Annotated in this window: 43 protein-coding genes and 1 tRNA gene (2 of these 44 only partly in view); 21 read left to right on the plus strand and 23 right to left on the minus strand. The window is 59.2% G+C overall.

Annotated elements, in window-relative coordinates; translation table 11 throughout:
* From H4V96_RS21105 to H4V96_RS21130, 6 genes are all read right to left on the minus strand, one after another.
* Window positions 1-532, minus strand: partial view of a glutamate synthase subunit beta gene (locus H4V96_RS21105; RefSeq protein ID WP_010402145.1) — the 5' end (the start) only. The gene continues 932 nt to the left of window position 1, outside the view; the window shows 532 of its 1,464 coding nt (coding positions 1-532); it begins with the start codon at window positions 530-532; its stop codon lies beyond the left edge, outside the window.
* A 79-nt stretch (window positions 533-611) separates the two neighbouring features.
* Entirely contained in the window at window positions 612-5,312 is a 4,701-nt protein-coding gene (locus H4V96_RS21110) for a glutamate synthase-related protein (protein WP_280721143.1), read from the minus strand.
* A 189-nt stretch (window positions 5,313-5,501) separates the two neighbouring features.
* Window positions 5,502-6,209, minus strand: coding sequence for a transposase (locus H4V96_RS21115; RefSeq protein WP_196856539.1), 708 nt, complete (start codon window positions 6,207-6,209; stop codon window positions 5,502-5,504).
* A 155-nt stretch (window positions 6,210-6,364) separates the two neighbouring features.
* The gene (locus H4V96_RS21120; protein ID WP_010402150.1) at window positions 6,365-7,045 is read right to left on the minus strand and encodes a response regulator transcription factor; all 681 of its coding nucleotides are present in this window, start codon (window positions 7,043-7,045) and stop codon (window positions 6,365-6,367) included.
* A 138-nt stretch (window positions 7,046-7,183) separates the two neighbouring features.
* Window positions 7,184-8,317 (minus strand): ATP-binding protein, encoded by a 1,134-nt coding sequence (locus H4V96_RS21125; RefSeq protein WP_196856537.1) that lies wholly within the window; start codon window positions 8,315-8,317, stop codon window positions 7,184-7,186.
* Between the two features lie 49 nt (window positions 8,318-8,366).
* The gene (locus H4V96_RS21130) at window positions 8,367-11,471 is read right to left on the minus strand and encodes a DEAD/DEAH box helicase (protein ID WP_070346032.1); all 3,105 of its coding nucleotides are present in this window, start codon (window positions 11,469-11,471) and stop codon (window positions 8,367-8,369) included.
* Window positions 11,472-11,844: 373 nt separating this feature from the next.
* On the opposite strand from H4V96_RS21130, the gene H4V96_RS21135 reads away from it, so the two are divergent.
* The 4 genes from H4V96_RS21135 to H4V96_RS21150 all read left to right on the plus strand — a co-directional run bounded on the left by H4V96_RS21135 (window position 11,845) and on the right by H4V96_RS21150 (window position 15,711).
* Window positions 11,845-14,193: a Tex family protein gene (locus H4V96_RS21135; RefSeq protein ID WP_010402154.1), complete on the plus strand. Its 2,349-nt coding sequence runs from the start codon at window positions 11,845-11,847 to the stop codon at window positions 14,191-14,193.
* 7 nt (window positions 14,194-14,200) lie between these two features.
* Window positions 14,201-14,671, plus strand: a complete 471-nt coding sequence (locus H4V96_RS21140) for a GNAT family N-acetyltransferase (RefSeq protein ID WP_196856536.1) — start codon at window positions 14,201-14,203, stop codon at window positions 14,669-14,671.
* 118 nt (window positions 14,672-14,789) lie between these two features.
* Window positions 14,790-15,101, plus strand: coding sequence for a Grx4 family monothiol glutaredoxin (grxD, locus tag H4V96_RS21145; RefSeq protein ID WP_010402157.1), 312 nt, complete (start codon window positions 14,790-14,792; stop codon window positions 15,099-15,101).
* The gene (locus H4V96_RS21150; RefSeq protein WP_196856535.1) at window positions 15,094-15,711 is read left to right on the plus strand and encodes a UbiX family flavin prenyltransferase; all 618 of its coding nucleotides are present in this window, start codon (window positions 15,094-15,096) and stop codon (window positions 15,709-15,711) included. Before grxD ends, H4V96_RS21150 begins: the two co-directional genes overlap by 8 nt.
* 147 nt (window positions 15,712-15,858) lie before the next feature.
* On the opposite strand, the gene H4V96_RS21155 is transcribed toward H4V96_RS21150, so the two are convergent.
* Together H4V96_RS21155 and H4V96_RS21160 are read right to left on the minus strand one after the other, a co-directional pair.
* Window positions 15,859-16,185: a hypothetical protein gene (locus tag H4V96_RS21155; RefSeq protein WP_196856560.1), complete on the minus strand. Its 327-nt coding sequence runs from the start codon at window positions 16,183-16,185 to the stop codon at window positions 15,859-15,861.
* Window positions 16,186-16,276: 91 nt separating this feature from the next.
* Entirely contained in the window at window positions 16,277-16,684 is a 408-nt protein-coding gene (locus tag H4V96_RS21160; protein WP_196856534.1) for a hypothetical protein, read from the minus strand.
* A 712-nt stretch (window positions 16,685-17,396) separates the two neighbouring features.
* On the opposite strand from H4V96_RS21160, the gene H4V96_RS21165 reads away from it, so the two are divergent.
* The 6 genes from H4V96_RS21165 (at window position 17,397) to H4V96_RS21190 (ending at window position 24,138) form a co-directional block, all read left to right on the plus strand.
* Window positions 17,397-17,801 carry a MerR family DNA-binding transcriptional regulator gene (locus H4V96_RS21165; protein ID WP_196856556.1) on the plus strand — a complete coding sequence of 135 codons (405 nt, stop codon included), beginning with the start codon at window positions 17,397-17,399 and terminating at the stop codon, window positions 17,799-17,801.
* 195 nt (window positions 17,802-17,996) lie between these two features.
* A complete protein-coding gene (locus tag H4V96_RS21170; protein WP_196856533.1) occupies window positions 17,997-19,181 on the plus strand; it encodes an isovaleryl-CoA dehydrogenase in 1,185 nt (394 codons plus the stop codon).
* A gap of 53 nt (window positions 19,182-19,234) precedes the next feature.
* Window positions 19,235-21,049, plus strand: a complete 1,815-nt coding sequence (gene aceK / locus H4V96_RS21175; RefSeq protein WP_196856532.1) for a bifunctional isocitrate dehydrogenase kinase/phosphatase — start codon at window positions 19,235-19,237, stop codon at window positions 21,047-21,049.
* Window positions 21,031-22,227, plus strand: coding sequence for an acetyl-CoA C-acyltransferase (locus tag H4V96_RS21180; protein ID WP_196856531.1), 1,197 nt, complete (start codon window positions 21,031-21,033; stop codon window positions 22,225-22,227). The genes aceK and H4V96_RS21180 overlap by 19 nt, the downstream gene beginning before the upstream one ends.
* 74 nt (window positions 22,228-22,301) lie before the next feature.
* Complete coding sequence (locus H4V96_RS21185; protein ID WP_196856530.1) at window positions 22,302-22,970, plus strand: SDR family oxidoreductase; 669 nt, start codon at window positions 22,302-22,304, stop codon at window positions 22,968-22,970.
* Window positions 22,971-23,010: 40 nt separating this feature from the next.
* The gene (locus H4V96_RS21190; RefSeq protein WP_010402171.1) at window positions 23,011-24,138 is read left to right on the plus strand and encodes an acyl-CoA dehydrogenase family protein; all 1,128 of its coding nucleotides are present in this window, start codon (window positions 23,011-23,013) and stop codon (window positions 24,136-24,138) included.
* 383 nt (window positions 24,139-24,521) lie between these two features.
* Here the strand turns inward: H4V96_RS21190 and H4V96_RS21195 are convergent, their stop codons facing one another.
* Complete coding sequence (locus tag H4V96_RS21195) at window positions 24,522-25,415, minus strand: YihY/virulence factor BrkB family protein (RefSeq protein ID WP_196856555.1); 894 nt, start codon at window positions 25,413-25,415, stop codon at window positions 24,522-24,524.
* Between the two features lie 107 nt (window positions 25,416-25,522).
* The gene (locus H4V96_RS21200) at window positions 25,523-27,322 is read right to left on the minus strand and encodes an ABC transporter substrate-binding protein (RefSeq protein ID WP_196856554.1); all 1,800 of its coding nucleotides are present in this window, start codon (window positions 27,320-27,322) and stop codon (window positions 25,523-25,525) included.
* 217 nt (window positions 27,323-27,539) lie between these two features.
* Between H4V96_RS21200 and H4V96_RS21205 the strand changes: the two genes are divergently transcribed.
* Window positions 27,540-28,778 carry a nucleoside recognition domain-containing protein gene (locus H4V96_RS21205; protein ID WP_196856529.1) on the plus strand — a complete coding sequence of 413 codons (1,239 nt, stop codon included), beginning with the start codon at window positions 27,540-27,542 and terminating at the stop codon, window positions 28,776-28,778.
* 8 nt (window positions 28,779-28,786) lie between these two features.
* Window positions 28,787-30,289, plus strand: a complete 1,503-nt coding sequence (gene dacB / locus H4V96_RS21210) for a D-alanyl-D-alanine carboxypeptidase/D-alanyl-D-alanine-endopeptidase (protein WP_280721144.1) — start codon at window positions 28,787-28,789, stop codon at window positions 30,287-30,289.
* 14 nt (window positions 30,290-30,303) lie between these two features.
* On the opposite strand, the gene H4V96_RS21215 is transcribed toward dacB, so the two are convergent.
* The gene (locus H4V96_RS21215) at window positions 30,304-30,441 is read right to left on the minus strand and encodes a hypothetical protein (RefSeq protein ID WP_157998781.1); all 138 of its coding nucleotides are present in this window, start codon (window positions 30,439-30,441) and stop codon (window positions 30,304-30,306) included.
* 144 nt (window positions 30,442-30,585) lie between these two features.
* Between H4V96_RS21215 and H4V96_RS21220 the strand changes: the two genes are divergently transcribed.
* Window positions 30,586-30,753, plus strand: coding sequence for a hypothetical protein (locus H4V96_RS21220; RefSeq protein WP_196856527.1), 168 nt, complete (start codon window positions 30,586-30,588; stop codon window positions 30,751-30,753).
* A gap of 445 nt (window positions 30,754-31,198) precedes the next feature.
* Here the strand turns inward: H4V96_RS21220 and H4V96_RS21225 are convergent, their stop codons facing one another.
* The 8 genes from H4V96_RS21225 to H4V96_RS21260 all read right to left on the minus strand — a co-directional run bounded on the left by H4V96_RS21225 (window position 31,199) and on the right by H4V96_RS21260 (window position 38,691).
* Entirely contained in the window at window positions 31,199-33,043 is a 1,845-nt protein-coding gene (locus H4V96_RS21225) for a hypothetical protein (RefSeq protein WP_280721145.1), read from the minus strand.
* Between the two features lie 141 nt (window positions 33,044-33,184).
* Complete coding sequence (locus H4V96_RS21230) at window positions 33,185-34,705, minus strand: IS66 family transposase (RefSeq protein ID WP_196857161.1); 1,521 nt, start codon at window positions 34,703-34,705, stop codon at window positions 33,185-33,187.
* Between the two features lie 54 nt (window positions 34,706-34,759).
* On the minus strand, window positions 34,760-35,104 hold the full coding sequence (gene tnpB / locus H4V96_RS21235) for an IS66 family insertion sequence element accessory protein TnpB (RefSeq protein WP_196857162.1): 345 nt from the start codon (window positions 35,102-35,104) through the stop codon (window positions 34,760-34,762).
* Window positions 35,101-35,253, minus strand: coding sequence for a hypothetical protein (locus H4V96_RS21240; protein ID WP_196857117.1), 153 nt, complete (start codon window positions 35,251-35,253; stop codon window positions 35,101-35,103). Before H4V96_RS21240 ends, tnpB begins: the two co-directional genes overlap by 4 nt.
* A 401-nt stretch (window positions 35,254-35,654) precedes the next feature.
* Complete coding sequence (locus tag H4V96_RS21245; RefSeq protein ID WP_280721146.1) at window positions 35,655-35,906, minus strand: hypothetical protein; 252 nt, start codon at window positions 35,904-35,906, stop codon at window positions 35,655-35,657.
* A 148-nt stretch (window positions 35,907-36,054) separates the two neighbouring features.
* Window positions 36,055-37,562 (minus strand): IS3 family transposase gene (locus H4V96_RS21250; protein WP_280721204.1). Its coding sequence is split into 2 segments (ribosomal slippage): window positions 36,055-37,124 and window positions 37,124-37,562, totalling 1,509 coding nucleotides; the frame shifts between segments, so codons are not numbered across the junction.
* An 84-nt stretch (window positions 37,563-37,646) separates the two neighbouring features.
* Window positions 37,647-38,453, minus strand: coding sequence for a hypothetical protein (locus H4V96_RS21255; RefSeq protein ID WP_196857176.1), 807 nt, complete (start codon window positions 38,451-38,453; stop codon window positions 37,647-37,649).
* 162 nt (window positions 38,454-38,615) lie between these two features.
* Window positions 38,616-38,691 (minus strand) — tRNA-Arg (locus H4V96_RS21260).
* A 496-nt stretch (window positions 38,692-39,187) separates the two neighbouring features.
* Between H4V96_RS21260 and H4V96_RS21265 the strand changes: the two genes are divergently transcribed.
* The 4 genes from H4V96_RS21265 (at window position 39,188) to H4V96_RS21280 (ending at window position 43,770) form a co-directional block, all read left to right on the plus strand.
* On the plus strand, window positions 39,188-40,522 hold the full coding sequence (locus tag H4V96_RS21265; protein WP_280721205.1) for an IS4 family transposase: 1,335 nt from the start codon (window positions 39,188-39,190) through the stop codon (window positions 40,520-40,522).
* A gap of 213 nt (window positions 40,523-40,735) precedes the next feature.
* A complete protein-coding gene (locus H4V96_RS21270) occupies window positions 40,736-41,254 on the plus strand; it encodes a hypothetical protein (RefSeq protein ID WP_280721147.1) in 519 nt (172 codons plus the stop codon).
* A gap of 836 nt (window positions 41,255-42,090) precedes the next feature.
* Window positions 42,091-43,317 (plus strand): hypothetical protein, encoded by a 1,227-nt coding sequence (locus tag H4V96_RS21275; protein ID WP_196856204.1) that lies wholly within the window; start codon window positions 42,091-42,093, stop codon window positions 43,315-43,317.
* Window positions 43,318-43,434: 117 nt separating this feature from the next.
* Window positions 43,435-43,770: a hypothetical protein gene (locus tag H4V96_RS21280; protein ID WP_196856203.1), complete on the plus strand. Its 336-nt coding sequence runs from the start codon at window positions 43,435-43,437 to the stop codon at window positions 43,768-43,770.
* Between the two features lie 636 nt (window positions 43,771-44,406).
* Here the strand turns inward: H4V96_RS21280 and H4V96_RS21285 are convergent.
* On the minus strand, window positions 44,407-45,699 hold the full coding sequence (locus H4V96_RS21285) for a hypothetical protein (protein ID WP_196856202.1): 1,293 nt from the start codon (window positions 45,697-45,699) through the stop codon (window positions 44,407-44,409).
* Window positions 45,700-46,091: 392 nt separating this feature from the next.
* Here H4V96_RS21285 and H4V96_RS21290 point away from each other — a divergent pair, with 392 nt between their 5' ends.
* Window positions 46,092-46,649: a c-type cytochrome gene (locus H4V96_RS21290; RefSeq protein WP_196856201.1), complete on the plus strand. Its 558-nt coding sequence runs from the start codon at window positions 46,092-46,094 to the stop codon at window positions 46,647-46,649.
* 137 nt (window positions 46,650-46,786) lie between these two features.
* Here the strand turns inward: H4V96_RS21290 and H4V96_RS21295 are convergent, their stop codons facing one another.
* Window positions 46,787-48,811 carry a M13-type metalloendopeptidase gene (locus H4V96_RS21295; protein ID WP_280721206.1) on the minus strand — a complete coding sequence of 675 codons (2,025 nt, stop codon included), beginning with the start codon at window positions 48,809-48,811 and terminating at the stop codon, window positions 46,787-46,789.
* A 240-nt stretch (window positions 48,812-49,051) separates the two neighbouring features.
* The gene (locus tag H4V96_RS21300) at window positions 49,052-51,145 is read right to left on the minus strand and encodes a M13-type metalloendopeptidase (RefSeq protein ID WP_196856200.1); all 2,094 of its coding nucleotides are present in this window, start codon (window positions 51,143-51,145) and stop codon (window positions 49,052-49,054) included.
* 393 nt (window positions 51,146-51,538) lie between these two features.
* Between H4V96_RS21300 and H4V96_RS21305 the strand changes: the two genes are divergently transcribed.
* From H4V96_RS21305 to ybaL, 3 genes are all read left to right on the plus strand, one after another.
* Window positions 51,539-52,993 (plus strand): S41 family peptidase, encoded by a 1,455-nt coding sequence (locus tag H4V96_RS21305; protein ID WP_196856199.1) that lies wholly within the window; start codon window positions 51,539-51,541, stop codon window positions 52,991-52,993.
* A 211-nt stretch (window positions 52,994-53,204) separates the two neighbouring features.
* A complete protein-coding gene (locus H4V96_RS21310) occupies window positions 53,205-54,326 on the plus strand; it encodes a beta-ketoacyl-ACP synthase III (protein ID WP_010393598.1) in 1,122 nt (373 codons plus the stop codon).
* 206 nt (window positions 54,327-54,532) lie between these two features.
* The gene (gene ybaL, locus H4V96_RS21315; RefSeq protein WP_196856198.1) at window positions 54,533-56,245 is read left to right on the plus strand and encodes a YbaL family putative K(+) efflux transporter; all 1,713 of its coding nucleotides are present in this window, start codon (window positions 54,533-54,535) and stop codon (window positions 56,243-56,245) included.
* Between the two features lie 57 nt (window positions 56,246-56,302).
* Here ybaL and H4V96_RS21320 read toward each other — a convergent pair whose 3' ends face one another.
* On the minus strand, window positions 56,303-57,671 hold the 3' portion of the coding sequence (locus H4V96_RS21320; RefSeq protein ID WP_010393601.1) for an NADPH-dependent 2,4-dienoyl-CoA reductase. It continues 677 nt past the right edge of the window; only the last 1,369 of its 2,046 coding nucleotides appear in the window; its start codon lies off the right edge, out of view; the stop codon is at window positions 56,303-56,305.

Genomic DNA, 57,671 nt, shown 5'->3' on the forward strand with positions numbered 1-57,671 from the left:
CCCGGTCGCTCTTTTCAAACACGGTAACGGCATGGCCGGCGCGCGCCAGCTGCTGCGCTGCCGCCAGGCCGGCAGGACCGGAACCGACGATGGCCACTTTCTTGCCGGTACTAAAACTCGCCGGCTGCGGCGTGACCCAGCCGTGCTCCCAGCCCATGTCGATGATTTTATGCTCGATGGACTTGATGCCGACCGGATCTTCATGAATACCCAAGGTACAGGCCGATTCGCACGGCGCCGGGCAGATGCGGCCCGTAAATTCCGGGAAGTTATTGGTCGAATGCAAGGTGTCGAGCGCTTCGCGGTAAGCGCCACGGTACACCAAGTCATTCCAGTCGGGGATAATGTTATTCACGGGACAACCCGTGGTGCAGAAGGGGATGCCGCAATCCATGCAGCGCGCCCCCTGCACCGTGGCTTGCGCATCCGACAGGTGCAGCACGAATTCCTTGTAGTTCTTCAGGCGCGCGACAGGCTCCAGATAATGCTCGTCCTGGCGCTTGAATTCCATGAAGCCGGTAATTTTACCCACGATAGTTCCTTTGTATTTGGCTGGCGGGGAGCGGCTGGGCCGCTCCCTGGTCATGCATTAGGCAATGAGCTTAGCTGGCTCAGGCGGCGACGGCTTGTACTTCCATGGCGGCATCGGCAGCCATCTCGATCAGCGCGCGCTTGTATTCGTTCGGGAAAACTTTCACGAACTTGCCGCGCGCCGCGGCCCAGTCGTCCAGCAAGACGCGGGCGCGCGTGCTGCCCGTGTGCTTGAAATGGCGCTCGATCAGGCGCTTGAGAATGACTTCGTCGGCTTCCGGCACGCCGTCGCGGTGCTGGGTATGCCAGGCATCGCGCTCGATATGCTGTTCCGCTGCGGGCACGACCTTGTCCAGGCTGACCATGGCCGTGTTGCACTTGCTGGCAAAGTCACCGGCCGGATTGTATACATAGGCGATGCCGCCCGACATGCCGGCCGCGAAATTGCGTCCCGTGCTGCCCAGCACCACCACCGTGCCGCCCGTCATGTATTCGCAGCCATGGTCGCCCAGGCCCTCGACCACCGTGGTGGCGCCCGAGTTGCGCACGGCAAAGCGTTCTCCGGCAACGCCATTGAAAAAGGCTTCGCCGGCAATGGCACCGTACAGCACCGTGTTGCCGATGATGATGTTGTCCACGGCCCAGCCACGGAATTCCGTATTCGGGCGCACGATGATGCGCCCGCCCGACAAGCCCTTGCCCACGTAATCGTTGCCCTCGCCCACCAGGTCAATCGTGATGCCATGCGCCAGGAAGGCGCAGGCCGACTGGCCCGCCGTGCCTTGCAATTGAATGTGGATGGTGTCGTCCGGCAAACCGGCATGACCATATTTCTTTGCCACTTCGCCCGACAGCATGGTGCCCACCGTGCGGTTCAGGTTGCGCACGGGCGAAATGAAGGAGACACGCTCGCCCTTTTCCAGCGCCGCGCGCGCTTGCGCGATCAGCTTATGGTCGAGTGCTTTCTCCAGCGCATGGTCCTGGAATTCCACATGGCGGCACGCTTGGCCATCCGGTGTTTCCGGCTTGTAGAAAATGGCCGAGAAATCGAGCCCTTGCGCCTTCCAGTGCGAAATCGCCTTCGATTTGTCCAGCAAGTCCACGCGGCCGATCAATTCGTCGTACGTGCGGATGCCCAGCTGCGCCATCAATTGACGGGCTTCTTCGGCAACGAAGAAAAAGTAATTGACGACATATTCCGGTTTGCCGCTGAACTTGGCGCGCAGGATGGGGTCTTGCGTGGCTACGCCCACGGGGCAAGTATTCAAATGGCATTTGCGCATCATGATGCAACCTTCGACCACCAGCGGCGCCGTGGCGAAACCGATCTCGTCGGCGCCCAGCAAGGCGGCGATGACCACGTCGCGGCCCGTCTTCATCTGGCCATCGGCTTGCACACGGATACGGCTGCGCAAGCCATTCAAGACCAGCGTTTGTTGCGTTTCTGCCAGACCCAGCTCCCACGGCGTGCCCGCATGTTTCACGGACGACAGCGGCGAGGCGCCCGTGCCGCCATCGTGGCCGGCAACAACCACATGGTCGGCCTTGGCCTTGGTGACGCCGGCTGCTACCGTGCCGATGCCCACTTCCGACACCAGTTTCACGGAAATCGAGGCGCGCGGATTGGCATTCTTCAAGTCATGGATCAGCTGCGCCAGATCTTCGATCGAGTAAATATCGTGGTGCGGCGGCGGCGAAATCAAGCCCACGCCCGGCACGGAGAAGCGCAAGCTGGCGATGTATTCCGACACTTTATGGCCCGGCAACTGGCCGCCTTCGCCCGGTTTCGCGCCCTGCGCCATCTTGATCTGGATCTGGTCGGCGGAATTGAGGTAAGCGGCCGTCACGCCGAAACGTCCCGACGCTACCTGCTTGATGCGCGAACGCATGGAATCGCCTTCCTGCAGAGGAATATCGACGACGATCTGCTCGGCGCCCACGATGGAAGCCATGGTATCGCCCTGGCGAATCGGGATGCCCTTCAATTCCTGCGTGTAGCGGTTCGGATCTTCGCCGCCCTCGCCCGTGTTCGACTTGCCGCCGATACGGTTCATGGCGACGGCCAGAGTGGCGTGCGCTTCCGTGCTGATCGAGCCGAGCGACATGGCGCCGGTGGCGAAACGCTTGACGATTTCCTTGGCCGGCTCCACTTCATCGAGCGGTATCGCCTTGGTCGGGTCGAGCTTGAACTCGAACAAGCCACGCAGGGTCAGGTGGCGACGGCTCTGGTCGTTGATGATTTGCGCGTACTCTTTATAGCTGGAGAAATTGTTGCTGCGCGTGGAGTGCTGCAGTTTGGCAATCGCGTCCGGCGTCCACATATGCTCTTCGCCACGCACGCGGTACGCATATTCGCCACCCGCGTCGAGCTTATCGGCCAGCACGGGATCGTTGCCGAAGGCCAGCGCGTGCAAGCGCAGCGCTTCTTCCGCCACTTCAAACACGCCGATGCCTTCCACGTTCGAGGCCGTGCCCTTGAAGTATTTGTCGACCAGCGACTTGTTCAAGCCGATGGCTTCGAAGATTTGCGCGCCGCAGTAGGACATGTACGTCGAAATACCCATCTTCGACATGACTTTCATCAAGCCTTTGCCGACCGCCTTGGTGTAGTTATAAATGGCCTTGTCGGCCGACAAATCGCCGGGCAAACCGTGCGCCATCTCGGCCAGGGTTTCCATCGCCAGGTAGGGATGAACGGCTTCCGCGCCGTACCCTGCGAGCAAGGCGAAGTGGTGCGTTTCGCGGGCCGAGCCCGTTTCCACGACGAGGCCGGTAGACGCGCGCAAGCCCTTGCTGACCAGGTGCTGGTGCACGGTGGAGGTGGCCAGCAGCGCAGGGATCGCCACCTGGTCGGCGCACATCGCGCGGTCCGATACGATCAGGATATTATGGCCCGATTTGACGGCATCGACGGCTTCCGCGCACAGCGAGGCCAAACAGGCTTCCACGCCCTCCTTGCCCCAGGCCAGCGGGTAGCAGATATCGAGTTCATACGACTTGAACTTGCCGCCCGTGTGGCCGCTGATATTGCGCAAACGCGCCATGTCGTCAAAGCCCAGCACCGGCTGCGCCACTTCCAGACGCATCGGCGGGTTGACGTTGTTGGTATCTAGCAAGTTCGGTTTCGGGCCAATGAACGACACCAGCGACATCACCATCGCTTCGCGGATCGGGTCGATCGGCGGGTTCGTCACTTGCGCGAACAGTTGCTTGAAGTAGTTATACAGCGGCTTCAATTTGTTCGACATGACGGCCAGCGGCGAGTCATTGCCCATCGAGCCCGTCGCTTCTTCGCCGGCCACCGCCATCGGTGCCATGAGGAATTTCAAGTCTTCCTGCGTGTAACCGAACGCCTGCTGGCGGTCGAGCAACGATGGCTGGGCTTTTTCGCCCTGGGCGCGGTCCTGTTTCGCCTGTCCTTCGGCCATCTTGATCTCGTCGAGCTTGATGCGCACCGAGTTGATCCACGCTTTGTACGGCTTGGCGTTGGCGTAGGTGTTTTTCAGCTCCTGGTCATCGATGATGCGGCCCGCTTCCAGGTCGATCAAGAACATCTTGCCAGGCTGCAAGCGCCATTTCTGGATGATTTTCGACTCGGGAATCGGTAGCACACCCGATTCCGACGCCATCACCACCAGATCATCATCGGTGACGATGTAGCGCGCCGGGCGCAAGCCATTCCTGTCGAGCGTGCCGCCGATATGGCGGCCATCCGTAAACGCCATGGCGGCAGGGCCGTCCCACGGTTCCATCATGGCCGCGTGGTATTCATAGAAAGCGCGGCGATTGTCATCCATCGTCGTGTGGTTTTCCCACGCTTCCGGAATCATCATCATCATCGCCTGGGCAATCGGGTAGCCGGCCATCAACAGCAATTCGAGCGCATTGTCGAAGCACGCCGTATCGGACTGGCCTTCATAGATCAGGGGGAACAATTTTTGCAGGTCATCGCCCAGCACGGCCGACTTCATCACGCCTTCGCGCGCGCGCATCCAGTTGAAGTTGCCTTTGACGGTGTTGATCTCGCCATTGTGCGCGATCAAACGGTAAGGGTGGGCCAGCGGCCATTCAGGGAAAGTATTCGTCGAGAAACGCTGGTGCACCAGAGCCAGGGCCGAGATGCAGCGCGCATCCTGCAAGTCCTTGTAATACACGCCCACCTGATCGGCCAGCAGCAAGCCTTTATACACGATGGTGCGGGCCGACATCGACGGCACGAAGAATTCCTTGCCGTGCAACAGCTTCAAGGCCTGGATGGCGTGGCCCGACGATTTGCGGATCACATACAGTTTGCGCTCGAGCGCGTCGGTGACCATGATGTCCGGGCCGCGGCCGATGAAAATCTGGCGGATGACCGGCTCCTTGGCGCGCACGGTAGGCGACATCGGCATGTCAGTATCGATAGGCACGTTGCGCCAGCCCAGCACGACTTGGCCTTCGATGCGCACGGCACGTTCGATTTCCTGTTCGCAAGCGATGCGCGAGGCGTTTTCCTTGGGCAGGAAAACCATGCCCACACCGTATTCGCCAGGCGGCGGCAATTCCACGCCCTGCTTGGCCATTTCTTCGCGGTAGTACTGGTCGGGAATCTGGATCAGGATGCCGGCGCCATCGCCCATCAGCGCATCGGCGCCCACGGCGCCCCGGTGATCGAGGTTTTTCAGAATCAGCAAACCCTGTTCGACGATAGAGTGGGTCTTGTTGCCCTTGATATGGGCGACGAAACCGACGCCGCAGGCATCGTGTTCATTGGCTGGGTCGTACAGGCCTTGCGCTTTCATGGGCTTCTCCGCTGCATATGACTATCGAAAAACTAGAGTAGTGCAACGCAACAAAAAACTCAACCAGAATAATTAGGGTCGGAGTCGGATTAAATCCGATCAATTCTCATGAAAAATTTAATAGGGACATAGTAAAAGAAAGCGCATTGAAACATCGGCAAGCAACGATGTTTTCACTGCGCCTGCGTGTCAGTCGGCGTCCGCTGCGGCTGCGACTTTGCGGGGTCGGCCCCGCTTGGCAGGCAGCACTTGGCGCTGCATTTTTTGCTGCAGCGCCTGCTTGAATGTCTCGGAACCCAAGGGCCAGCCCTTGAGTACGGCCTCTTCCAGCACCTTTACCTGGCTGCTGCCCAGGCCTTGCTCGACCAGGCGCAGATAGGCCGCCTCGCGCTCGAACGGCGTGTTGCCCAGCGCCCAATACAAGGCGTGGTCGGTGATCAGGGGATCGGGGCGCATCCCCGCATGGTGGGCATAACTGGACCACGCATGGTCGCGCGCCTGGCCCGCCAAGCCCGCTTGTACGGGCACGCATTCCAGATAACGGCAGCACGGGAGGAAGAAGTTGTCTGGATCGATGACCGAAGTTTTGTAGCGTCCCTGCCACAAGCCACCTTCGCGGCCGTATTTTTGATTGAAATACGGCACGTAATAGCGTCCCAGCCACTGCATCAGCTGTCCCAGACCTGTCGCATCGCCGGGGGTGGCCAGTAAATGTAATTGATCTGGCAATAAAACATAGGCATGGATGGCCACCTTGAACATTTTCGCGCCCGTTTTCAGCCAGGACAACAATTGTGCGTAGTCAGCCGCATCCAGGAACACGGGCTGGCGGTTGCTGCCGCGCTGGATCACGTAATGGGGCAATGCTGGAATGATGAGGCGGGGTAAACGGGCCATGACAGAGTCGCTAAATAGAGGCTAAGACCTTGATTTTACACACTGCGCAGCGCAAGACGCGACTCTGACCCTATTTTATTAAAAATACGAGGAAAAGCGCTTGACTCTGCCCCCTTTATTGACCACTACGCTCGCGGGTGGCTGGCGTCCCGGTATCAGGACAAATTAAAGCTGGCCGACAGGCTGTAGCCCTCGCCATACGCGCTACGCAGCGGCAAGTCCTGGCCCAGGCCGGTCTTGGCCTTCTTGCGCAAGCGATACACGAGCATGTCGACGCGACGGCCCGCATCGGGGTCTTCGCCGCCCATGCCGGCCACGATGACATCGCGCGGCACGGGGCGGGTGTTGATGGTCAACAAGTGCAGGAAATTGAATTCCTTTTCCGTCAAGGCGATGACAGCGCCCATCAGCTCAAGTTGGCGCGCGCTCACTTTCAAGGTCCATTTGCCAGGTTCGGGCATAGGATCTTGCGGACCGACGCGACGGTCGAGCGCCTCGATATGCGCGGCCAGCTCGGGAAATTTGATCGGTTTGGTCAGGTAATGGTCGGCGCCCAGGCGCAAGCCCAGGATACGGCTGTCGAAAGCGACACGCCCCGTCAGCACCAGCACGCCTATGTGCGGATACAGCTGGCGCATGCGGGGAATCACGTTAAAGCCATCTTCGTCGGGCAAGCCCAGGTCCAGTACGACCACGCCAATATTGCCATGGCTCAACGCCGTCCACATCGCGCCAGCGGAGCTGGTGATATCGACTTCGTGTTCGAGCTCAACGAGAAACTCCGCCATATCTTCTGCGTAGTCCAGATTGTCTTCGACGATCAGTATTTTCGTCATTGCTACGCCATTCTTCTGTTAGTGAGCTACCGTGGAGGAACCATGCCATTCACTTTTTACAGCATGATGGACGGCACAATAGGTTTGCGTCAAGGAATTATCACGGTTGCCTTCAGAGGAAGCAAGGCTTTTCATTGTCTAGACAGGCAGCGGCAAGCAAATGCGGAAAATCGCCCCACCTTCGGGCAGATTATGCCCCTGCAAACTCCCGCCATGCACCTCCACAACGGCGCGCGCCATGTACAAGCCAAGGCCCGCGCCTGGGTGCGTCGCATAGATTCCACGGCTGCCTTTTTCAAACAATTGCGGCAGTTCTTCTTCCCGCAGGCCGGGCCCTGCATCGCTGACGCACAGCGCCACACCGCCCTCGGGCACGAGCTTGCCCGACAGCATGATGGCACTGCCCGGCGCGCTGAACTTGACGGCATTATCGAGCAGGATTTTCAGGCACAGGGCCATGCCGGGCACGTCGCAGCGCAGCTTGGCAGGCAAGTCCTCGTCGAGCTCCAGTTGCACGCAGTGGCTGGCCGGTACGGTGGCCGCTGCCTGCTGCAGCAAGGCCAGCGGCGCGATGCCGTCGGCGGCCCGCTCGCGGCCGATGGCCGCCATGCGCTCAGGCGACAAATACTCGTCTATCATGCCCAGCAAGCGGTCGACGGCTGCCTGGATTTTCACGTAGCGCTTGCGCGTGGCATCGTCGGCGTCTTTCGCGGTCGAGACGAGGCGCTGGATAGCGCCGTCGATGGTGGCCAGCGGCGTGCGAAATTCATGCGACAGCATCGAGGCGAAGCGCTTTTGCTCCCTTTCGCGCTCGGCTTCCTGCGCCTGGGCCGCGCTGACGTCGCGCAGCGAGCCCGCCAGCGTGACGCCGCGCCCCGTCGCCGCCGCGGCCGGCACGATGGTCGAGCTGATTTCCAGCGCCAGCGGATGCCCGTCGGCATGCGGCAGTTGCACTTCGCGCAGCAGGGTCAAGCGGCTAGTATCGCCCTCGCGCCAGCGCTGCAGCCGGGCCGGCATATCTTGCGCCAGGCGCGCCGCGTGTTCGCGCAAGGTGGGCAAGTCGTACCCCGTCAGGGCTTGCGCGGCGGGGCTGATATAGATCAATTCAAGGGTGGCGGCATCGAGCAGGAAGACTGCGTCGCGGCCATGTTCAGCCAGCAGGCGGAACTGCATTTCGCCCGCCCGCGCGCGCAGCAGGGCGCGACGCAACTGGACGAAACGCAGCGCCATGAGGATGGCGCCGGCAAGCAGCAAGAGGAGAAAGGGCAGCATGCTTTATACCTGGCAAGAATGAATCGCCAAGTATACGCGTACGGCGTGCTTAATCTTCCAGTGGAGCAAAAATCTGTTGCAAGTCTTCCTGCGTCAGCGCCATCTTCTGTGCTTCGCCCTCGGCCAGGATCGATTGTGCCAGTTCCGATTTCTTTTGCTGCAGCAACTGGATTTTTTCTTCCAGGGTGCCCTTCGCGATCAGTTTGTACACGAACACGGGCTTGTCCTGGCCGATACGCCAGGCGCGGTCGGTGGCCTGGTTTTCCGCCGCCGGATTCCACCACGGATCGTAGTGGATCACCGTGTCGGCCGCCGTCAGGTTCAAGCCCACGCCGCCCGCTTTCAGGCTGATCAGGAAGATCGGCACGGCCCCCTGCTGGAAGGCCGCCACTTGCGCGCCCCGGTCTTTCGTTTCGCCCGTCAGCAAGGCATACGCGATGTCGCGCGATTCGAGCTCTTGCTCGATCAATTCCAGCATGCTGGTAAATTGCGAGAAGACGAGAATCTTGCGCCCTTCGTCAAGCAAGTCTTCCACCATCTGCATCAGGTCGAGCAGCTTGGCCGAGCCGGCCGACTGCTTCTTCGCCGGCAAGGATTTCACCAGGCGCGGGTCACAGCAGACTTGCCGCAGTTTCAGCAGCGCTTCGAGGATGACGATCTGGCTGCGCGCCACGCCCTTCTTGTCGATTTCTTCGCGTACTTTTTGATCCATCGCAAGACGCACGGTTTCATACAGGTCGCGCTGCGGACCCGTCAATTCCACCTTGCGCACCATTTCCGTTTTTGGCGGCAATTCCTTGGCCACATTGTCCTTCGTGCGGCGCAACAGGAAAGGCTTGATGCGGCGATTCAGGAGCATGCGGCGCAGCGGATCATCCTGGCGCTCGATCGGATGGCGGAACTGCGTGTTGAAGGTCTTCTCGTCGCCCAGCAAGCCCGGCAGCAGGAAGTGGAATTGCGACCACAATTCACCAAGATGATTTTCCAGCGGCGTGCCGGACAAGCACAGCCGGTGGCGTGCGCGCAGCAGGCCCGCGCTTTGCGCCGCCTTGCTGCGCGTATTCTTGATGTAATGCGATTCGTCGAGGATGACCAGGTGGAAGTCGTGCTCGCGCAAGGTTTCCTCGTCGCGCGGCAACAGGGCGTAGGTGGTCAGCACCAGATCGCATTGGTCGATCTGGTCGAATTGCTGGGCCCGGTCCTTGCCCTGCAGCAGCAACACTTTCAGGCTGGGCGCGAACTTGGCCGCCTCGTCCTGCCAGTTGCCCATCAAACTCGTCGGTGCAATCACCAGGGCCGGATGCGTCAAGCGGCCCGCTTCCTTTTCCACCAGGATATGCGCCAGGGTTTGCACGGTTTTGCCCAAGCCCATGTCATCGGCCAGGATGCCGGCCAGGTCATGGTCGCGCAGGAATTGCATCCACGCCAGGCCATCGGCCTGGTAATCGCGCAAGGTCGCCTGCAGGCCGGCTGGCGCCGCCACTTTTTGCACGGAACCAAACTGGCTCAGCTTGCGGCCCATGGCGCGCAGTTGCTCGCCACCCGTCCAGCGCAGGTCCAGGCCCCGCGCCAGCTCTTCCAGGCGCGCCGCGTCCAGGGTCGACATGCGCACCGCATGTTTGATCTTGTCGCTGAAATACAGTTCCCCCAGCGTGTTGAGGATAGGACGCACGCGGCCCCACGGCAGGGCCACGCGCCTGCCGTCGGACAAGGTTGCCAGCATCTGGTCATCATCGGCATGCGCGTCAATGACTTTCGGGTTGAAGTCGTTGGGCGCGCTGCGGATCAGTTGCACCAGCACGGGCAGCAGCGGCACTCTTTCCTGGTCGACGAAGATGCCCAGTTCCAGCTCGAACCAGGCGTTGCCGCTGTCCGGGTCCTGGTCGTCAATCTGCGCATACCAGTCGCCGACCTGGCTCACATCGTAGCGGTACTTGGCCGTCTTTTCGACGATCCAGCCCTGCTGCTGCAAGGCGTCGATGCCGTGCTCGGCAAAACGCAGCCACTGCGCCTGGGAAGGCAGTTGCAAAGCGCCCTTCAAGCCGCTCAAGGGGGCGGAGCCGGGCTTCTTGAATTGCAGCTCCGCCAGGGTGGCCAGGGCACGCGCTTCATCGACCGTATTTCTCTGGATAATCTCTGTCACGTCGCCCACTTGCCGCACCACGCGTTGCGACGGGTCGAACGCGACGCGCTCGCCATCGTAGTCATACGACAGCACGGCGAAATCGCTCCAGCGCTGCGCGCTGCCATCGGCCAGCATGGCGCTATCGAGCAGCAAGACCGGTTGCGCCGGCACGTCCTTGCGCAGGCGCTGCGGCAACGGTTGCGGCAGCGGCATCAAATGCTGCAAGCCTTGCGCCAGCAGCAGTTGCGACACGCGCACCTTGTCGTTCGCGTTCAGGGGCGGCGCCTGCGCCACCAGCGCCTGCAAGTCCGCCAGGGAAATATCGGAGCCACCCTGGTTCAGTTCCAGCACGCCGCACGACAGATTATCGATGTACCACGGCGGATCGGTGGGCAACATGTAATCGATCTGGTCGGCACCATGGTGCTTCGCGCCTTCCGGCGGGTCCACTTGCCAGCCCAGGCGCATGGTCTTGCCTTCATCGCGCCAGAACAGGCGCGCGGGACGCACGGGACCTTCCTTCAATGGATACACGAGACCATTGCCCACATCGGCCCAGGAATTGGCCCACAACAGTTTGTCTTGCTCGGCCAGCATTTTCAGCAGGGCCGCGCCCACCTTGCCCTTCGGCTCCGTGGCGCTGCCCGTCTGCGAGCTTTGGCCGCTGCGCATGGCCACGAAGAAACGCACGAGGTCTTCGTCGGCTGGCGTCAAGAAGATGGGGGGCGCCGACAGCAGGGAAAAGATTTCGCTGATGGGACTCGCCGCCGCCACATCGCCATTCGCCCGCAGCCGCGCCTTGTACAGGCACAGGGCCACGTGGCGACCACCGCTGGTGGGCGCCAGCACGTAGATCAAACGGTGCTGGTTGAGTTTGGGGTCCGGCTCGGCAATGCTCAGCACAGCCTTCGGATGGGCAGCCGCCTCTACCCGCTGCAGCCAGGTGGCGACGGCATACGGCAAAGGCGCTCCCGGCGCGCTGGCCGGGGCAACTGGGGTTTCACTGGTTTCGTCGCGGGTAAAATCCATGGGGCGCATTTTTGTGTAAAGGTCGTATCCAAATCGGCAACAGGCAATATTATCCGCCATACAGGCGTTGCTGGCTTGATTCACACACGCTCTTTGCGCAGTTTTAATACATGATGCCTAAAAAATAAGTATTTAATACGACACTTGCGGCCCACAAGCGGCAAAAAAGGTCCGTCAACGGCCATTTACGCAGAAACAAGAAGAATCGGCCCATCGTCTGCATCCACATCGGCCGATTGATCATCGCCGGCCACCAGCCCACAGCTGTGGCTCCGTCGATGCTGCTGGCAACGCACAGTCCATTTGCGCTGTCAAGATTGCGCAATCGCGCCGATTGCGTATCATCCCAGGCTTGATCGCTCTGGAAACAACCATGCTGCCCACTATCGAACAACGCCTTGCCCTTGAACTTGTCGCCAAACCGGTGCAGGTTGCCGCCGCCATCGAACTGCTCGACGAAGGCGCGACCGTCCCCTTCATCGCCCGTTACCGCAAGGAAGCGACCGGCGGCCTCGACGATATCCAGCTGCGCCTGCTCGAAGAGCGCTTGCGCTACCTGCGCGAACTCGAAGAGCGGCGCGCCGCCATCGTGGCGTCGATCACGGAACAGAACAAGATGACGCCCGAGCTGCTCGATGCCGTCATGCACGCGGAAGATAAGACGCGCCTCGAAGATTTGTATTTGCCCTACAAGCAAAAGCGCCGCACGAAGGCGCAGATCGCCATCGAAGCGGGCTTGATGCCGCTGGCCGACGGTTTGCTGGAAAACCCGGAACTGACGCCGGAAATGGAAGCGGGCAAGTTCCTGCGCGAAGCATTTACCAGTGCCGACGGCAACAACCCGGGCGTGGCCGACACCAAGGCAGCTCTCGACGGCGCGCGCCAGATCCTGATGGAACGTTTCGCCGAAGACGCAACCTTGCTGCAAACCTTGCGCCAATACGTGCAAGAACACGGGATCGTCGAATCGAAAGTGGTGCAAGGCAAGCAGGACGAAGGCGAAAAGTTCGCCGATTATTTCGACTATTCGGAAACCATTTCGAGCGTGCCATCGCACCGCGCGCTGGCCCTGCTGCGCGGCCGCCGCGAAGGCATCCTCGACGTTACCCTGCGCCTCGATACGGAAGCGGAAAAACCGAAATGGGATGCGCCGCACAACCCGTGTGAAGGCCGCATCGCCGTGCGCTTCGGCATCAAGAACCTCGGCCGCCCGGCCGACAAATGGCTGCTTGATACGGCACGCTGGACCTGGCGCGTGAAAAGCTTCATGCACCTGGAAACGGAACTGATGGGTGCGCTGCGCGAACGTTCGGAACTCGACGCCATCAACGTGTTTGCCACCAATTTGAAGGCGCTGCTGCTGGCAGCGCCGGCCGGCCAGCGCGCCACCATGGGCCTGGACCCGGGCTTGCGCACGGGCGTGAAAGTGGCCGTGGTCGATGCCACCGGCAAGGTAGTCGATACGGCCGTGATCTACCCGCACCAGCCGAAGAATGACTGGGATGGCTCCTTGCACACGCTGGGCCGCCTGGCCGCCAAACACAATGTTTCCTTGATCTCGATAGGCAACGGCACCGCTTCGCGCGAAACGGATAGGCTGGCGCAAGACTTGATCAAGCAGCACCCGGAAGCGAAGATGACGAAGATCGTCGTCTCGGAAGCGGGCGCGTCGGTGTATTCGGCGTCCGAGTTCGCCTCGAAAGAATTGCCGGACATGGATGTGTCCTTGCGCGGCGCCGTCTCGATTGCGCGCCGCCTGCAAGATCCGCTGGCCGAGCTGGTCAAGATCGACCCGAAATCCATCGGCGTGGGCCAGTACCAGCATGACGTGAGTCAAAGCCAGCTGGCCCGCTCGCTCGATGCCGTGGTGGAAGATTGCGTAAACGCCGTCGGCGTGGACGTCAATACGGCCTCGGCGCCGCTGCTGGCGCGCGTCTCCGGCCTGTCGGCCAGCGTCGCGCAAAGCATCGTCAGCTACCGCGACATGAAAGGCGCGTTCACCTCGCGCGCGGCGTTAAAGGCCGTGCCGCGCCTGGGCGATAAAACCTTCGAGCAGGCGGCCGGCTTTTTGCGCGTAACGGGCGGCGACAATCCGCTGGACGCCTCGGCCGTCCACCCGGAATCGTACCCGTTGGTGGAAAAGATTTTGGCCGACATCAAGAAGGACATCCAAGCCGTCATCGGCGAAACGGCGCTGCTGAAAACCCTCAACCCCGCAAAATATGCGGATGAAACGTTTGGCGTGCCAACTATTTCCGATATTTTGAAGGAACTGGAAAAGCCGGGCCGCGACCCGCGTCCGGAGTTCACCACCGCCACCTTCAAGGAAGGCGTGGAAGAAATCCGCGACTTGCGCCCGGACATGATTTTAGAGGGCGTGGTCACCAACGTGGCCGCCTTTGGCGCCTTTGTCGACATCGGCGTGCACCAGGATGGCCTGGTGCATATCTCGGCCCTGTCGAGTACCTTCGTCAAGGACCCGCACACGGTGGTGAAAGCTGGCCAGGTCGTGCGCGTGAAAGTGCTGGAAGTCGATGAAAAGCGCAAGCGCATCGCGCTGACCATGCGCTTGACGGACAGCGCGCCGCAAGCCGGTAGCAAGCCCGAGCAAAAGGGCGACCGCAACGACCGTCGCAGCATGGCACAGCACCAGTCGCAGTCACGCAACGCGCCCGAACCGGCCGGCAGCATGGCCGCCGCGTTCGCCAAGCTGCGCGGTTAAGCCCATCATGGCCGCCAGGCATGACCTTGTCATCCTGGCGGTGGACCCCGCCAGTGCCGGGGCGCAGTTGCTGCTCAACGAATTGTCGGACGTGCTGCTGCGCCTGAATGGCGACAGTGGCCGGTCTTCCTTCGATATCGAAGCGGCAACGCCGCGCGGCGGCTTTTACCTGGCCTGCGACGGTGCTGGAAACCTGCTCGGCTGCGCCGCCCTTAGGCCGCTGGGCGAAGCGGACAGCGCCATAGGCGAACTCAAGCGCATGTATGCGCGCCCCGGCGCCAGCGGCGTGGGCGCGGCCCTGCTAGCCCATGTGGAAGTGCAGGCGCGCAGACATGGCTACCAGGCCGTGCACCTGTCCACCCGCGTGGCGAATGCCAGCGCGGTGGCGTTTTATGCCAAACACGGCTATGTGCCCGTGCTTGCCTGGGGCAAATACGTGGGCGCGGCACAATCGGTGTGCCTGGGCCGGCAGTTATAGACTGCCAACATCAACGCCAACGTGGCTGACTCACCCGATTTATGACTTGAGCCCATACCCGTAGCGTCGTTTTCTTATAAAATGACGGCATCTATTTATTTACCCATCAGAGGCAGCTATGAGCGACGTACAAACCTGGATCAAAGAAACCGTGACAAGCACGCCGGTCGTGCTGTTCATGAAGGGCACGGCCCAGTTCCCGCAGTGCGGCTTTTCCGGCCGCGCCATCCAGATCCTGAAGGCGTGCGGCGTGGAAAACATCGCCACCGTCAACGTGCTCGATGACCCGGAAGTGCGCCAAGGCATCAAGGATTACTCGAACTGGCCTACCATCCCGCAACTGTATGTCAAAGGCGAGTTTATCGGTGGTTCCGATATCATGAATGAAATGTTTGAATCGGGCGAACTGAAGTCCCTGCTCGATGCCTGATCTTCCAGTTGCGCGGCCGCGCCGTATCGTCATCGCCATCACGGGTGCCACAGGTGCCGTATATGGCTTGCGGCTGCTGCAATTGCTCGGCGCCATTCCAGGCGTCGAGACGCATCTGGTCTTGTCGGATGCGGCTGTACTCACCCTGCACCAGGAAACTGGCTTGGGACGCAAGGAAATCGAAGCGCAGGCGCACGTGTTGCACAAACAGCGCGATATCGGCGCGAGTATCGCCAGCGGCTCGTTTCAATCGGACGGCATGGTCATCGCGCCGTGCTCGATGAAGACCCTGGCAGCCGTGGCGCATGGCTTGTCGGATAATTTGATTACGCGGGCAGCCGATGTGGCGCTCAAGGAACGCCGGCGCCTGATTTTGATGGTGCGCGAAACGCCATTCAACTTGGCACACCTGCGCAATATGACCGCCGTGACCGAAATGGGCGGCATCATCTTCCCGCCACTCCCGAGTTTCTACCACCACCCGCGCAGCATCGCCGAGATGGTTGACCATACGGTGGCACGCATCATCGACTTGCTGGGCATCGAGCACGGCCTGGCGCCACGCTGGAATGGTTTGAAAACCCCAGACCAGCCGTCACAAACTGACTAACTACGTGACAAACTACGCACATCACGATGCCTGATAAACGCGTAGCGAGCGCAAGGAAGAGGTGCTTGAGAAGCGCAACCGTGCTCAAGCACGGTGAGCACCGCTGACCGCCTCTGCCGACGCGTAGCGGTGTTGCTCAGGCATCCTTCACCGTTGGTCGAATTGGTGCGCACTCGCCCGCTTCAAATCCCTGGCTTCTTCAACCATCCTGCGGTGGGCGATCCGTTTGCGCATCACTTCCGCATGTTGTGCGGCAGTCATGGGGGGCACGGTCATCAAGTCCTTCAGCTGCGCGGTATTGCTGTAGTTACTTTTCATAGGATGGCTCAAATGCTCGGCTCCGTCGTGGATGAACTGGCTACTTCTGCGCTGATTATGCGCTGGTATTAGCCGCTGCGCCGCTGCGTACGGGATTATCGTCAAATAATTCCGCTGCAGCGCAACATGCGAGGTCTTATTATTTGGCACAATCATGTCTCCAGTATGACGCTGCACAAATAAAAGGACAGGGGGGGAGCAGCGCCAGCGAAAAGCCGACGGCGCCGACCGGAGTGGGCCTGTATACTTACTTTTGGTAGTTAACTCTGACCAGCATGCGAATAAATTCTCGCGCGATTTGACGATGATGCTCATCTAGTCTTTGCAAATCAGCAATTAATTTCACGTCGGCAGATTCAAAACGTGATAAAGCACTGCCCGCTTCGCCCTTCGGCGTAGCGCTTTCGGAGCCGCCAAAACGCAACCATTCCGCCGGAACGCCCAGCCATTGGGCAATCATGCGCAATTTTTCTTGCGTGGGAATTGCTTCACCTACTAACCATTTCCTAGCTGCATGCACGGTAATCGGGCGTCCGTCGAAACGGATGTTGAATTCCCGAGCCAGTCTGGTCGGGCTGTCTGGAGAGTAATGGGCGTTTTTGAGAGCCAACTGAAGTCGCTGGCTAAAGCTTTCGCGTTCGTTAGAAGAATTCATAGGTGTACTATTTCATGTTGTAACATGAAAGTCAGTTTCTTGAATGACTAGACAGATTGTTACATTATCAAAGAGAAAAAATTAACAATTAACACTCCGGCCGGGCTTTTCGGATACAAATATAGTCCGAATTTTCTCTTGCGATTCTGCATCACGTCAGTCAGATTCGCGGCTATCCTTGATTTTTGCACACAGGCACGATTCAAAGATTCGGTTTGGCATGACAACGTACGGTATCGCACGATGCCCTCCTCTGCCGATACATGCGATGCCCATGCCATACAATTTCTTGTAGACAAAATTTCCAGAAGGGTCATGTTATTTTCAAAATGGAAATAATTTGCACAAGTTGCTTATAGTAAACGTTGTTTTTTGATCGTTCCTAATGGAAAGAATCTGTGCCAAAAAATTTTACTGCCATCACAGCGAAAAGAATGTCGCCGTTGTGCCAGGAAAGCTCTTTTTGCTGTCATCTTGGCCACCAACTCTCGATCTTAAGCGTGTTTGCGTAAGAGGAATCAATTTATTTTCAGTAACTGTTATCCAATTAACCAAATTTCTATGTTCATCGCCTCACCTTTCTTTATTGCAGCACGGCCAGGGCGCGCTACAATAGTATTGACGTTAACGTCAACGGTACTTTGCCACCCGCCTGCCCCACAGCACCCCATTTAGCGACAGATCACCCATGCAACTGACACCGTCCGCAGCAATGACGACCTATACCATCACCGAACTGGCGCGGGAATTCGACATCACGGCGCGCGCCATCCGTTTCTATGAAGACCAAGGCTTGCTCAGCCCGAAACGCGAAGGCGCGGGCGGGCGCAGCCGCGTCTACACGCCGCGCGACCGCACCCGCCTCAAACTGACCCTGCGCGGCAAGCGCCTGGGACTGGCGCTGTCGGAGATCAAGAGCCTGGTCGACATGTACGAATCGCCAAAGGACACGCGCGCGCAAATGGACCGTTTCCTGGGCGTGCTGGCGCAGCACCGGCAGACCCTGGAGCAACAGCGCATCGATATCGAAATGGCGCTGGCGGAAATCAGCGCGCATGAAGACGCCTGCGCGCGCATGCTGGCAGACTTGAACATGGAAGCGGCGCCAACAAACTGAATGGCCGGGCGGCAGGCGCTGGCAGCACGTGCAGCGCCTGCCACGCTTCACTTTATGCGTCTCACTTTATGCGGCTCACTTTATACGCTTCACTTTACGCGCCTCACTTTACGTTTACGTAAACGTCACAACTGAGTATCATAGCTTCACTGACCCGGCGTCCATGAACGCCACACTTATAACGACGAGGACGACATGCTCCATCTCCCAGGCTTGACCTTTGACCACGGCGACGACATCGCTTCCCTAAGAGAAGCAATCCAACAATTTGCCGCCGCCGAAATCGCGCCGCGTGCGGCCGAAATCGACCGTACCGACCAGTTCCCCATGGACCTGTGGCGCAAGATGGGCGAGATGGGCTTGCTCGGCATCACCGTCAGCGAAGAATACGGCGGCGCCGGCATGGGCTATCTGGCGCACATCATCGCCATGGAAGAAATCTCGCGCGCCTCGGCTTCCGTCGGCCTGTCCTACGGCGCCCACTCGAACCTGTGCGTCAACCAGATCAAGCGCAATGGCACGGCCGAGCAAAAGGCGAAATACCTGCCGAAACTGATCACGGGCGAGCACATCGGCGCCCTGGCCATGTCGGAGCCGAACGCGGGCTCGGACGTCGTCAGCATGAAACTGCGCGCCGACTTCAAGGGTGACCGCTGGGTCTTGAACGGTACCAAGATGTGGATCACCAACGGGCCCGACGCGGACGTGCTGGTGGTGTACGCGAAAAACGACCTGGAAGCGGGCCCGCGCGGCATGACGGCTTTCCTGATCGAAAAGAATTTCAAGGGCTTTTCCATCGCACAAAAGCTCGACAAGCTGGGCATGCGCGGCTCGCACACGGGCGAGCTGGTATTCCAGGATTGCGAAGTGCCCGCCGAAAACGTGCTCGGCGGCCTGGGCAAGGGTGTCAACGTGCTGATGTCCGGCCTCGATTTCGAGCGCACCGTATTGTCCGGCGGTCCGCTGGGCATCATGCAGGCGTGCATGGACCTGGTCGTGCCCTACGTGCATGACCGCAAGCAATTCGGCCAAGCCATCGGCGAATTCCAATTGATGCAAGGCAAACTGGCCGACATGTATTCAACCATGATGGCGTGCAAGGCCTATGTGTATGCCGTGGGCCAGGCATGCGACCGCGCCACCACGCCGGAAGCCGTGCGCCAGTTGCGCAAGGATGCGGCCGGCGCCATTCTGTATAGTGCAGAGAAGGCGACCTGGATGGCAGGCGAAGCGATCCAGGCCTTGGGCGGTAACGGCTACATCAATGAGTATCCGGCCGGCCGCCTGTGGCGCGATGCCAAGCTGTATGAAATCGGCGCCGGGACCAGCGAAATCCGCCGCATGCTGATAGGCCGCGAATTGTTTGCGGAAACCAAGTAAGCCTGGGCGCGCGGCAATCGACTGGGTGATGCGCCATTCATGCGAGCACAACTATGACGCAAATTGCCTTCCCAAAATTGCTTTCTTCACAGATTGCATTCGATATCGCGCGCACCATCCGCGACGGCTTTGACAAGCATTACCGTCTGTTCCGCGCAAGCAGCCAGCACGCCAAGCGGTATTTCGAGCAAGGCGACTGGGCTGCGGCACAGGCGGCGGCCCGCGAACGCATCGACTTTTACGACAAGCGCGTGCAGGAATGCGTGCAAATGCTCGAAGATGAGTACGAAGAGTCGGAGCTGAGCGATGAAGTGTGGCGCGAACTCAAGCTGCACTACATCGGCATGCTGAGCGAGCACAAGCAGCCGGAACTGGCGGAAACTTTCTTCAATTCCGTCTGCTGCAACATTTTGCACCGCACGTATTTCAACAACGACTATATTTTCGTGCGACCCGTGGTTTCGACGGAATACATCGAAACGCACGATCCGCTGCCCACCTACCGCGTGTATTACCCCGGCAAGGATGGCTTGCGCCACACCCTGACGCGCATGCTCAGCAACTTCCAGCTGGACTGCGAATTTGCCAACCTGGAGCGTGACGTAGCCCAGGTGGAAGCGCGCCTGCAGCAACTGTTCGGCGAGGACAGACTGGAGCCGAACCACCAACTCCAGGTCTTGACCAGTTTGTTCTACCGCAACAAGGGCGCCTATCTGGTCGGCAAGGGCATCAACGGCAACCGCGAATACCCGTTTGTCGTGCCTATCCTGCACAACCGCCACGGCAAGCTGGCACTCGACACGGTACTGTTCGAGCAGCAGCACATTGCCCTACTGTTTTCGTTCACGCGTGCCTATTTCATGGTCGATATGGAAGTGCCGTCGGCCTATGTGCAATTCCTGCGCAGCTTGCTGCCACGCAAGCCGCGCAGCGAAATTTATACAATACTGGGCCTGCAAAAACAGGGCAAGACGCTGTTTTACCGCGACTACCTGCAGCATCTGAAGCACTCATCGGACCACTTCGAAAGCGCGCCCGGCATCCGCGGCCTGGTGATGCTGGTGTTTGCCCTGCCGTCGTTTCCCTATGTCTTCAAGGTCATCAAGGATTTTTTCCCGCCGCCCAAGGAAACCACGCGTGCACAAGTCCAGCAAAAATATCTGCTGGTAAAACACCATGACCGCGTGGGCCGCATGGCCGACACGCTCGAGTATTCCAACGTGGCCTTTCCCCGCGCCCGCTTTGCCGAAGAACTGCTGGCCGAGCTCAAGCAGTTCGCCCCCTCGCTGATCGAAGAAGACCAGGAGCAGGTCATCATCCGCCACCTGTACATCGAGCGGCGCATGGTGCCGCTGAACATGTGGCTGAGCAATGCCGAGAAGGAAGGCCGCGATGACCTGGTCGAGCACGCCATCATGGAGTACGGCAACGCCATCAAGGAGCTGGTGGCGGCGAATATATTTCCGGGCGACATGCTGTATAAAAACTTTGGCGTGACCCGTCATCAACGCGTCGTATTTTACGATTACGATGAAATCGAATACATCACCGATTGCCAGTTCCGCGTCATCCCCCAGGCGCGTACGGAAGAAGAGGAAATGTCGGCCGAAGCGTGGTATCCGATCGGCAAGCATGATGTGTTTCCGGAGCAATTCGGCACCTTCTTGCTGGGCAATCCCCGCATCCGCAGCTATTTCATGCAGCACCATGCCGACCTGCTGACGGCGCAGTATTGGCAGGCGCGCAAGCAACGCATCGAGGACGGCCATATCGAGGACGTCTTCCCGTATCCGCAACATCTGCGTTTTTGTATGCAAGCACCACCCCAAACCCCAACCGGAGATCCAATATGCATGATCCAGTCGTAATCGTCGGTGCCGCGCGCACCCCCATGGGCGCCTTCCAGGGCGATTTTGCCAACCTCAGCGCCAGCGATCTGGGCGCCGTGGCCATCCGCGCCGCCGTGGAACGGGCCGGCGTAGCGCCGGAAGCCATTGAACACGTGTATTTCGGCAATTGCCTGATGGCCGGCCAGGGCCAGGCGCCCGCGCGCCAAGCCTTGCGCAAGGCTGGCTTGCCGGACTCCACGGGCGCCGTGACGCTGTCGAAAATGTGTGGCTCGGCCATGCAAACGACCATGTTCGCGCACGACACCTTGCTCGCCGGCAGCGCCGACGTGGTGGTGGCCGGTGGCATGGAATCGATGACCAACGCCCCCTACCTGGTGCCGAAGGCGCGCGGCGGCTACCGCATCGGCCACGGCATGATCTACGACCACATGATGATGGATGGCCTGGAAGACGCCTACAGCCGCGATGAAAAGGGCAATGCACGCTCGATGGGCACGTTTGCCGAAGAATGCGCGAGCCAATACAGCTTCACGCGCGAAGCGCAGGATGCGTTTGCCATCGAATCGGTAAAACGCGCGCAGGCGGCCACCAAGGATGGCAGTTTCGCATGGGAAATCGTGCCCGTGACCGTCTCCGGGCGCGGCGGCGACACCATCGTCAGCATCGATGAAGGCCCGCAAAAAGCCCGCCTGGAAAAAATCCCGACCTTGAAAGCCGCTTTCAAGAAAGATGGCACCATCACGGCCGCCTCGTCTTCGTCGATCAACGATGGCGCAGCCGCCCTCGTGCTGATGCGCGAATCGACGGCGAAAAAGCTCGGTTGCACCGTCATCGCAAGAATTCACGGCCACGCCACGCACGCGCAGGCACCGAACGAATTCACCACGGCACCCATCGGCGCCATCAAGAAGCTGTACGCCAAAACGGGCTGGAGCAGCAGCAAGGTGGACTTGTTCGAGATCAATGAAGCCTTCGCCGCCGTGCCGATGGCCGCCATGCACGACCTCGACATTGCGCACAGCAAGATCAACATCCACGGCGGCGCATGCGCGCTGGGCCACCCGATCGGCGCCTCGGGCGCGCGCATCATCGTCACCCTGCTGGGCGCCTTGAAGAAAACCGGCGGCAAGCGCGGCGTAGCAGCCCTGTGCATCGGCGGTGGCGAAGCGACGGCGATGGCGATCGAACTGGTATAAGCTGCACGCAAGCACGGGCGCGCACGGCCATCATTGCCCGGTGCGCGCCCTTTCATTCATTCCAGGGAGAACACATGCCTACCGCCTTGATCATCGGTGCCTCGCGCGGCATCGGCCACGAAATCGTCCGCCAATACCGCCACGATGGCTGGCGAGTGATCGCCACGGCGCGCACAGCGGACGCTTGCGATGCCCTCAGGCAAATGGGCGTGGAAGCGCACCAGCTTGACGTGACGGATATGCAAGGCTGTGCCGGCCTGGGCAGGAAGCTCGACGGTGAAAAGCTCGACGTGGCTATCCTCAACGCAGGCCTGTATGGCCCGCGTCAGGACGCTTGTCCTGCGCAAGCAGATTTTGATGCCGTCATGCACACCAACGTGCTGGCAGCCATGCGGCTGCTGCCGATATTGGCACCACTGATGCTCGATGCCAAAGGCAAACTGGCCGTGCTGTCCTCGCACATGGGCTCCTTGGGCGAGCGCAGCAACCCCAACGGTTCGCTGTACCGCGCCAGCAAGGCTGCCTTAAATTCCGTGCTGATCGACACGGCCCTCGTGCATGGCCCGCAAGGCGTCAGCTGCGTGGCGTTCCATCCGGGCTGGGTACGCACCGACATGGGCGGGGCCGACGCCGATATTTCGCCAGAGGAAAGCGCTGCCGACATGCGCGCCACCCTGGCCAGCCTGCCGGCCACGGACAAGGCCGTGTTCTGCAACTACGATGGCAAACCCATCGCCTGGTAATACGTACGCACACCCTATAAAAACAACGAGACGACGTCCCATGATACTCAATGAAGAACAGACAATGATCCAGGAAGCGCTGCGCAGTTTTTCGCGCGAGCGCCTGGTCCCCAACGCGGCCCGCTGGGATAAGGAACATCATTTCCCGAAAGAACAATTGCAGGAACTGGCCGCGCTGGGCGCTTTTGGCGTAGCCGTGCCGGAAGCGTTGGGCGGCGCCGGCCTCGACTACGTATCGCTGGCGCTGGTGCTGGAAGAAATCGCCGCCGGCGATGGCGGCACCTCGACCATCATTTCCGTCAACAATTGTCCCGTGTGCAGCATCGCCATGATGTACGCCAACGAGGCGCAAAAGGAACAATGGCTGCGGCCGCTGGCGCAAGGCGCCATGCTGGGCGCGTTTTGCCTGACGGAACCGCATACAGGCAGCGATGCCTCGGCCCTGCGCACCACGGCCACCCGCGAAGGCAATGAATACGTCCTCAACGGCACGAAACAGTTCATTACCAGCGGCAAGTATGCGGACGTGGCCATCGTCATGGCCGTGACCGACAAAACGGCCGGCAAGCGCGGCATCAGCGCCTTCTGGGTAGCGACGAACACGCCCGGCTACATCGTGGCGGGACTGGAACAGAAGATGGGCCAGCACTCGTCAGACACGGCGCAAATCCTGTTCGACAACTGCCGCATCCCGGCGGAAAATCTGATCGGTGAAGAAGGGCAAGGCTACAAGATCGCCCTGTCCGGCCTGGAAGGCGGGCGCATCGGCATCGCCTCGCAAGCGGTAGGCATGGCGCGCGCCGCGTATGAAGCGGCCCTGCACTACGCGCGCGAACGGGAAAGCTTCGGCAAACCCATCTATGAACACCAGGCCGTGCAATTTCGCCTGGCCGACATGGCCACGCAAATCGAAGCGGCACGCCAGCTGATACACCACGCAGCGGCCATGAAGGATGCAGGCCTGCCCTGCCTGAAGGAAGCGGCCATGGCCAAGCTGTTTGCCTCGGAGATGGCGGAAAAAGTATGCTCGGATGCGATCCAGGTACACGGTGGCTATGGTTATGTGTCCGACTTCCCCGTCGAGCGCATTTACCGCGACGTGCGCGTGTGCCAGATTTACGAGGGCACCAGCGATATCCAGAAGATTTTGATTGCAAGGGCGTTGTAAACCCAACGGCAAATGCTGGGGTCGTACCCTGCAGGGTACGACCCCGGGGTTACGCCGCTGGGTTTTCAATAGACGAAAAAAAAGCCCGCGGTCGCGGGCTTCGTTCCAATGTATTACCAATGCTTTAATCGTGTCATGGATGCCAGTGCTATCTGCAAAGTGCATCTTGATTGTCGGACTCCCATGCTATCTGCATAGTGACTCCAAGGTGTAGCGACCATCGTATCCGGAATTACAAAATCCATTCTTCGCACTGTCACGCCATCGACATTACACCTGCCGCTCGCCGCGCTGAACTGGATAGTGAGATAATTTGCTGCCAAATCTCAATCACTGAACGGAGTATAGCACGGCCTTTTGTGCAGCGCAATAATCTTTTTAAATCAAGTCCTTAGCGCCAGCGGCTTGTCTTCTTCGCCACCGCGGGCCACTCTTTCGTATTCGGAAATCACTTGCGCGCCCAGCAGCAGCAAGGTGGCGCCGATTTCCAGGCTGAACATGACGACGATGGCCGTCGTCATCGAGCCATACACAACATTGACCTGCGACAAGGTAGAAAAATACCAGACCAGCACATGGCGCGCGATTTCCCACAGCAGGGCCGCCGTCACGCCGCCGATCAGCGCATGCGTGATCGACAAGCGCCCCACGGGCATGACCAGGTAAATCGCGCTGAGCACGAGGATTTCGCCGGCCAGCCCCAGCAAATACAGCAGCACGCCGGACACGCCTTGCAAGCCCCAGTCATGGCGCAAAAAACGCACGCTTTCCTCGCTCATCACTTGCAGACTGCCCGCCACCACGGTGATGAGCAAAATACCCACGCCCAGGCACAGGATGAAGCAATACGGCAGCACGGCGGAAATGAGGAAATGGCGGCGGCGGATGGCCACGCGGTGAATAAAGATCACGCTCATGGCGTTTTCCAGCACGGTAAACGCCAGCGAGCTGAAAAACAGCATGGTCAGCAGCAACAGCCAGCCGATCACGCCCCGATTCTGGAGGAAATGCGCGACTTCGGCCACGATGGCCTTCGATTGCCCCGGCACCAGCCACTCCAGGTAATGGCCCATGGTTTGCAGCAATTCATCCTGTGCAATCACATGCGACAGGGCGACCACTACCAGCATCAGCAGGGGCACGATGGACAGCAGCGAGTAATACGCGACGGCGCCCGCCAGCAGCAAGCCCTGGTTGGCGCGGAAACCCTTCAACACCTGCAGCGCGAAGGCCAGCGGATGGCTGAGGATATAGCTACTGGCGTGGCGCTTGATCATGTCGGGTACGCTAAAGAAGGCGGCGCAGCCTCGTGCCGCGCCCGTCATCACACGAGCATACTGACAATCGCCCTGCCCCACCGTACGCTAGCAGACGGCCGACACATTCAAGGGCGGCCCCTGGCGGGATCAACATCCAGGTAACGCCAGGAGGTGAATTCGACGGGGTGGCGCCTGTAGTTTTTTAGCCATGGTTGCTGCAGGTCGGCAGAGATGGGATGCGTCAGCAACACCCACGGCGTGTACGCGTGGATCAGCTGGAACAGGTCGAAGTACAGGCTGCGTCGGCGCGGCGTATCCGATAGCAGGCGCGCCTCCTCATAGCGCTTATTGTAATCGGGCAAGTTGAAGCGGGCATAGTTGGCGCGGCCAACGTTGCCGCCATATAACAGCTGCATAAAGTTATCACCATCGGGGAAGTCGGCGATCCAGTTGGTCTCGAACATTTGCACCTTGCCCAGGCGCGACGCCTTGATGATTTCCGTCTTCTTATCGCTCTTAAATTCGACGCGCAAGCCGATAGCGTTCAAGTTGCGGCGCCACAGCTCATCGCGCAGCCGTCCCACCGTGCTCGGCTCCGTGTGCATGGTCAAAGTCAAGGGCGTGCCATCGGGCTGCGTGCGAAAACCGTCGACGCCCGCCTTGTAGCCAAAGCGTTCCAGCAGGGCGCGCGCCAGCACCGGGTCGTAGCCGACTGGGCTGCGGTAGTGCTGGTCGTAACCGAGCACATTGGGCGGCAGCGGCGATTGCGCCGGCAAGGCCAGGCCATTTTTGAGCAGCGCGATGTCTTCACGGCTGTTGTAGCTGAGGGCGATGGCGCGCCGCAGGGCCAGCTTATCCTTGCTCTTGCCGCCCAGCACAGGGTCGTCCATGTTCATCCACATGTAATACGTTTGCAGCACGGGAAAGCGCGTCAGCTGCAAGCCCTTGGCGGCCAGCGCCGGCTTGAGCGCACCGTTTTCCAGCACCATGTCCGTCATCGATTCCGGCACTTGTTCCAGGTAATCGAATTCGCCTTTCAGAAAACCCAGCATGCGCGATTGATACTCCTCCACGATGCGCACCTCGATGCGCTCGACCAGGGGCAAGCGCTTGCCTTCCAGCGCGGCGGCGATGGCGCGCGCATCGGGCGGCAAGGCAGCCAGCGCCTTGGCATCCGTATGCAACACGGTAGGACGGAACGTCGGATTGGCTTGCAGCACGATCTTGTCGCTGTGCTGCCATTGCTTCACCAGAAATGGCCCCGTGCCGACCGGATGGTTACCGATCTGCCCCGGCGCCGCATACGCTTCGGCCACTTCGCGCGCCACCACGGCGGTCGCTGGCATGGCCAGGTAAAACAGGAAGTTCGGGTCGACGCCGTTCAAGCGGATGCGCAAGGTATATTTGTCCAGCGCCTGCAAGCCGGCGATCGGCGTGTCGTAGCTGAATTTGGTTTTCAAGGCCGCGTCGCCGACCAGCTTGTCTTCCAGCAAGAACAGCCACGGCGACTTCAGGCTGGGGTCATACAAGCGCGTCAGGCTGTAGACATAATCTTGCGCCGTCACTTCGCGCGGCTGGCCCTTGAAGGCGGGGTCGGGCGTGAAGAAAATACCGGGCTGCAAGTGAAAGGTATAGCTGCGTCCGCCATCGTCCACACTCGGCAAACCACGCGCCGTATTGCCCTGCAGCTGCACCGGGCGCGCCAGGTAGTCATAGCGCAGCAGCGGGTCAAAGATATTTTCCATCAAGTTCAAGCTGGCCAGGTCGGACGCCACGGCCGGGTCCAAGCCCGTCTCGCTGGTGCTCAAAAACAAATGCAGGGTCTTGTTCGCGCGCGCGCGCGCATCGGTGGCGGCATGCGCGGGCGCGGTGAAGAGCGTCAACAGGGCCAGGCTGGCGGCGCAGGCGGTTTTGCGTAAAAACATCATCAGGATCCAGTGCAGACAGGGCTAACAAACAAACGTGAAGAACGGGCATCACCGGCACTACTCGGGCACAGTACGGGGCGCCAATCAAAACAGGCTGCCAGCTTATAACTTTTTGGCATGTGATTGCTGCATTCTTTCATCAACGCGTGTCGGGCTGCCTCTATACTTTGCTTGCAGCTCCTTTCACCTCTCCGTCACACCAAACTGATCGCATATGGCACTTAATTACATCTGGTCCGGCTTTTTCCTCGTTGGCTTCCTGGCCGCAGTGCTGCAATGGCTGTTTCTCGGCGATACCGATATCTTCAAGCGCATCATCGATGGCACGTTCGAGACGGCGCGCATGGGCGTGATGGATATCGCCCTGCCGCTGGCGGGCGTGATGACCTTATGGCTGGGCATCATGAACATCGGTGAAAAGGCAGGCATCGTCGGCTGGCTGGCGAAAGTGATCGCGCCTTTCTTTTCGCGCATCTTCCCGGAAATTCCGAAAGACCATCCGGCCACCGGCCACATGGTGATGAATTTCTCGGCCAACCTGCTGGGCCTGGACAATGCGGCCACGCCCTTCGGCTTGAAAGCCATGGAAAGCCTGCAAACCTTGAACACGAACAAGGAAGAGGCGACGAATGCACAAATCATGTTCCTGGTGCTGCACACCTCGGGCCTGACGCTGATTCCGCTGGCCATCATGGCGCAGCGCTCCATCCTCGGCGCGGCCGACCCGTCCGACATCTTTATCCCCTGCATGATCGCCACCTATGTGGCCACCATGGTCGGCATCATCACGGTATCCATCAAGCAACGCATCAACCTGCTCAACCGCGTCGTGCTGGGCTGGATGGGCGGCATGACGGGCGCCATCGTCGCCATGATCTGGTACTTCACGCAATACCTGACGAAACAGGAAATCGAACTGGTGTCGAAAGTGGTCAGCAACCTGGTCTTGATCAGCGTCATCGCCATCTTCATCATCGGCGCCTTGCGCAAGAAGGTGAACGTGTATGACGCCTTCATCGAGGGAGCGAAAGGCGGCATACAGACCTCGATTACCGTGATTCCCTACCTGGTCGGCATGCTGGTGGCCATCAGCGTGATCCGCAACGCGGGCGTGTTCAATTTCCTGATGAGCGGCATGAACTGGTTCTTCGCCAACCTGGGCATCAACACGGATTTCGTGCCCGCCCTACCGACCGCCATGATGAAGCCGCTCAGCGGCTCCGGCTCGAAAGCCATGATGATCGACGCCATGAATACCTACGGCGTCGACTCCTTCGTCGGTCGCCTGGCATGCGTCTTCCAGGGTTCGGCCGACACCACCTTCTACATCGTGGCCCTGTACTTCGGCTCGGTAGGCATCCGCAAGACGCGCTATGCGATCACGGCCGGCCTCATCGCGGATCTGGCTGGCGTGGTCACGGCCGTCTTTGTCGCCTACGTCTTTTTCCACTAAGGAGCGCCATGATTCGTCCCCTCCTCATCGCCGCCTTGCTCACGGGTATCGGCCTGTCCCATGCACAGGCGCAATTGCCCGAATCCGTCAGCCTGCTGCTGCGCAGCGCGAATATTCCCGAAGACGCCATCGGCGCCATTGTCTTGCGTGGCAACACCAGCGTGCTGTCGCATGGGGCCGAACGCAGCATGCAGCCCGCATCCACCATGAAGCTGGTGACGACGGCCGTGGGCCTGGAGCAACTGGGCCCCATCTTCCGCGGCCGCACGGAGCTGCGCACCAGCGCCGACGTCATCAATGGCGTGCTGAAGGGCGACCTGATCCTGCGCGGCGGCGCCGACACGGATTTCAATGCGGACGCACTGACACACATGCTGCAAACCCTGCGCAATCAGGGCATCGTGAAAATCAAGGGCGATCTGATCCTCGACCGCCAGCTCTTCCAGCCAGCCCGGCCCGATGTTGGCGCGCAGCCGTTCGACGAGTCGGCCGAGTTACGCTACAACGTCATCCCCGATGCCTTGTTACTCAATACCAATTTGCTCGATATCAGCATGAGCTCGACGGACCGGCAATTGAGCATCCTCATGCAGCCGCCGCTTGAGAATGTCAGCATCAGCAGCGACATGAAACTGATCAAGGCCAGCTGCGCCCGGTGGGAAGATGGCTGGCGCCCACCCGAATACCGGCGCGATACAAGCGGCAAGTTGCAAGTGATACTGCACGGCAGCTTCCCGCAAAACTGCAGCAAGGCCACCAGCATCAATGTGCTCGACCGCAACGATTATGCGGACAGGCTATTTCGCGCCACCTGGAAACGCCTGGGTGGCACGCTCACGGGTACGGTGCGCGAAGCGCCGTATACGGGCTTGCCGCCGACGGCCGAACCGGTCGGCACGCGCATACTGGCCGATCATGTGTCACGCGCCTTGCCAGAGGTCTTGCGCGACATCAACAAGACCTCCGACAACACCCTGGCCCGCACCCTGTTCCTGAGCCTAGGCAGCTTGCAAAGCGATGGCTGGCTGGGCAGCCGTCCCGTCGCCCTGGCGGCGCCGGAAGACACCGCCAACCGGGCGCGGCTAGTCATCGAGCAATGGTTCCAGCGGCACCATATCGACACCCAGGGCATGCTGGTCGACAACGGTTCCGGCTTGTCACGCACGGGACGCATTACGCCAGCGCAACTGGCCGGCGTGCTGCAAGCGATGCAGCAAAGTGCGTGGGCGCCCGAATTCCAGTCCAGCCTGCCCATCGTCGCGCTGGACGGCACCATGCGCAAGCGCCTGTTGAACAGCCCGGCCGCCGCGCGCGCGCGCATCAAGACGGGCACATTAAAAAATGTGGTGGCCATCGCCGGCTACGTACCCGATGCCAACAATCAACTGTGCGTGGTGGTCGCCATGATCAATAGCGACCTAGTGGGCAACGGCAATGGCCGCGCAGCCGTCGATGCGTTGATCGAGTGGGTCGCCAGTAGCGGCACCACGCCGGTGGTGACGGGCCAATAAGCGGGCGCAGCGGCCTAGTTTCGCGGCGTACGTGCTGCGCTGGAAAAGGCCAGGCGCAGCACGTACGCGGCAACGGTACTGAGCAGCAAGACCGTCACCAGCGAAGCTTCCACACCGACGGCGCCGCCGGTCAGCATGGCATTGCGCAGCAAACCGCGCGTCCCCTTGTCTCAAAGTCGGTTTTAGTTTCGCAATCAATGACTTCACCCGACACTGTGTGAACGCTGCACTTCACAGGCCGAAGTCTTCTCCCTTCACTGCCGCTCATCACATCAGCACGCCACCTGTCGCTACTCATGGCTACCAGCAACCCAACCACCCAAGCCGTCAAGCAGCTATCGTTGCAAGTCGCTCCGGGCGCAAAGGTTGAAATCGGCTTTCGTGAAGGTGTTCAATTTGCATCGGGCGATCAAGTAATGCTGCGCAGCGCAGGGTACGAGGATTTGCACTACACGGTGCAGTAAATGCTCGTTTGAAGCTGCTTACTTATCGCTTACTTATCGCTTGCTTGGAAAGTCCATGAGCAACTCAACGCCAAGTAAACATCGGAAATTTCGATGCGAATCGTTGATTTTATTGAAGATTTTTGGTGCGGCTGGCGGGGATCGAACCCACGACCCTTGGCTTCGGAGGCTCGTTAGACGACTACGAAAACTGGCTTATTTTACTGTAACTCCTTGAATCTACATCATATTCCCACATGTAGAATTAGGCAAGCGAAAGAAAGGTTGGGAAGAAAATCGGGGATAATTTTTCCCAAGATTTTTCCCAAGCTGCCGCCCACCGTCTACGAACGAAAAATGGCAGCACATGAACCTATCGTTGTGTCCGAAATTACTTGACCACCACATCGTGACCAGCCATTCCGGTCTATCGTGACCGATTTTGGCCGTTGACCGGAATACGCAGTCAGGCCGCGCCGCCGACCAATCCTTGCAGATGCACTAACAACGGCCTTAGTGGTTCTAATATTTCAGGCTGTTCATCGGCCAATTCCACTATCCATTCTGCGAAGGTCACCTTACTTTCCGCAGTTGGAGTTAGGATGTGGTAGTGCCCCAAGTCGTCACGATGGGTGAGGTAAGGTGTGACCTTGGGAATTATCTCCGGCGAGCACAGCTCCGCGTGAGGGGACCCCGATAGCGCGAGCGCGCCTGCTTGCACTGCACGTTCCCTTAGCACTGGCGCAAATAGGTTTTCCAAACTCCCAGGCCACCTGTTTTCAGGAATTCGCAAATGACGCATGACAGCCTCCAAGCCAGGCTCGAACGGTAGCCTACACCAATACACCTTGTTGGAAGTATTTTGATACCAACGGCTGCCTGGCGCTAACCTGCTCGTACTATAGACATCGCGTCCTTCAGCATCGTTATCTACCAATGCGAAGACCTTCCGCTGAGGAGCTAACCTGTTAAGGACAGGGCCATCTTTGCCGAGGCCCTCCATCTTGGTAGTTCCGCCTGCAGACATGAAAACCACCGGCAGGGGTAGTCCAATTTGGATCGCCCACGCTTTTTCAAAAACCAACTTATCACTATCACCTTCGACGAATACGATAGGTCGCTCTTGGTCTGCAATCTGCTGAGCCAACTCGGCGCTTACTGTAGTCTGACGCTGAATCTCCTCGTGTGCCGCCGTCAAATATGCACTTATAACCGGCAAATGCGGTGTTTCGCCCATCAACTGACTTGGGAATGCGCCGCCAACTTGAATCGGACTTGCGGTTGATGTCAGTCGGCCATTGCGTTCCTCCGACCTTGAGACGAAGTACCTCCGCACATCATCTCCTTCCAAAGAGAAGAACGCAGGACTATGGCTGGTCAGGAAAATCTGCTTGTTTGGCTGCTGCGCCAAGTTGCGAAACGTTTCAGCTTCAACGATTGCGTTCGCCAGCTCCAAGGAATTTTCAGGCTCTTCAAAGCCCCATATGTGATAATCCGCCGCGCTATGATCTGACAAGAATGCCAGAATTGGGGGAATATGCCTCACCTGAACGCCATCGCCGCGTTGCAATGTCAGACTGTATGAATCGCCTGCTTCCGAGGTCGTTATGAAGTCAAGGGATCGGAATAGGTCCGTAAGGTCACCTGGTGTTGAGACGGCACTTTGAATGCCGAGCGTTGCCAACAAACCAGCAGTAAGATCATCTGTCGATTCTCTTAGAGTTCGAGTGAATTCCGTCAATGAGCCGTGAAATTCAGCCTGTCGCGAAATTACACGATAGATTTCAGCCTGGAGATGCTCGAAGATCTTTCTGTCTTTAATTGCTGGAATGTAATGGAACCTAACCTTATTGAGAAATCTGGTCAAATGCATCTGATCTCTAGGTTGCGAGCCGAGAGAGGAAGTAATCTGCGGAGCAGTTTCTGCCGTCACACTCCATTGTTTTTTTACCCAAAAACTTTCGCCCAAGGACGGACGCCAATTTATCGGAGTGCGGAACCAGATCTTCACATAAACAAACTTTCTTATGTCCCCCCCTCGTTGAGCTTGGGCCTCGGCTAGTCGTGCGTGACAAAAATCTCGAATAAAGTTAAATGCCTGCTGTGGGTTAGTTTTCCCATCGAAGAAGAGGTTAAGCGCCCTCAAGACATTGCTTTTCCCGGCATCGTTTCGACCAAATAGTACATTCACGTCGGCACAATCGTTCAGCTGAAATTTGTAGATAGAACGGAAATACGCGATTTCAATACCTTGAATAAGTTGCATGAATGCAATCCCCGATTCCTGAGCAATGTTGAGAAGTGGCAACACATTAACATTTGTTTTTCTAACATGCCACATCGTTGTAATGTGCTGAGAACTATTTCCTCAGCTGTTAGTGTCAGCCTTCAAAAGAGCCGCCTGTTTGGCGACGGTACGTAAGCGGCCAGCCGCCCCACCTGTACAGCGTGTTCAGCGTTGGGTAGAGTCCGGGAATGGCAACAGCGAGTCGATCTGGCTGTTGGGGCACGTCGGGAGACGTTCCAGGACGCTGGCCAGCCAGCGTGCCGGGTCAAGGCCGTTGAGCTTGGCGGTGGCGAACAGGCTCTGGATCGCTGCGGCGCGGCGGCCGGCGCGCTCCGAGCCGGTGAACAGCCAGTTCTTCTTGCCGATGGCGATCGGACGAATGGCGTTCTCGACCGGATTGTTGTCGATCGGCAGCGTGCCTGAATTGGCATAGCGTTCCAGCGCCGGCCAGCGCTTGAGTGCATGATCGACGGCCTTGGCCGTGCCGCTGCCGACGGCGACGGCACGCTGCGTCGCCAGCAGCCAGGCATGCAGTTCGACCAGCCCCGGCATCGCCAATTGCTGGCGTAGCGCCAGACGTTGCGGCGGATCGAGTCCCGCGCCTTGTTGCTCGATCGCGTACAGCGCCGCGATGCGGCGCAGTGCTTCTTCGGCGACCGGGCTGCCGCTGGCGGCATGCACGTCGAAGAACTTGCGCCGGATATGCGCCAGGCAAGCCAGTTCGGTGGGGCCGCCAGCGAACAGGGCTTTGTAACCCGCGTAGTCGTCCACCATCAGATGGCCGCGCCAGCCCTGCAGGAAGGCGCGCGCATGGGCGCCAGCGCGGCTGGTCTGGTAGTCAAACACGATGATGGGCGGACCACCGTCATGCACGCCGGAGCGGTAAGCCCACAGGTAAGCGTGACGGGTCTTGCCGCTGCCGGGGTCGAGCTGGCGCACCGGGGTTTCGTCGGCATGCAGGCAGGCCTGTTGCCGCAACAGTTCGGCCAGCCGATCGGCCAGCGGCTGCAGGGCCACGCCGATGCGCCCGATCCACTCTGCCAGCGTCGAGCGGGCCAGCGGCACGCCCTGGCGGGCGGCGATCTGTTCGATCCGGTACAGCGGCAGATGATCCAGGTATTTGCAGGCCGCGATCCACGCCAGCAGGCCAACGGCGGCCATGCCGCCATCGATCACGGCCGGCGGAATCAACGCGGCCGTCACCGTCTGGCACGGACGGCACGCGTACTGTGGGCGAATGTGGCGATGCACGAAGAAACGCGCTGGCTCCACATCCAGTTGCTCGCTGACGTCCTCGCCGATCTTGACCAGCTCGGCGCCGCATTGGCCGCACTGGCACGACTCGGGTTCATGGCGGTGCTCGATACGCGGCAATTCTGGCGGCAGCGGCTGGCGCCCGGCGCGCTTGCGACGCGGCTTGGCCGGCGCCTGGCCTTCGAGTTCCTCTTCGATGGCGGCCAGGTCCATGTCGACCGTTTCCTCGAACAGCAGGCGTTGTTCGCCGACCAGCGCCTCGCTGGCCTTGCCGAAACGCACTCGCCGGTAGTAGGCCAGTTCGTGCGTCAGTGCCGTGATCTTGAAGTCCTTCTCGGCCAGCTTGGCCTGCTGTTGCGCGAACAGCGCCTGCACCTGCGCCAGCAAGGCTGGATCGATGTCGGTGCGGGCAAGTTCGTTGAGCAGGTCCATGCACGGTAGTTTACCGGGCCGAGGGGGCGTTTACAAGTAAAACAGATGACGTCGTCACAGTCGCCACTGCGCCGGCGCTGGCGCCGACAGACGCTGCCAGTCCACCCCGGCGACCAGCCAGCGCCATTGCTCGGCGCTGATCTGCCAGCTCGCTGCGTCGGCCTGCGGCCAGATGAACTGTCCACGATGCAGGCGGCGCACGCACATCCACACGCCGGTGCCGTCCCAGCACACCAACTTGAGGCGGGTGCGGCGGCGGTTGGCGAACACGTAGGCCGTGCCGTCGCACGGTGGGCGCCCCAGCGCCTGCTGCACGTGCAGCGACAGGCCATCGATTCCGGTGCGCATGTCGACCGCTGCCGTTGCCAGCCAGATCGCCTCGGCGGACAGCTGTATCACAGCGCCCGCATCAGTTCGGCCAGCCAGCTGGCCGGTACATCGCGTGGCAGCGTCAATGTCCAGCCTTGCTCGCTGCGCAGGCTGAGGGGGGCTGCGGGGGCCGGCGCCGGCACAACCCGCACAGGCATCAGTGCCGGCGCCAGCGCCATTTGCCCACCTGATAGCCGCCGAGCCCAGTAGCCGACCTGCCGAAACGGGATGTCGTGTTTGAGTGCGAACGCGCGCTGCGACAAGCCACTCGCTCGCCATTGCGCCAGACGTTCTTGCCAGATCTTTACTCGTTCTGAATTGACCACAATCTGCCCTCTCGAAATAACCGAAAGCGCCAGTGTGACGAGGCCGATTACAAATTCATAGGTGGGGCGGCTGGCCGCTTACGACGGTACCACGACTGCACACGACAAGTTCCATGATCTCGTTCCAGCTTGACACGCCAGTTCTCAGGTGCTTCTGGATCAGCACGTTACGATCATTGTCTTCCTTGCGGCCCTAATATTTTCCCGCTGAATGAGCGCAGCTAACGGTTCGATTCGTACTACTACTGGGACGGTTACTCACTCATGCTTTGCGCAGATAGAACCGCGACGTGTCCCATTCCCTCGTCCCCGTACTCAAGCTCAAATTGAGGATCGACAGGCGGCAACGAGAGCTCCCATGTCATCACAACTTCAATGTTGTTACGCTTAGCGCGAGAAGCGAGCCCAATATCCCCGGTGTAAATGACCGTGGCACTGCGTGCGATAGCCGTAGCAATGATCTGCCGGTCGAACTTCACTTTTGCCTTGGTTTCGCTTTCCGGCACAGCGCGAAGTCTTACGTAATCCGCATCCTCAATGCCAGCACACTCGACTGCGGCTCGAATATCGAACGGTGCAATTACGAAAACACGCGAACCAGTCAGTTCAGCGAGGCGCTTATCCGGTAGTTGTCAACAAAGATGTCGCGTCAAGTCATGCAGCTTTTCTTAATTCCTCTGGCGGTTTCCGTTCTGGATTCAGCCAGACTTCATCGTTCAATTCCCAATCCCGCGTAGTCCCGGCCCAGCGCTCAGGATGGCGTTGTTTGGCGGCCTCGTAGACTTGCTTGCGGTATTTTAGGATCGCTCCGTCCCGACCATCATGGCGCTGCGCAGGCGTCACGAATTTCAGGCCGCTGTGCTTGTGCTGATGGTTGTACCACTGCACAAATGACAGCGTCCATTGTCGCGCCTTTTCGATACTTTCAAACGGTTTGCTCGGATAGTTTGGCCGGTATTTGCAAGTCCGGAACAGCGACTCGGCGTAGGCGTTATCGTTGCTCACACGGGGTCTGCTGAACGACGGCATGATCCCAAGCTTTTCCAGCGTCGCCAACATTGTGGAGCCTTTCATTGAGCTGCCATTATCCGAGTGGAGCACCACCTCACGCCCGGCCAGCCCCTCGGCCAAGCTGGCCTTGCGCATCAGCAGCGACGCCATTTCCGCAGACTCGGCGACGTTCACTTCGTGCGCGACGATCTTGCGGCTGTAGACGTCAAGAACCATGTACCAGTAAAGATACAAGCCTCGCACGCTGGTCGGCAGCCAAGTGATGTCCCACGCCCACAAGCGGTTCGGCTCGGTTGCGCAGTGGCTTGTGACGACCCTTGTGCTGGGCTTCTTGGCTCGGCCGCGGTGATGCTGCTGCTTCTCGTCTTTCAATATCCGGTAGACGGTCGATTCTGATGCTAGATACTCGCCCCGATCAGCCAAGGTCGGCACGATCTGGCTAGGTGGACTACTGGCAAATTCAGGGCTGTTGGCAACCTTCACAATCTGCTGGCGTTCCTCTTCGCTCAATTTGTTGGCCGGTGCCACGCGCCGACTGCCTTTGCGCCCGTCCGCCTGACTGCCATCACTGCCCTGCATCCAGCGCTGGTAGGTTCGAAGGCTGATCTCCAGCGCACCACACGCCTGCGCACGGCGACATCCGCCGTCAACAGCTTCTTCAACTAGCGTAATCACTTGCTGGCGATCTGGGGCGCAGATCAATCGTCCTCTGACTCCCCCCAGATCGCCTGGGCTTTTTTTCTGAGAATGATCAGCGCCGCCGCCTCCGCCAGTGCCTTCTCTTTACGCTGCAAATCCTTCTTCAATTGCTTGATTTCCTTGCGGTCGCTTTTGCCTTGCGCGCGCAGTTCGCGGTGACGCTCGGCCGGCGCTTCATTGGCCTGCTGGCAGGCCTCGCGCCAATCGGCAACCTGCTCGACGAACAAGCCTTTGCTCCTGCAGTATTGAGCCAGTTCGGCCTCGTTCATGCGTGCTGTCTCCAGCACCACCCCAAATTTATCCGCCGACGACCACACCACGGCATTCTTTCCATTTCCCGGCACCGCCACTCCCTGAGATTGTAGATTTCGTCGCCAAGTATAAAGTGTCTGTTCCGAGATACCATTCTCCTCCGCCAAGGCCGATACCGGCCTGTTCTCCGGCGGCATCATTTGCCGAAGGATGGCTTCCTTGCGCTCTGCTGGATACTGATTCACTATACGTCTTTGCTCCGCCCCCGGATGGATTAAAGTGATTCAAGTGATGCGACATCTATCCTGACATAGGGGGATACTGTTAAACACTTTCAGCAATTCATCATCCGATACGCGCCGATTGCGGGGTTCTGCCGAGTCTGGAAGCTGCATCCGCATCAAGGAATGGGCTTGCCACCAAGCCCCATAGATAGGCCAACGGTTTTCTTTATTTAAGTATTTCGTCACCGACCGACGTAGCAGGTTCAGCTCATGCCGGGCGGTCTGGGTGCTGACAGGATAGATCGGCAGGCTTGGCACTTCCTTCCCCGCCTTTTTGCGCGCGTAACGCTGATGCTTTGTAAGCGGCTTTGCACCGTCGGAAGTGGCCATGGTAGCCGCACGATTTGGATCGCGTCCGGAGCCCAATTTGCCGGCAAGGCGGCTCGCCTTCCATTTGTCGATGAGGGCCTCATCCAATTGATCGACAGTACGCTCCCCAAACCATTTTCGCAGCCTTTCCAGACGTGATGCCTCTGCGTCCTTGCCTGTGAGCTTTGGAAGGTCATTCTGTTGATAAGAGTCGAACACATCCGACAGCCTGATGGGAAGCGGGGCCTTGGGGACATGTGGGAAACCGGAAGATGCCGACACAACATGGACCCGTTCTGGCAAAGCCAGTTCCTTGTTGGAGGCTTTGCTCTCCAAAAATTCCACTCGTCGGCGACGAGCCCAACGCGCGCCCTCGTCCATGGTTGAGAAGGTTGCAGAATCTTGGAACGGAGGGACAACCACCTTGAAGCGGAGCGAGCCGCTCCGCTCTTCAACGTAGATATGCTTTTCCAGGCGACCGTTTTGCTTTTTTGACATAGCGTAACTCCAGAGTTGTAGGAGTTACGTATAGGAAAAATTGGCTGTCTCCGCGTACGCAAAATCAGGAAGGTTTCCACGGGATTTTTCCCAAAACTTTTCCCAAAAACGATTCGAAGCTAAGTTCCATTACGCTGATCTGCTTGAAAGGCGCATGAATGCTGGTGCGGCTGGCGGGGATCGAACCCACGACCCTTGGCTTCGGAGGCCAATACTCTATCCACTGAGCTACAGCCGCATGTAGAGGGGAGCGCGTAGGATACCCGCTTTAGCGGCTGTCGTCTATGGAAAACAGGTGGTAGCACTGTAACTCATTGATAATGCTGCTATTGTACTCGGCAATTGGCAGCAACAGAAGGCATTACCAAGAAGAAATTAAACCCGTTTTCTCCCCAAATTTCTCCCCAACTTCTCCCCAGATTCCTACCCCAAGAAACCCTAGGACTACGGCTAACCATGCTACATTGACGGCATCATATCAGCCGGGAGCAACGATGAACCAGCCACCTGAATTCGACAAAGAGACCATTCCCGCGGACTGGAAGGACTTGCCAGTGTTCTCGGCATCGCAGCTGCGCGTTACCCCACCTCGTTATACACAAGTCCGTACCTCTGCCCAGTCGGCGTAAAAACACGTTAATATTCAAGGATTTAACACGCCCCTTGTAAACTGGCCACGATTCAGGTTTACTCTCGCCTTTTGCGTGGACGAATTGGCGATAGCACCAGTAGCAATACCTTGGACCGAGACGGAATTTGAACAACTCGACCTGGGCGATGCACGCCTGAACAAACGAGCGAGGATATTGATGGAACGATTTGCGGCTGACCCGACGGCGAGCGTGCCGAAGGCGTGCCAAGGCTGGGGCGAAACGATGGCGGCGTATCGCTTCTTCGACAACAACAGCGTCGACTGGCAGGCGATCATGGCGCCGCATTGGCAGCAAACCGCACAGCGCATGGCCGCGCTGCCGGTGGTGCTGTGCCTGCAGGATACGACCGAGCTCGATTTCAATGGCCAACGCGCGTTCGGCCTCGGTCCGTTGAGCTACGAAGCCCAGCGCGGCATGTACCTGCATCCGACGTACGCGGTCACACCCGCGCGCGAGCCGTTGGGTATCATCGACGCGTGGATGTGGGCGCGTGAAAAGAAGGACAAGACTGGCGCTCGCGGCGGCCCGAAGGAAAGCCTGCGCTGGATCGAAGGCTACGAACGGATCGCCGAGATGGCGGTGCAGTTGCCCGCCACACGGCTGGTATATGTGGCCGACCGCGAGGCCGATCTGGTACCGCTGATGCTGCGCGCGCAGGAATTGGGCGCGCCGGCCGACTGGTTGGTGCGCGCCAAACACAACCGCTGCCTGCCCGACGGCGACAAGCTGTGGGAGCATACGGGCGCAGGCGCGCCGATCGGCGAGTTGACGTTCGCGATGGCGGCACGGCACGGGGTGAAGGCGCGCACGGTGCGCCAGCAGTTGTGGGTACGCACAGTGAGTCTGCCTGCGGGCAAAGGCAAGAGCGTCGTCGCGACCTGCGTGATCGCGCGCGAGATCGATGCGCCGGACGGCGTCAATCCGATCGAATGGCGCTTGCTGACCAACCGCAAGGCCGCCACGCCCGAGGCGGTCGTCGAGCTGATCGACTGGTACCGCGCGCGGTGGGAAATCGAGATGCTGTTTGACGTTCTGAAAAACGCCTGCCGCGTTGAGGCGATGCAACTGGGGTCGATCACACAGCTTGAACGGGCCTTGGCGCTGTTCATGGTGGTGGCCTGGCGCATTGCGCGTTTGATGCGCTTGGGCCGCACCTGTCCGGACTTGGACGCGGAACTGTTCTTCGACCCCGATGAGATTCAAGCGGCCTACCTGCTACGCAAAAAAACACCGCCAGACAAACCCCGCCTGAATGACGTTCTGCGCCAGGTCGCCTGTATCGGCGGATTTCTGGCTCGCAAGAGCGATGGCGAGCCCGGCGTTAAGACGATCTGGCTTGGATTGAAGGATGTTCACGTGGCGGTGGAAACGATACGCACGCTACGTGAAATTGGGGCGCTCAAAAGTTGTGTATAACGAGGTGGCGTTACCCCTAGGCGGACGGTCGCAGACATCCAGCATGACATACGTGAAGGTAGGGTGTCGGAGATGACGCGCGGCCTTGCTGGATACTAGCAGTGGTGACCAGCGTAGCACCGGTAGACGTTCTGTAGCTTCTCAGCACAGTTGTTGTTCGAGCCATTTCAGGATAGTACGATTACTGTACAAAAACACAGCATGGAGCCCATGATGAGCATGTCCACGTTTAATGAATCTGCCGGTGTTGTCGCCGCGCGCGGTGGTAAGTCAACCGGGCAACTGATGCACTCGGCGACATACTTGCGCCGGCCGTTCGTGTTGACGAACAAAGAGATAGGCTGGGGACGGTACCGTGCCAAAGGGGCGCCTGGCACCCCGCCAAATTCGATGCGGACAATGGACCCGGCAAACATTGCGGTGACGTTCTGCCACCTCCTATTTGACCAATTCCCGGCTGAAGTGCCGAACTTCAAACACGAGATGATGGCACTGAAGTCGTATGAGATGGGAGTCTTTCCACTTAGCACGGCACTGCAGGCGGTCTTCGACGCTGCAAAGCCTCTGCACCGAGTAGGCGCCTGCCGATTCGATTACGTCGGAGAGAAGCACGGCGCTTACCTGCTGAGCGTTTTCGACGAAGCAGACGTCGAGTATCTTGCAGCGTTTGACGACGAGCTGGTTCTGCGCTCTGTAACAAGCAGCGGCCTACTCGTCTGGATGAATGCCTAGTCTGCCTCAAAAGTTTCAACGTTAAAAGAAAAAGCCCGGGGGTAGTTCCCGGGACCTATCCTGTCACGCTGCAAATTGCTTGAGTTACGTGGAGACCAGCCGTTTAGTTTGACGATGTAAAGTCACAATAATTGTGCTGACGCTTACGTCGTGTAAACACAATTCTTGTGCCCTTAGCTTAATTGCGTACAAGAACTGCGGAGAAGGAGAGACATTGGTGCCGGAATCATGTTTCTTTTAAATCAGTGACTTACCAAGAAAAATTTCATCCGGAAGAACTTTCCACCTGGTGAGCACCAACTCCGTGACAGTCATCTATCCACCGTGGCAATTGCCTGCCTTAGAGCACAATTGGTTGTGACCTTTCCTGCGGCGGCAAATGTCTGAAAGAGTCAGCCGCGATGGTTGATAATCGCCATTGCGTTAACTTCGCCACGAACGAGATTTTAGGCGAGGTGCGAAGGTTGAATGAATGGCGGAGCTCCAATTTCGACACCCTTCCTGTGATGATGCACAGGCTTGAGGACCAGACTCAAAAGTACCTAAGCAATCTAAGTAGTCGGTTGTGTGCAATTGAATCTGCACTTGAAAAATCTACGTCGTTCGAAGACTTTAAATCTGTGGCATTGGCGGCTATACGAGACAAGGATATGGCCGAATGGTTAGTTAGAAATGCAAGACGGGATATCGAAAATAGAACAGGTGAATTTGCAAGTGAGGATGGAGTCGCTGAAAGTTGATTCGCGCTATGCCTAACTCGACCACGAATGCGTTTGGACCGTCTACCGAGAACCCGAAGTTAGTAATTTTTACGGTCCGCTGCTAACATCCTGGGTATGACCACCTACAAATGGCAATTCGCCCCTCGCTTCCGCCGCAACGCTTTCGGCTGGAAATCGGACACACCCATCCTCCGCATCAAGGAGGCACTAGTTGAAATCAAGGCAGTCGCAAAGAAAGAGCCAGTACTGGCCGCCGTGGGGGCCGTACTGTTCCTGGAAAAGCTAGCGCCAGCGATTGAGCAGGTAGACAGTTCTTCCGGCGGTATAGGCAGCGCCGTCAACCGCGCCATCGAAACGCTCGTGCCCATCATATCCAAGGCAGACGTGGCGCGCGCAGTGCGAGAGAAGTGGCTGGACCGGTTGTTCGAGACACTCCAAGAAGACGATATGCCGTACCTGGAACACCTCGGCGAATTCTGGGGCGAACTGTGCGCGACGCCGGAGATTGCTGCAAAGTGGGCTGACTATCTGACGCCGACCTTGACGACAATGTGGGACCATTGCGCCCGCACTGGGGAATATGGATATTTCAAAGGCACCATCGCCTGCCTGAGCGCGATGTATGCAGCCGGGCGTCACGACGAGTTGCTGGCACTAATTGCGAAGTCGGAGTTTCGACACAAGTCCTGGCACTACAGGGTGTGGGGCGCGAAGGCCTTGGCAGCCCAAGGGAAGCGCGCCGAAGCGATTCGGTATGCCGAGGACTCCAAGGGTCAGAACGAGCCCTTGGCGACGATTGCGCAGTTCTGTGAAGGCGTTCTCCTGGCATCGGGATTCGCCGACGAGGCATACACCCGCTATGCGATTGAAGCCACGTATGCAACGACCAACGTAGCGACGTTTAAGGCCATCGCCAAGAAATACCCTGGCAAGCCCAAGGAAACTATTTTGCGCGACCTGGTTGCGCGTCAGCCAGGCCAGGAAGGCAAATGGTTTGCGGCGGCCAAGGACGCCGAACTATTCGAACTGGCCATCGAGCTGGCGAACCGCAGTCCAGCGGACCCAAAAACACTTATTCGCGCAGCGAGGGATTTTGCCGACGAACGCCCGACTTTTGCTGTCGCGGCCGGAATGGCCGGACTGCACTATCTGGCCGCTGGATATGGCTATGATATTACGAGCGTTGATGTGCAGGACGGATACACGGCGGTCATGAAAGCGGCAATGGCGGCGGACATTCCGGAGGCCACGATGAAGGCGGCACTGCGCGCGCTGATTGAAAAGAACAAGGTCAGCGGGAACTTTGTCGGACGCGTGCTGGCGCACAGCTTGAAGGAATAGATGCCGCTAGAATTTTCCCATTCGCCATGCTACCCGCCGAATAAGCTAAAGATGCCTGGCCAGCATTGCGCAACGCCCCCCCACACACACCATATATGAGTTGATGACGAGGAACTAATGCAGGAAATTGCTATAAACGGCACGCCGCTGCACGAGGTACAAATGCTCACCGTGCCGTATCAGAAAGGTAGCATCAGCTACCTCAGATACCCAACGACCAGGATTGCCTTCACGGCCGAAGAAGATACGATTCAATTGAAGGTACCTCCCATGCTGGCAATTGAACTATACCGCACAGGTATCCTTCCGCAAGATGCTCAAGCAGGCGTCTCAGTCAGCATCAGCGGAAAGAACGTGGGCATGTACCTAGTCGCAGATTTTAGGTATCCCGCTGTTGGCAGCGGCTCAAGCGAGACCATCTCGATTCTGCTGTCGCGGGCGGACGGTGCATGACAAATATGAGCGCGCGCTCGGCGCCGACAATGGCGAACCAGCGAAATCTAGAATGACCAGAAAGCTGTCACCAACAATGCAAAAGGCGCTGGCGGAAATCATTCGCAATGGCGGCGAAGCGCACACAGATGGTGGCTGCTACTGGCGCAGCAAACCGGCGCCCTACGGTAAGCGCTTACGTTACAAATCCGAGGGCGGGAGTAGCAACGACTACTGCGTCGTAGAGACATCAACAATCAACGGTTTGGTCGCACGCGGATGCCTTGAGCTGCTAGTGGAGATAAAGTCTCCCGCTTCTCCCGCTTACCAGGCAACGGCAAAAGCAAGAGAGATTTGCGTGTAGCGTTCCGCATTCGGAATGCGGAATGCGGTTCCCCAAAATGCCTCCCCTACTCCCGATGCAGGTGAACGATTATATCGCTCACATCCGGCATATCGCCAATATTATTTATACCGTATATATCGTTAAATATATTCAGCCCTTCAATTCAGACAAGCGCTTTCTAAAACTGCAAGCCGAAACCAGCCTGTCTCTAGCAAACAGCAAAGTGCGAAAAAAAAGGCACCAAAACCGAAGTCCTGGTGCCTTTAGTGCTCTTACTTTTCAAGAGGCTATCCAACCTGCAACAGCCTCCACTATGCAGCTTCCGGCAGCTCATACTCATCGCCTGATTCTGGCGAAATGAGGTCTTCCGTAAGGCACAGCTCCACCACTTTCTGGGACATCCCATCTACTCGCTGCTGGCCCATTACCGCCGCAGGCACACGCGAAAGAACATCTTTCCAGCCGCCGGAGGACCACGGAGTCCCTTGCATCAGTCGACGCAGCCCACCGTTCATTTCGGACGCCGCCACCACAAGATTCCACTGGTTGGTCGTACTTTTCCAAAGTGGACGCAGTCCGAATTTCTCAAGCTGCCGCATGAGAGCACGGCGCATCTCATCATCCAAATCTGAAGACATGATGCGAGCGATGACATCGCGAACCCGCTTGTGCGACTTCACAGGCTTACCACCAACGGCCTCGTAGATGACGACCCGGCGGTTAAGAAGCAGGGAAAGGCACAGTTCCTCCCAGCGCAGTGAGCATACTTCGCTCCGTCGGAGCGTTGTCATGACAGCAAACTGGGTGAACGCTGCAAGCGCCGAGTCGTTCAGCTCTTTGACTAGCGCTTGCAACCCATCTTCGTCCACTCGCGTGTGCCGGGGGTCCGGTTTTTCCGGCAGGTCGATTTGCATGACTTGCTGGCACTCCAACCACGTACCATGCTTTTCGTTCAGTCCGTGCGCGCTGAAGTAAGCATGCAGTGCTCGTCGCAGCAAGGTCATCTCGTGTCGAATGGTTTGCGCCAATGGCGGCACAATGATTGGGTCCGGCATCACAGCCAGCGTTTTACCATCGCTGAGAAACTCCTTGCCAGCCGCAATGGCTTTCCGAATCTGCACGCGGAGATTTTTCGAGTAACCGTGCGGATACGAGATACGACCAGGGCCGAGTACGCCTGATGCGCGGTCGACCATCCACTTTTGGAGCAGGTCATAAGTCAGTTCGCCCAGTGTCAACTGGCCGAACCACTCCTCCAAGCCTTTTAACCGCGACGAGTCAGCGGCGGCGCCGGACAAGTGTGGCAACTCACGTACACGGAAACTTTCAAAGACCTCACTGACGCGAATTTCGGCAGGACTCCAGCCAGCGACAACAGGCGCAGCCATGGCAACAGCTGGCGCGGCATGCTTCTTAGATTGTGCTTTCTGCTCGAGTAACTCGACGCGGCGCCGTCGGGCCCACTGAAGACCAGCTTCGTACTGGTCGAAGTCTACGGTGATGTCGTCTTTTGGGAGCGGGGATACTTCGACACGGAACCTCAGCGAGCGACCGCGGGTTTCAACATAGATGTTGCGCTCAACAGTGCCGTTCTTGACCTTCATTGTGTGACTCCTCAGTGTTGGAGTCACAGTGTTACGCCCGGGTTTTAGCCTTTTCTCCCCAAAACCGCCGGAGGTTCTCCCCAAACACTCTGCAGGCCAAGCTAAGCGCTTGATTTCAAAGCAGAAAATTATTTACGGGGAGCAACGCCCTTGGCTTCGGAGGCCAATACTCTATCCACTGAGCTACAGCCGCGTAGGGGGAATTTCTGAAGTGAAGCGAAGGACACCGTTTTTCTTTACCTACGTCTACGGAAACTGTCGTATCGCCGGCAATTGCATGTCACTGCTCAATTTTTGTGCCTATAATTATGGGATACATAAAGGTTTACATACAAGCATGTAAAAATGCTACCTTACACGGCCATCAGTTTCAAATCTGGACTAAGGACATCATGAGCGACGCACATAACGAACAACAATCAGCGATCAAAACGCCTAAACAGTTGCTTGCCGCCGTAGCAGGCTTCTTCCTCATCACCGTCATCGGCATCATCTTGCTGGTGCAGTTCGTCACGGCGCAAAAACTGACGGGCGCCGGTACGGACAGCCAGTCGCCGGAAGCCATTGCCGAGCGTTTGAGTCCAGTGGCTAATGCGGGCTTTACCTTCAAGGATGCCAGCGGTCCGAAGGTGCTGCAGGGCGGCGAAGCCGTCTACACGGCGACCTGCGTGGCGTGCCATGGCGCTGGCGTGGCCGGTGCACCGAAATTTGGCGATGCGGGCGGCTGGTCGGTTCGCCTGGCCCAAGGCTACGATACGCTCGTGAAACACGCGATCGAAGGCTTGCGCGCGATGCCTGCCAAGGGCGGCAATCCGGACCTCGACGATGTGGAAGTGGCGCGCGCAGTGGTCTACCTGGCCAACGCGTCGGGCGGCAAGTTCAAGGAACCGGAAGTGCCGGCACCGGCAGCCGCCGATGGCGCCGCTCCTACAGCCGAGCCTGCCAAATAATTGAGCCAGTGCGCTGAACCAGGAACCGCCCATCTGGGCGGTTTTTTTTCGCCCGCAGTTTATGGCAGATCACACGACGTAAAAAAACCGCCCGGCTTGCGCGGGGCGGCTGGCAACTGATGCCTGGGATTAGCGTCTTACCACATGATGACGCGGTCTTTCGGTGGCAGATACATCTTGTCGCCCGGTTTTACGTCGAAGGCTTGGTAGAAGCCGGGCTGGTTGCGCATGGTGCCATTGGCGCGGAACTGGCCTGGCGAGTGCGGGTCCGTTTTCAGCAAGACCAGTTGCTGCGCTTCGCGCATCTTCATGCGCCATACTTGAGCAAAGCCCGCATAGAAGCGCTGCTCGCCCGTGAAACCGTCGATGACGGGGGCTTTCTTGCCATTGAGCGACAATTTGTACGCTTTATAGGCGATCGCCACGCCGGAATTGTCGGCGATGTTTTCGCCCAGGGTCAGTTCGCCATTGACGAATTGGCCCTTGACGGGGCTGAAGCTGTTGTACTGCGCCACCAACTGCTTGGTTTTCTTGGCGAAGTTTTTATGGTCGGCCTTGGTCCACCAGTCGCGCAGGTTGCCATCGCCATCGTACTGAGCGCCCTGGTCGTCGAAGCCGTGGCTGATTTCGTGGCCGATCACGCCGCCGATGGCGCCATAGTTGACGGCATCGTCGGCGTTGGCGTCAAAAAACGGCGCTTGCAGGATGGCGGCCGGGAAGACGATTTCGTTCAGCTCAGGGTTGTAATAGGCGTTCACGGTTTGCGGCGTCATGCCCCACTCGTCGCGGTCGATAGGCTGGCCCAGCTTGTTCAATTCGCGGTTATAGTTGAGCAGATGCGAACGCTGGATATTGCCGATCAAATCATCCGGCGCCACCGTCAGGCCCGAGTAATCGCGCCATTTGTTCGGATAGCCGATCTTGGTAGTGAACTTGGCCAGCTTGATCTGCGCCTGTTTCTTGGTGACCGGGCTCATCCAGTCGAGCTGATCAATGCTTTGCTTGTAAGCCGTCATCAGGTTTTTCACCAGCGCTTCCATGCGCACTTTGCGTTCGGCCGGGAAATATTGCTCCACGTACAGCTGGCCCACGGCTTCGCCCAACGCACCTTCGACGGCGCCCACGCCACGTTTCCAACGCGGACGCATTTCCGTCACCCCCGTCAGGGTAGTGCCGTAGAACGCGAAGTTTTCATCGACATAGGCTTTCGGCAGGTAGCCAGCGTTGGCATGCAGCAAATGCCATTGGAAATACGCTTTCCACGTCTGCAGCGGCGTCTTGTTGGCGATCTCGGCGAAGCCTTTCAGATAACTGGGCTGGCTGACGATCACATACTTGACCTTGCCGGCGATGCCAGTTTCCTTCAGGTAGCGAGCCCAGTCGTAGCCTGGCGCCATGGCGGCCAGTTTCGCCAGCTCGACCTTGTTGTAGTTCTTGACGGGATCGCGGTTCTGCACATTGCTCCATTGCGCCTTGGCCAAGTCCGTTTCCAGCGCCACAATGGCTTTCGCATTCGCGGCAGCGTTCGCGTCGCCGGACAAGCTGAGCATTTTTTCCACGTGCGCCAGGTATTTCGCGCGCGTATCGGCCTTGCCCTCTTCCAGGTAATAATCGCGGTCAGGCAAGCCCAGGCCGCTTTGCACGATGTCAGCCACGTATTTGGTGGAATCCTTGGCGTCCTGGTGGATGCCAAAGTCGTACGGCGAGGTCACGCCCAGCTTGCTGAAGTGGGCTATCACGGCCGGCAATTCGGCCTTATTCTGCAGCGCGGCGATCTTCGCCAGCTCGGCGCTCAATGGCGTCAAGCCCAGGCTTTCCAGCTTGGCTTCGTCCATGAAGCTGGTATAGAAATCACCGATTTTCTGGGCATTCGACCCGGCCGCGCGGGCCTTGTCGGCGGCCGCGCCTTCGACGATGCCGCGCAACTGGGTTTGCGTATCGTCGGCCAGCTTGGCAAAGCTGCCCCAGCTCGACTTGTCGGCAGGAATCACGGTTTCCGCCAGCCATTTCCCATTCAAATGCTGGAACAGATCGTCCTGCACGCGCACGGCAGGGTCGACATATTCGATGGCGATGCCGGACGTCAGCGCCGCCGGCGCGGCAGCCTTGGCGGTGACAGGCGCCGCAGCGGCTTTCTTGGCGGCATCGGCAGCGCCAGCCATGCCGGACACGCCGGCCAGCAAACTCAGGGTCAGTGCACTTAACAAATAACGATTCACGGTAATCCTCAATATTGTATTGTGTGGAAATATTAGGGTCAGAATGCCCGAGGCTTCTGGCCCGGTTTTTGACTGTAGCATACCAGCCGAAACGCCAGAAAAAACTTTGTCCAAAATACAAAAAAGACCACGCGAGGTGGTCTTTTCTGTTGCTACGAGATTACGTTTTCATCACGGCAGGGCTTACCAGATGATGACGCGGTTTTCCGGGGCGACATACATCTTGTCGCCCGGTTTCACGTCAAACGCTTCATAGAAGCCTGGCTGGTTGACCATGGTGCCATTGGCGCGGTACTGGCCCGGCGAATGGGGATCGGTCTTGATCTGCACGATTTGCTGCGCTTCGCGCATCTTGCTGCGCCATACCTGGCCAAAGCCCATGTAGAAACGCTGATCGCCCGTCAAGCCATCGAGCACGGGTGCCGGCTTGCCGCCCAGCGAAATCTTGTAGGCTTTGTACGCGATCGCCACACCCGAGTTGTCGGCGATGTTCTCGCCCAGGGTCAGCGCGCCATTGACGTGGTAGCCAGGCAATGGGCTATAGCCGTCGTATTGCTTGGTGAGCGCATCGGCCTTGGCCGAAAAATTCTTGCGGTCGGCCGCAGTCCACCAATCGCGCAGATTGCCATCGCCATCGGACTGGCTACCCTTGTCGTCGAAACCGTGGCTGATTTCATGGCCGATGACGGCGCCGATGGCGCCATAGTTGACCGCATCGTCCGCGTTGGCGTCAAAGAACGGCGGCTGCAGGATGGATGCAGGGAAGACGATTTCATTCATCGTCGAGCTGTAATAGGCGTTCACCGTTTGCGGCGTCATGCCCCACTCTTCGCGGTCGATCGGCTTGCCGAGCTTGGCTACCTGGCGCGCCGAAGCGAAGTTCGCTGCACGCATCATGTTACCCACCAAGTCACCGTGCACGATTTGCAGCCTCGAATAATCACGCCATTGGTTCGGATAGCCGATCTTCGGCGTAAACTTGGCCAGCTTGGCTTGCGCTTCTTTCTTGGTCTCCGGGCTCATCCAGTCCAGCGTGTCGATACTGTCTTTGTAGGCCGCCAACACGTTTTTCACCAGTTCCTGCATGCGCGCCTTGCGCTCTGCCGGGAAATATTGCGCCACATACAGTTTGCCTACGGCTTCGCCCAGTACGACTTCAACAGCGCCCACGCCACGCTTCCAGCGCGGCTGGTTTTCCGTCGTGCCGCTGAGCACCGTGCCATAGAAGGCAAAGCTTTCATCGACGAAGTTTTTCGACAGATAACTGGCGTAGCTGCGCAGCAATTGCCATTCGAAATAGGCTTTCAGGGTATCCAGGTCGCTTGACGCCAGCACCTTGTTGTAGCCGGCCAGGTAGCTCGGCTGGTTGACGATGACGTAATCAACCTTGTTGGCGATGCCCTGGGCGGCCAGGCCTGCTTTCAAGTCGTAGCCGGGAGTGAGGTCGTTCAGCTTGCTGATGTCGGTCTTGTTGTAGCGTTTGACGGGGTCGCGGTTCTCGACCTTGGTCCATTGCGCTGCCGCCAGCGATGTTTCCAGGGCCACCACAGCCTTGGCGCGCGCGGCGGCGTTCTTGTCGCCGGCCATGGCCAGCATTTTTTCCACGTGCGCCTGGTATTTCTCTTTGACGCCAGCCTGCTTGGCTTCCAGATAATAGTCGCGGTCGGGCATGCCCAAGCCGCTTTGGCTCACATACGCTGCATATTTCGTCGAGGCACGGGCATCCTGGCCCACATACACGGCGTAGGGCGTCGACACACCCACCTGGCTCAGGTGCGCGATCAGGGCGGGCACGCCCTTCTTGTCGCGCAGCGAGCGAATACGGTTCAGTTCGCCTGCCAGCGGCTTCGCGCCCAGCGCATCGAGGCGGGCTTCATCCATGTAGCTGGCGTACAAGTCGCCGATTTTCTGCGCTTCGGAACCGGCCTTCTTGTGCTTGTCCTGTTGCGTCGACTCGATGATGCCACGCAACTGTGGCGTAGTGTCATCGCGCAGCTTGGCGAACGAACCCCAGCTCGACTTGTCTGCAGGGATCTCGGCCGTGGCCAGCCACTTGCCATTCAAATGGGTGAAGAAATCGTCCTGCACTCTGATGGCTGGGTCGATGTATTGCACATCGATGCCGGAAACGACACCAGCGGCGGCAGGCGAGGAAGGTGCGACACTGGGCGCCACGGTCGGTGCCGACACGGACGATGCGGCCGATGCCGGTTCGGCGGCATGGGCAAACGCAGCCAACAGGCTCAGGGTCAGACTGCTCAAGAGATAGCGATTCACGGATTGTCCTTATGGGGCATGTCAAAAAGACCGGGCAGATAGCTGCGGGCGGATAGCCCACCGCGCCAGGCACTGCAGGAATGTAGCACGCGAGCAGGACATTTGACCATCCTTGCCCCGCGCACTGCCCCCAAAGAGTTGCCGGCTTTTACCCTTCACTTGCTGCCACAGGACGGTTTGATTCGCTTTGCACTGCAACGCCGTCCTGAAACATCGGCGACAAAAGTGCAATGTATGGCGAGCTGAGTCCCATTTTTACGCCTAAAGTGGTGTCAGCCGAGCTTTTTCCACGGCCGAGCCACGCCGCCAGAGATTCAGGTCTATACTTTCACCAAGAAGCGCTGCTCCACGGGGACTGGCGCTTGTGCAAGACACGCTAGCTGCAAAGGTGCAATGATGGGCAAACTCAAAAATACCGGCTTGATCGGCCTGGGCGTGGTGGCCGGCGTCGCCGTGTCGCTGCAATTTTCAGCCATGGCACAAAAAACCGTCGAGCCGCCCCTGCCGCTGGCAGAGCTGCGCCAACTGGCCGATGTGTTTGGCATGATCAAGTCCGACTACGTCGAGCCGGTGGAAGACAAGAAACTGCTGGAAGACGCCATTGCCGGCATGGTCGCCTCGCTCGACCCCCATTCCGCCTACCTGGACAAGAAAGCCTATGCCGAGCTGCGCGAAGGTTCCGAAGGCAAGTTTGTCGGCCTGGGCATTGAAATTAGCCTGAGCGAAGACGGCTATATCAAGATCGTCTCGCCCATCGAGGACAGCCCCGCCTACCGCGCCGGCATCAAGGCCGGCGACCTGATCACCCGCCTAGATGGCCAGCCGGTGAAAGGCGTCAGCCTGGACGACAACGTCAAGCGCATGCGCGGCGAACCGGGTACCAAGGTCTCGCTGACGATTGCCCGCAAGGATGCACCGCAACCTTTGGCCTTCACCATCACGCGCGAGGAAATCCATCAAAAAAGCGTGAAGTCGAAAATGATAGAGCCCGGCTACGCCTGGCTGCGCGTGTCGCAATTCCAGGAACCGACCGTCGACGACATGGCCGCGCAGATCACCGCCCTGTACCAGCAAGATCCGCAGATCAAGGGCATGGTGCTCGACCTGCGCAACGATCCGGGCGGCGTGCTGCAGGGCGCCATCGGCGTCTCGGCCGCCTTCCTGCCGAAGGACGCCGCCATCGTCTCGACGCATGGCCAGCTGCCCGATTCAAAGCAGGTGTTTTACGGCCGCGCCGAATACTATAGCTTCCGCTCGGAAGGCGATGCGCTGGCAAAATTGCCGGCAGCTATCAAGAAAGTGCCGCTGGTGGTGCTGGTCAACACAGGTTCGGCCTCGGCCTCGGAAATCGTCGCCGGTGCGCTGCAAGATTACCAGCGCGCCACCATTATCGGCACGCCAACCTTCGGCAAGGGTTCGGTGCAAACCGTCCGCCAGTTGACCGCCGACACCGCCGTCAAGCTGACGACCGCCCGCTACTACACGCCGAACGGCCGCTCGATCCAGGCCAAGGGCATCGTGCCCGACTTGCTGGTAGATGAGAATGCGGACGGCGACGGCTTGAACGGCTTACGCATCCGCGAAGCGGACCTGAGCAAGCACCTGAGCAACGACCGCGGCCAAGGCAGTGCCAACAACGGCGCCAAGGCCGCCCCCGTCAACGACGAGATGGAAGAGCAATTGCGCATCATCGCCCTGGAAAAAACCCGCAAGCCGCTGGAATTTGGCAGCCAGGACGATTTCCAGCTGCATCAGGCGCTGAACCACTTGAAGGGTTTGCCGGTGCAACTGACCAAGGCCGAACCGGTGGTGGTGCAAGCCAACGTCAAGAAAGAACAGAAAAAATAGGCAGTTTGGGGGCAGACCCGCCGGGACTCGGCGTCCCTGTCTGCCCCCATCACACGCCGCCCCCCCGGCCACTGTCCACGCGACAAAAAATCATCTTCCGCCACACTTCCTGCTCTGCCGCAACACGAAACTCTCTACAGTCGAGTCTGTTTGTGTAAAATTTGCTCCACTTATCGGCAGCGCGTCGATTGCCAAATTTGAAAGTTTAACTATGAAACAAGTCGTCATCAGCGGTACCGGACTGTATACGCCGCCATTTTCGATCTCCAACGAAGAACTGGTCACCTGCTTCAATGCCTACGCAGAAAAATTCAATGCCGATCACGCCGAGGCGATCGCCGTGGGTACGGTGACGGCGATCGAGCTGTCGAGCGTGGCCTTCATCGAAAAGGCGTCTGGCATCAAGTCGCGCTTCGTGATGGAAAAGGCCGGCATTCTCGATCCGGCACGCATGGTTTCGCGCATTGCGGAGCGAGGCGATGACGAACTGTCCTTACAAGCCGAGATGGCCGTGGCTGCCGCGCGTGACGCCTTGGCGCGCGCCGGCCGCACACCGGCCGACATCGACATGGTGCTGGTGGCCTGCAGCAATATGCAGCGCGCCTATCCAGCCATGGCGGTGGAAGTGCAGGATGCGCTGGGCATCGATGGCTATGGTTTTGACATGAACGTAGCGTGCTCGTCCGCCACCTTCGGCATCCAGCAAGCTGCCGCTGCCGTGCAAAGCGGCCAGGCGCGCGCCGTGCTGGTCTTGAATCCCGAAATCACCAGCGGCCACCTGAACTGGCGCGACCGCGACAGTCATTTCATTTTCGGCGACGCCTGCACCGCCATCATCGTCGAAGCCAAAGACACGGCCGTGTCGCAGCAGCAGTTCGAAATCATCGGCATGGAACTCAAGACGCGCTTTTCGAATGCCATCCGCAATAATTTTGGCTTCCTCAATCGTTTTGACGAATCCGGCATGGGCAAGGCCGATAAGCTGTTCCGCCAGCAAGGCCGCAAAGTCTTCAAGGAAGTATGTCCAATGGCAGCCGAGATGATCAAGGCGACCCTGGCCAAGGCCGGCGTGGAAGTGGCGCAAGTGAGCCGCTACTGGCTGCACCAGGCCAACCTGAACATGAACCTGCTGATCGCGCGCCTGATCCTGGGCCGCGACGCGCAAGAAAACGAAGCGCCCGTGATCCTCGACACCTACGCCAACACCTCGTCAGCCGGTTCCATCATCGCCTTCCATAAATACCAGGATGATATGGCGGCGGGTGCCACAGGCGTGATCTGCTCGTTTGGCGCCGGCTATTCGATTGGCTGTGTGGTCGTGCGCAAGGTATAAGCGCGGCGCAGTGGCGGTGCCTGATTACATCAATTAGGCGAAGATGACGGTCGATGGCATGCGTTAGCGACTTGACGGACGAAGATGGTGCGATTTTTGCGCAAAAAAACGGCCGGGAAATTCCCGTGCAGCTTTGTTGCGTTTATACTCAATCGCTCAACATCCTCTTTTTCCAGCCACACGTCCGCACAAGGAACCCACCACGCATGCCGCATGACATCAGTCTGATCACCACCATCGCCGCCGCCCTCGGGTTCGGCCTCATCTTCGGCTTTATCGCCGCGCGCCTGAAACTGCCGGCCCTGGTCGGCTATCTGGCCGCCGGCATCATCATCGGACCGGCCACGCCCGGTTTTGTGGCCGATGCGGAACTTGCCGGGCAATTGGCGGAAATCGGGGTGATGCTGATGATGTTCGGTGTCGGCCTGCACTTTTCCATCAAAGATTTGTGGGACGTACGCAAGATCGCGCTGCCCGGCGCCATCTTGCAGATCGGCGTCGCCACGGCGATGGGCATGGGCCTGGCCCACTGGTGGGGCTGGACACTCGGTGGCGGCTTGATCTTTGGCCTGGCACTTTCCGTGGCCAGTACCGTGGTGCTGCTGCGTGCGCTGGAAGAGCGCGGCATCCTCGACTCGCTCAATGGCCGCATCGCCGTCGGCTGGCTGGTGGTGGAAGACCTGGTCACTGTATTGGTGCTGGTACTGCTGCCGGCGTTCGCCGGTGTGCTCGGTGGCAAGGTCGCGCCGGATGCCGAGGCCGTCAGCCTGTGGCACACCCTGGCCGTGACCTTGGGGCAAGTGAGCGGCTTCGTCGTCTTCATGCTGGTGGTGGGCCGCAAGCTATTCCCATGGATTTTGTGGCAAGTGGCGCGCACCGGTTCGCGTGAACTGTTCACCCTGTGCGTGATCGCCGCTGCCGTCGGCATCGCCTACGCTTCCACCAAGCTGTTCGGCGTGTCGTTTGCGCTGGGCGCCTTCTTCGCCGGCATGGTGCTGCGCGAGTCCGAACTCAGTCATCGCGCAGCAGAGGAATCGTTGCCCCTGCGCGACGCCTTCGCCGTGCTGTTCTTCGTTTCCGTCGGCATGCTGTTCGAGCCGACTATTCTCATCGACAAGCCGCTGCAAGTGCTGGCCGTGTGCGCCGTGATTATCTTCGGCAAGTCGATCGCCGCCTTCCTGCTGGTGATCGCCCTGCGCTATCCGCCAAAAACAGCCATCATCGTCTCGGCCAGCCTGGCGCAGATCGGTGAATTTTCCTTCATCCTGGCCGCCTTGGGCCTGTCGCTGGGTCTGATGCCGCAGGAAGGGCAAAGCCTGATACTGGCCGGTGCCATCCTGTCCATCGGCCTCAATCCACTTGTGTTCAGCATGGCCAAGCCCTTGCTGCGCGTGCTCGGCAACAGCGATTTTGCGCGCAAGTTTGAACGCACCGCCGACCCGCTGGCCGAGCTGCCGATAACGGTGCCGCAGGAAAAGCTGTCAGGCCAAGTCGTGCTGGTCGGTTATGGGCGCGTGGGCCGGCGCATCGCCGCCGCCCTGATGGAACGGGGCATTCATTTTGTCGTGGCCGAGGAAAACCGCGACATCGTCGACCAGTTGCGCAAGCAGGGTATTCCGGCCGTGGCCGGCAATGCGGCGGAACCGGCCGTACTGATCCAGGCGCACATCACGCACGCCACCATGCTCGTCATCGCCACGCACGATACCTTTCACGTGCGCGCCATGATAGCGACGGCGCGCGCACTCAACCCCGGCATCATGACGCTGGTGCGCACCCACAGCGAAGAAGAGGCGCAATTGCTACGCGCAGAAAACGCGGGCAAAGTTTTTATTGGCGAGCACGAACTGGCCAATAGCATGGCCGCGCACGTGCTGCAGAGCTTTGAGGCGGTGAAAAAATGGCATGGCCATTCATAACGGCACGTGCAGCGACATCCGGGGTCAGACCCGCCGGGTCTGACCCCGGCCCTCAATTTACAAACTCGCGGCCAGTTGCGCGCCTTCCCGGATGGCCCGCTTGGCGTCGAGTTCCGACGCCAGCGCGGCGCCGCCGATTTTGTGGAAACGCGGGCCGCCCGCCTGTACTGGCTTGCCATTCTGGTCGACCGGTGGCATGAGTTCCGTCAGGCTGTCCTGGCCGGCGCAGATGACCACGTTGTCGACTGCCAGCAAACGCTGCTCGCCGCCCACTGTGATGTGCAAACCCTGCCCGTCGATCCTGTCGTAGCTGACGCCGGCCAGCATGGCCACGCCATTCCTCGCCAAGGCCGCGCGGTGTACCCATCCCGAAGTCTTGCCCAGTCCCGCACCCACTTTCGACGTCTTGCGCTGCAACAGGAAAATCTGCCGCACGGGTACAGACGCTGCGGGCGGCACCAGACCGCCGCCGCTCGCCGCGTCCAGGTCGACGCCCCACTCGCCTGCCCATGCCGCCACGGTTTGCGGCAGCGTATGCGCCGGGTCGTGCAACAGGTACTCGCTCACGTCAAAGCCGATGCCACCGGCGCCGATGATGGCGACGCGCGCGCCGACCGGCTTCTTCGCTTGCAGCACATCCAGATACGACAGCACTTTCGGGTGATCGATGCCGGGAATGGCCGGCAGGCGCACCTTGATGCCCGTGGCGACGATAACGTCGTCGTAGCCGCCGGCCAGCAATTGCTCGCGCGTCACGCGCTGGCCCAGGCACAGCTTGATACTCGACAAGGCGATGCGGCGGGAAAAATAACGGATGGTTTCCGTAAATTCTTCCTTGCCAGGTATCTGCATGGCCACCTTGAACTGGCCACCCACGCTGTCGCTGCTATCGAACAGGGTTACCTCATGCCCGCATTCGGCGGCCACGGTGGCGGCAGACAGGCCGGCCGGCCCGGCGCCGACGACGGCCACCCGGCGCGGCACAGCCTTTTTCGCGTACACCAGTTCCGTTTCATGACAGGCGCGCGGGTTGACCAGGCAACTGGCGCGCTTGTTGGCAAAGGTGTGGTCCAGGCACGCCTGGTTGCAGCCGATGCAAGTGTTGATCTCGTCCGCGCGTCCGGCGGCGGCCTTGGCGACAAAGTCAGGGTCGGCCAGGAAGGGGCGCGCCATCGACACCAGGTCGCAGTCACCGCGTTCCAGGATGGCGTTGGCCTCGTGCGGCATGTTGATGCGGTTCGACGCCACCACGGGAATGCTCACTTCGCGGCGCAAACGGCCCGCCACGGAGGCAAACGCGGCGCGCGGCACGGAGGTGACGATGGTGGGCACGCGCGCCTCATGCCAGCCGAAGCCTGTATTGAGGATGCTCACGCCAGCGTGCTCCAGCGCCTTGGCCACCGTCACCACGTCGTCCCAGGTATTG

The sequence above is a fragment of the Janthinobacterium sp. CG_23.4 genome, from assembly GCF_029892305.1.
Taxonomy (GTDB): Bacteria; Pseudomonadota; Gammaproteobacteria; order Burkholderiales; family Burkholderiaceae_D; genus Janthinobacterium; species Janthinobacterium lividum_D.

Bases quoted from the DNA above. Each gene is read 5' to 3' on its own strand.
- H4V96_RS21115 (WP_196856539.1), bottom strand. From the start codon at position 6,209: ATGGCCCGTTTACCCCGCCTCATCATTCCAGCATTGCCCCATTACGTG.
- H4V96_RS21240 (WP_196857117.1), bottom strand. From the start codon at position 35,253: ATGGCGCTGGCGCCGGCACTGATGCCTGTGCGGGTTGTGCCGGCGCCG.
- H4V96_RS21120 (WP_010402150.1), bottom strand. From the start codon at position 7,045: ATGACGAAAATACTGATCGTCGAAGACAATCTGGACTACGCAGAAGAT.
- H4V96_RS21190 (WP_010402171.1), top strand. From the start codon at position 23,011: ATGATACTCAATGAAGAACAGACAATGATCCAGGAAGCGCTGCGCAGT.
- H4V96_RS21255 (WP_196857176.1), bottom strand. From the start codon at position 38,453: ATGTCAAAAAAGCAAAACGGTCGCCTGGAAAAGCATATCTACGTTGAA.
- H4V96_RS21195 (WP_196856555.1), bottom strand. From the start codon at position 25,415: ATGATCAAGCGCCACGCCAGTAGCTATATCCTCAGCCATCCGCTGGCC.
- H4V96_RS21185 (WP_196856530.1), top strand. From the start codon at position 22,302: ATGCCTACCGCCTTGATCATCGGTGCCTCGCGCGGCATCGGCCACGAA.
- H4V96_RS21305 (WP_196856199.1), top strand. From the start codon at position 51,539: ATGATGGGCAAACTCAAAAATACCGGCTTGATCGGCCTGGGCGTGGTG.
- H4V96_RS21230 (WP_196857161.1), bottom strand. From the start codon at position 34,705: ATGGACCTGCTCAACGAACTTGCCCGCACCGACATCGATCCAGCCTTG.
- H4V96_RS21150 (WP_196856535.1), top strand. From the start codon at position 15,094: ATGCCTGATCTTCCAGTTGCGCGGCCGCGCCGTATCGTCATCGCCATC.
- H4V96_RS21285 (WP_196856202.1), bottom strand. From the start codon at position 45,699: ATGAAGGTCAAGAACGGCACTGTTGAGCGCAACATCTATGTTGAAACC.
- H4V96_RS21295 (WP_280721206.1), bottom strand. From the start codon at position 48,811: ATGGCTGGCGCTGCCGATGCCGCCAAGAAAGCCGCTGCGGCGCCTGTC.
- H4V96_RS21125 (WP_196856537.1), bottom strand. From the start codon at position 8,317: ATGCTGCCCTTTCTCCTCTTGCTGCTTGCCGGCGCCATCCTCATGGCG.
- H4V96_RS21135 (WP_010402154.1), top strand. From the start codon at position 11,845: ATGCTGCCCACTATCGAACAACGCCTTGCCCTTGAACTTGTCGCCAAA.
- H4V96_RS21220 (WP_196856527.1), top strand. From the start codon at position 30,586: ATGGCTACCAGCAACCCAACCACCCAAGCCGTCAAGCAGCTATCGTTG.
- H4V96_RS21160 (WP_196856534.1), bottom strand. From the start codon at position 16,684: ATGAATTCTTCTAACGAACGCGAAAGCTTTAGCCAGCGACTTCAGTTG.
- H4V96_RS21270 (WP_280721147.1), top strand. From the start codon at position 40,736: ATGAGCATGTCCACGTTTAATGAATCTGCCGGTGTTGTCGCCGCGCGC.
- H4V96_RS21140 (WP_196856536.1), top strand. From the start codon at position 14,201: ATGGCCGCCAGGCATGACCTTGTCATCCTGGCGGTGGACCCCGCCAGT.
- dacB (WP_280721144.1), top strand. From the start codon at position 28,787: ATGATTCGTCCCCTCCTCATCGCCGCCTTGCTCACGGGTATCGGCCTG.
- H4V96_RS21275 (WP_196856204.1), top strand. From the start codon at position 42,091: ATGACCACCTACAAATGGCAATTCGCCCCTCGCTTCCGCCGCAACGCT.
- H4V96_RS21110 (WP_280721143.1), bottom strand. From the start codon at position 5,312: ATGAAAGCGCAAGGCCTGTACGACCCAGCCAATGAACACGATGCCTGC.
- H4V96_RS21205 (WP_196856529.1), top strand. From the start codon at position 27,540: ATGGCACTTAATTACATCTGGTCCGGCTTTTTCCTCGTTGGCTTCCTG.
- H4V96_RS21130 (WP_070346032.1), bottom strand. From the start codon at position 11,471: ATGGATTTTACCCGCGACGAAACCAGTGAAACCCCAGTTGCCCCGGCC.
- H4V96_RS21200 (WP_196856554.1), bottom strand. From the start codon at position 27,322: ATGTTTTTACGCAAAACCGCCTGCGCCGCCAGCCTGGCCCTGTTGACG.
- aceK (WP_196856532.1), top strand. From the start codon at position 19,235: ATGACGCAAATTGCCTTCCCAAAATTGCTTTCTTCACAGATTGCATTC.
- H4V96_RS21280 (WP_196856203.1), top strand. From the start codon at position 43,435: ATGCAGGAAATTGCTATAAACGGCACGCCGCTGCACGAGGTACAAATG.
- H4V96_RS21170 (WP_196856533.1), top strand. From the start codon at position 17,997: ATGCTCCATCTCCCAGGCTTGACCTTTGACCACGGCGACGACATCGCT.
- H4V96_RS21290 (WP_196856201.1), top strand. From the start codon at position 46,092: ATGAGCGACGCACATAACGAACAACAATCAGCGATCAAAACGCCTAAA.
- H4V96_RS21155 (WP_196856560.1), bottom strand. From the start codon at position 16,185: ATGATTGTGCCAAATAATAAGACCTCGCATGTTGCGCTGCAGCGGAAT.
- grxD (WP_010402157.1), top strand. From the start codon at position 14,790: ATGAGCGACGTACAAACCTGGATCAAAGAAACCGTGACAAGCACGCCG.
- H4V96_RS21180 (WP_196856531.1), top strand. From the start codon at position 21,031: ATGCATGATCCAGTCGTAATCGTCGGTGCCGCGCGCACCCCCATGGGC.
- ybaL (WP_196856198.1), top strand. From the start codon at position 54,533: ATGCCGCATGACATCAGTCTGATCACCACCATCGCCGCCGCCCTCGGG.
- H4V96_RS21310 (WP_010393598.1), top strand. From the start codon at position 53,205: ATGAAACAAGTCGTCATCAGCGGTACCGGACTGTATACGCCGCCATTT.
- H4V96_RS21165 (WP_196856556.1), top strand. From the start codon at position 17,397: ATGACGACCTATACCATCACCGAACTGGCGCGGGAATTCGACATCACG.